We start from the raw sequence: 57671 nt of genomic DNA on the forward strand, positions 1-57671 counted from the left end.
TAGACCTTGCTGCCGCCCACGCTGACCGTCAACGCGCGCGGCGTGATGTCGGCCGCGCCTTCCACCGTCGTGGCCGCCAAGCTGTAGTTGCCCAGGCCATTGCCATCGAGCGCGATGTCGCTCGCGTGCACGGCCTTGCCGTTGCCCGCATTCTTGTCGAGAAAGACGGCGCTGCCGCTGGCGGTGATGCTGTCGCCCCCCACCACATTGCCCAGCACAAAGCTGGCGTTGCCAAAACCCAGCTGCGCATCGTAGACCTTGCTGCCGCCCACGCTGACCGTCAACGCGCGCGGCGTGATGTCGGCCGCGCCTTCCACCGTCGTGGCCGCCAAGCTGTAGTTGCCCAGGCCATTGCCATCGAGCGCGATGCCGCTCGCGTGCACGGCCTTGCCGCTGCCCGCATTCTTGTCGAGAAAGACGGCGCTGCCGCTGGCGGTGATGCTGTCGCCCCCCACCACATTGCCCAGCACAAAGCTGGCGTTGCCAAAGCCCAGCTGCGCATCGTAGACCTTGCTGCCGCCCACGCTGACCGTCAGCGCGCGCGGCGTGATGGCCAGGGTGGTCGTGCCGCCCAGGCTGATGTCGTACTTGCTCGACCACAGGCCCGTCACATCGTAGTTGCCCACATTGCGCGCCGACTGGAAGCCCAGGCTGCCGCTGGCCGCCGTATCGCCATCGAGCAAGCCCAGATAGGCGAGCGTGCCGTTGAAGCTGGCGAACTGTCCATCGTAGACCTGGCTGGCAGGCTGGCCCGTCGCCGTCACTTGCAGCGGCTTCAGGAAAGCCTTCAGCATCGGCGTCGTGTAGCCGTCATAGATGCGCCAGACGGGCGAGGCGCCGAAGGCAAAACCGTCGAAGCTCGATAGCCGCGACATCTGCGCCGCCGTGCGGCCGATGCTGGCACCGCCATCGTTCGCCTGGCCGGAGCTGTCGATATTCCAGTAGGTGCTCGCCAAGGCGCCGCTATTGCTGCCGACCAAGCCACCCACCGCACCAAAGCCCCCGCCAGCGACGGCGCCGCTGGCATAGGCATTGCTGATGCTGCCCGTGTTCTCGCCAACCAGGCCGCCGATATGCTCGCGCGCGAGTCCGGCATCCGCATTGCCAGCCACCCCGACCGCGCCGGTGGCGTAGACATCAGCCAGCGTGCCCTGGTTGCTGCCCACCAGGCCGCCCAGATTGCGTGCGCCGCTGACGCCGCCGCTGGCGTACGACACGGCAATGCGGCCCTGGTTGATGCCCGCCAGGCCACCGACGCCATCCTGGCCGGCCACGCTCATGCTGCTTTGCACCTGCTCTATCGCGCCGCCCGCAGCGACCACGCCAGCCACGGCGCCCACATTGTTGTTGCCGCTGGCATTGCCACCCAGCAGGTTCAACTGGCGCACCGTGCCCGTCGTACCATTACCCAGCTTGCCAAACAGGCCGGTGTTCAGGTTACCGTTCGGCGCGCTCTCGCCGTGGATCTGCAAGCCGCTGACGGCATAGCCGGCGCCGTCCAGCACCCCGGAAAAACCGCCCGAGTCGCTATGCGCGATGGGACGAAAACCGGCGCCGTCATTCCATGCGCCCGTGCCGCTGGCGTCGATATTGCCGGCAAGGCGATAGCTGTTACTCAGGTCCAGGCTGGCGATGCCTTGCAAGCCATACACGTCGGCGATGACATACGCTGCGCCCGCGCTGCCGTCGCCGTTTGTAGCGCGCAAGAAACTGGCGCCGGGAGCGATAATGAAATTGCTGGCTGAAAAGGCTGGCAGGCCGGTCGTATTTTGCGTCCAGGTGCCGCTGGCCAACCTGAAGGTCGCCCCCACATTGACGGCGCCCGCCGCACTCACTGTCGATCCCGCAGTGAGGCTCAGGTTACCGGCCACAGCTAGCGCATGATCAATCGCCATGGCGCCGCCCGTCACCAGCTGCAAGGTAGCCGGCCCAGTGGCGCCGCTCGCCACCGTCACCGCCTGGTCGACGCCGATGGCGCCTGTCATGGCGGCATGGCCGAGCGTGAGGTTCGCTGCGGAAATTGCATTCAGGTCGGCGCTGGATAGGCTGAGTTTGCCAACCGCCTTGCTGCCGAGATTGATTTCACGGTTGGCCGACTGCGCGCGCAAGGTCACCGCAGCGCCGCCCGCCGCGCCGCCGTAGGCCACGCCGCCCTGCAAATTCATGTTATCGGCCTGCAACAGCAATGTCTGCCCCACCGCCGTGCCGACGATCTGTCCGCCGCTGCCATTGAGGCCGATGCGTCCATCGAATTTGTTGGCGCGCAGTTCCGCATTGCCGCCCCCGACATTCAAACTGCCCGCCACGCCGAAGACGATATCGGCGCCCGTCAGCGCAACCCCGCCGCCCTGGCTGGAAAGGGCAGCATCGACATGCAAGACGGCCGAGCTGCCTTGTGCCGTGGCGCCGCTATTGTCGTTGGCCGACAGGATCAGCGCGCCACCATTGGTGGTAATGGCCTGGTTGACGTTGATGCTGTTGCCAGCCTGCGCCGTGAGTCCCACGCCGGCCTGGGTGATGGCGACGACTTCGTTGAAGTTGATGTCGTGCTGCGCCTGCAGAACCACATTGCTGGTGGCCGCCGAAATCAGGCCGGCGCCGATAGTGGTGGTGCCCGTCGTCGGCGCATCCGTAAAATCGTTGACGCCGCTCAGCGCGCCGCCATTGCCGGCGACCACGTCGATGTCATACGGATCGAGCAGCCAGTCGCCCGTCTTGCCGCGCGCCGCGCGGGCGCGCGTATCGACCTTGGCGCCATCGACGGCCAGGTAGTGCCCCGACGTTTCCACGAAGCCGCCATTGCCGCCCTGCATGCCGCCGCGCGCGGAAATGCTGCCGTGCACCTGGGCCGACTCGTCGCCCCAGGCGATGACCTTGCCGCCGTTGCCGCTGTTGACGGCATCGGCATTGACACTGGCGTCCTTGCCGAGCAGCACCTGGCGCGCGTTCTGCACGGCCGCGTTCTTGCCCTGGTAATCGCCGCCCAGCAAGACCGTGCCACCGCCCGTGGCACCGCTGACATCGATGCTCGCATTGCCCAGCAAGCCCACCTGCTCGCCCAGCACCTGGATCTCGCCGCCCTTGCCGGCCGCGCCGGCGGCGCTGGTGACGCTGCCCGCTTCGAGCAGCGCCTTGCCGCTGGCCTTGAGGACGATCCTGCCATGCTCACCGACGACGGCGCTGTTCGCATTGAGCACGCCGCGCTGGCTGAGCAGCGCGCCGGCCATGCCGATGCTGCCGCCCTGGGCGATGATCTGTCCCAGATTCAGCGCCTGGTCGTTTGGCGCCGAGACCAGCACGCGCAATTGCGGATTGCCGGGGTCGGCCAGCTGCACGCTGCGCCCGGCCGCCAGGATCACTTCGCCATTCGGCGCCGTGATGATGCCCGTGTTTTCCACGTTCGGCGCGATCAGCAGTACTTGCCCTCCCTTGCCCGCATTGATCAGGCCCGCATTGCTCACGCCGCCGGCCACGCTGCCGGCCGTGAACTGGCGCTTGCCGGCCAGGAAATCGTCATTCGACATACCCAGGCTGGAAGCCACCAGCCCGTTCACGTCCACTTTCGCCCCCTGGCCGAAGACGATGCCGTTTGGGTTGATCAGGAAGACCTTGCCGTTCGATTCGAGCGCGCCCAGGATCTTGCTGGGGTCTTGTCCCGTGATGCGGTTGAGCACGGCGCTATTGCCGTTTTGCTGGATGAAGCGCGTGATTTCGCCCGCATGGATGGAAAAGCTCTGCCAGTTGATGATGGTGTTGGGCGTGTTCGTGATCGAGAAGATGTTGCCCTGCTGATTGAACGTCGCCTGTCCGTTGACCACCTGCGGCAAGGCGGGGTTGGCCTGCGCCGCGCCGAAACAGCCGGCCAGCAGCAGCGCCAGCGCCGTGCGGCGCAAGGGTAGCGCAAAAGGAGGAGCAAATGATGGCGTCAGGATGAAAACGGAGGCGTGCTGGATGTGATTGTGCATGGTGTTCATCCTGATGCTAGTAGGCCAAGGCGAGGCGGAAATGCAGGCGGTTGGCGCCCCGCTGTCCCGTGTCGCCGCCATTGACGACATGGGCATAATCGAGTTGCAGATTGGCATAGCGGCTCAGCAGCAAACGCAGGCCGAGGCCACCGCTGGCTATGCCTTGCGAAGCGCTTTCGCCGGGCAGACCATGGTTGCGGCGCAGCCAGGCCGTGTCATAGAAGGCCAGCGCGCGACACTGGTAAGCGAGCGCCTGGCTGCACCAGTTCGGCGTGTACAGTTCCAGGTTCAGGTTGACGCCCGAATCATTGGCCACCTCGCGCTCGGCAAAGCCGCGCACGGACGCGGCGCCACCGGCGCCGAACTGCTCGCCCGGCACCAGTGCATCCGGCGTGACCTGCGCGTTGACCAGCGCGCGCCATTGCCAGTCGTTGGCCAGCACGCGGCCGGAACTGGCGCTCAGGCGCACGGTGTTGTAGGCCGCCTTGGCATGCGCGCGCACGCGGTCGAAATCGGCTTGCGCACCGTGCTTGCCGCCAGGGATATTGTGCGCGAAGGTGACCGCCACGCTGGTCTCGCCCGTGGGCAAGGTCCAGTTGCCGATGTAGCTGACGCTGAGCGGATGCACGCTGACGTCGGCGCCCAGTTCCATGCCGAACAGCTGCACGCTGTTGCGATAAGCCTTGTAATCGACGCCGTACACGAGCTTGGGTTCGAAATCGCCGCTGCGGGCAAAGTTCTGGTTGTAGCGGATGCCGGCCATGCTGCCCTGGCCGCTGACGGCCAGGTCGAAAATGCCGGCCGAGACGCTGCCCGAATCGACGTTCGAATAGCTGGCGAAAAAGTCCATCGAGTCGCCCAGCGCATACAGCGGCAAGTGGTAGCCGGCGCCATACACGCCCACCTTGTCCGGCTTTTCCAGGCTGCTCGTGTATTGCAGGCTGGCCACATGATCGCGCCCGAACAGGTTGGCATGCTGCAGCACCACGCCCACATGCGTCTTGCCCGTCTGCGCATTGCCCGTGTTATCCACGTTGAGCATGGCCTTCCAGGCCTTTTCATCGGCCACCGTGACGATGGCGTCGATGGCGCCCGCCGGCTCGTCGGCCTGCAGGCGCACTTCGATCTTGCGCGCCGGGTTTTCATTGGCCAGCTTCAGGCTTTGCGACAGGGCCGGCAAGTTCGGCGTCTCGCCTTCGCGAAGAAACGGCAAGGCGCGCCGCACGTTGGCCTCGTCGACATGGGCATTGCCGCTGATGGCAAGCTTGCCCAGCGGCGTTTGCAGCACGCTCAGGCGCACCACGCCATGCTCCAGTTCCTGCTCGGGCAGTTGCACTTGCACGGCGCTGTAACCGCGCTCGCGGTAAGCCCCCTCCAGCGCCTCGACGGCGCGGGCAATGTCGGAAAAATCGCGCTGCGCGCCCGTATACGGCGCCAGCAAGGCTTGCACCTGCGCGGACGTGAGCAGGGTATTGCCCTGGACGTCGAAGCGGCGGATCTCGAAGCGCGGCACGCCGTCCTCCTGCATGGCAGGAGCAGCATCATCCCTGGAAACGGCAGCGCCGGCAGCGCCGACTGCGAACAGCAGCGCGGAACCCGCAAGCAGGTGCACCAAACGATATGTCATGTGTAGGATTTCTTGTGTAACCGGACAAGCGCGCGGCCCGCAGGCGCCAGCGTGTCCGGCAATGGATTGAAGGCAAATTTTAGACGGCTTTTAGTTTCCAGTCAGAAATTTCTAACATTTCGCCCTGATTTTTATCGCAGTGCAGCAAACAGGGTGCCCACAATGCTGAAAAATGCCGCCACTGCGTGCATTTCCCACCACGACGGCAGGCTTACTTGCTATTCAATACGGTCACGCCATCCCAGTCGGCAGGTGGCGGCATGCTGCGATAGCGCTCCAAGCGAGCCGCGTACAGGTGATACAGGCTGTCGTCGGGAAAGTCCGCCTGCAAGCGTGCCAGCTGCGCGCCAGCGGCCGCCCAGTCGCGCGCGCGCAGCCAGGCCAGCACCGCATGCCAGCGTTCCAGCTGCGCCAGCTCTGCCCCGTCGGCGTCGGCCAGCAGGCAGCGCGGTTCGAAGATGGCCACCGCTTCCTGCCTGCCCAGCACCCTGATCAGATCAAGTTCGCGGCACAGGAAATCCGGGCTTGCGGCACGCGTGGCCTCGCCCACCACGATGCCCACGCCATACAGCTTGCTGGCGCCTTCCAGGCGCGCGGCCAGGTTGACGCTGTCGCCCATCACGGTATAGGCGCGGCGGATGCGCGAGCCCATGTCGCCCACATGCATGGGTCCCGTATTGATGCCGATACCGATGCGCAGCGCCGGCCAGCCGCGCGCGCAAAACTGCTGGTTCAGCCGCGCCGCGCTGCGCTGCATCAGCAGGGCGCTGGCCACGGCGCGGCTGGCGTGATCGCCAAAGGCGACGGGCGCGCCCCAGAACGCCATCACGGCGTCGCCGATGTATTTGTCCAGGGTGCCGCCGTGGCTGTCGCGGATATCTTCCGACATGGCCGTCAGGTATTCGTTGATGTATTCGCGCAGCGCGGCCGGCGCCAGCTGCTCGGAGATGGCCGTGAAACCGCGCACGTCGGCAAACAGCACCGTCAATTCACGGTTCTCGCCCTCCATGGTGTAGCGGCGCGGATCGTCGGCCATCTCGGCCACCAGCTCGGGCGCCACATATTCGCCGAAGCGCGCCACCAGCGCACGCCCCTTGCGCACCTCGAAAAAATAACCCCACGCCAGGTTGGCGATGAACAGCGCGACGATCAGCAGCAGCAGCACGGCGCCGCCCAGCACCAGGTCGTGCACGGTGTACAGGTACAGATTGATGACGATGACGGCAGCCAGCGCGCCCAGGGTAGCGAGCATCACGCCGACCGGCGGCAGCACGGCCAGGGCGCCCGCCAGCAGCAGGCCAAACAGCACGATCTGCACCAGTTCGAATGCCAGCGCATAATCGGGCCGCACCTTGAAACGCCCGTCGAGCATGGATTTGATCAGGTTGGCGTGCACCTCGACTCCCGGATACTCCGCATTCACGGGCGTGGCGCGGATATCGTTCAAGCCGGGCGCCGTGGTACCCACCAGCACGATGGTCCCCTTCAGCAGCGCGGGCGCAACGCTGCCGGCCAGCACATCGGACGCCGACACATAGCGGAAAGCGCCACCATCGGGGCCACCCGCGCCGCGGTACTGCACCGTGGTGGTCAAGGCTTCGCCCACCGGGATCGCCAACGCGCCGCGCGGCGTGAACAGCATCAGGTGGTCGAGGCCGCCGTTGGCCAGTTCGCGCGCCGACAGGGTATCGGCCGTGCCCGTGAAACGGGGGGCGATGGCGCGCGCCTGCAGGTAGACGGCAGCAGTGGCCAGCGACAGCGACGGATAATAGCCGTCGCCGATGCGCTGTAACAGGGTCGAAGAACGCACGACGCCATCGGCATCGGTCAGCGCAGTGAAGATGCCGGCGCCTTGCGCGGCCGCCTGCAGGGGCGCGATATTGGCTTCGTAACCGCGCGCCACGTAGGCCGTGACAGTGCGTCCGTTCAAATCGGCGACGGTAAAAGCCGGCTTGGGCAGCACGCCCTTTTTTTGCTGCTCCGAGACGCTGTAGCCCAGCACCACGGGCTGGCCGCGCATGGCCTCGGCAAACAGACCGTCGTAGTCCATGGCCGGGCGCAGTTTTTCCAGCTGCACCGGCAAGCCCGCCACGCCCGCCAGTTCGCCGCGCGCCAGGCCTTGCAACACGGCGTAGCCGGAACTGGTGTCCGCTTCGGGAAACGAGATATCGAAGCCCAGCGCGGCCACGCCGTAATGGCCGGTAAGCTGGCGCACCAGGCGCGCCTGGATGTCGCGGCTCCAGGGGAAGCGGCCCACCCGGGCCAGGCTTTGCTCGTCGATGTCGACGATGACGATGCGGCGGTCGAGCTGCGGCGCATCAAAGCGCATGCGCCAGTCGCCCAGCATGGCGTCAAGGCGCGCGATAGTGTCGTTGCCGGCCAGGCACAGGACGGCCGCCGCCACGCTCAAGAGCACGCCCAGCAGCGACCGCGCCCCATGCTTGCGCAAGGGCAGCACCAGCGCGCTGCGCCAGACCCGCGTCACGGCGTATAGCCCGGAATGGCCGCCTCGTCGACGGCATCGATCTGGCTCGGATGCAAATGCTTTTCAGCGAAGGTCAGGTACACCTTGCTGCGGATGAAAACGTCGAACAGCTCGGGGTCGATATGCCCGTTCAGACTGAAATTACCGAGGATGCGCAGGGATTCGGACAGCGATTTTCCCTTTTTATACGGTCGGTCGCGCGCCGTCAGGGCCTCGAAAATGTCGGCAATCGCCATCAACCGCGCCGGCACCGACATCTGCTCTTTCGTCAGCCCGCGCGGATAGCCCTTGCCATCCATGCGCTCGTGGTGGCCGCCCGCATATTCGGGCACCTTCTGCAGGTGCTTGGGCCACGGCAGCGCTTCAAGCATGCGGATCGACACGCTGATATGGTTATTGACGATGGCCCGCTCGGCCGCCGTCAGGGTGCCGGCGCGGATGGTCAGGTTTTCCGTCTCGTCGGTGTCGAGAAAATCGCGCAGTTCGCCGTCGGCGGCGCGCCAGCGGCGCCTGGCGATCTGCCGCACGCGCTCCTGGTCGGCCTGCGCCATGCTCTCGCCGCCGATATTCACCGTGCGGATGAAGTCGCGCTCCTCACGCAACGCAGCCTGCTCCAGTTCCAGCGCACGGGCGATGGCGTCTTTTTGCTGCGGCTGCGCCGCCTGCTGGCGCAGGGCCGCGATCTCGGCGTCGCGCAACAGCACTTCGTAGCGCGTGTCGATCAGGGCGATACGATCAAAAATGGTTTCCAGCTTGGTGGCCTTGTCGACTACGTGCACGGGCGTGGTGATCTTGCCGCAATCGTGCAGCAAACCGGCCAGCCACAGCTGCTTGCGCTCGTTGTCGCTGAGCCGGAAATCGGCCAATGGCCCACTGTCCGTCGCATGCGCGGCGTCGGCCAGCAGCATCGTCAGCTCGGGCACGAACTGGCAGTGGCGGCCCGTGTAGGGCGACTTTTCATCGATGCCGATATTGATCAGGGTAACCAGCGATTCCAGCAGCTCTTCCAGCTGCAAAATGAGCAATTGATTCGTCAGCGCCACGCCCGCCTGCGCGGCCAGTGCCTCGATGAAGCGCTGGTCGGTGGAGGAAAAGGCGCGCACCTGGCCCGTGTCACCATCCAGGGCATTCACCAGTTGCAGCACGCCGATCAGATCCCCCTCATGGTCGCTCATGGGCACCGTCAGGATCGATTGCGTGTGGTAGCCGTGGTGGCGGTCAAACTCGCGCATGCCGGAAAAATTGAAGTCCTCGTCGCGGTAGACATCGGCAATATTCACGCTGCGGCGCATGTTCGCCGCATACGCAGCCACCGATGCCAGATTCGGCTGGCCCGCGCCATCGAACAGGGGTACGCCAGGCAAGCCCATGTCGGCGCCCTGCGCGATGCCCAGGCTGTCATTGACGCTGATGTCGAACGCCAGTTGGCGGCCCTCGGCCATGGGCCGGTACAGGGTGGCGCCATCGGCACCGCTCATGCTTTTTGCCAGCAGCACGATGCGCTGCAACAGCGCGCCGATATCGTGTCCCTCGCCGCCCAGGCCGTGGCCGAGCGCGACACTGAGTTCAGTCAATTGCTCCAGTCTGTGGGCGATTTTCTCAGGGTGCAACTGAGGCATGTTGGCGGCAATCAGGTAAGGAAAGGGAAGTCGGCAAGCGCCAGTGTAACGGCCACCCTGCGCACTGTACATTACTTAGTTGCAACAAAATGAAATAACTTTCCGTATAGCAACACACATAAATGTTGCCGCCAATCTCATTAATTAGAATAGAATCAACAATAATTACACCGTAACAAGGTACTGAATGAAATTCACGTTCAGGGGCGTGCGCGGCTCCATCCCCTCCCCCGGCCCGCGCACGGCGCGCTATGGCGGCAACACCACCTGCATCGAAGTGCGCACCGACAACGACAGCCTGATCATCCTCGATGCGGGCAGCGGCATCTTTTCGCTGGCGCAGCAACTGCCGCCCGGCCTGCCCGTCGACGCGCACGTCTTCATCACGCACAGCCACTGGGACCACATCCACGGCCTGCCCATGTTTAGCCCCCTGTTCGTGGCCGGCAACCGCATGCGCCTGCATGGCGCGCACGATGCCGTCGCCGGAAGGGGCATCGAGCACGTGATGGCTGTGCAGCTGCAAGACAGCTATTTTCCCGTCAGCGAAGCGGCCATGGCGGCCTGCATCGAGTACCGCACCCTGGCGCCCGGCGAAGCCGTCGAGGTGGGAGGTGCATGTGTGCGCGGCGCGGAAATGAACCATCCCGTGGTCAATCTGGGCTACCGCATCGACTGCGGCGGCGCCTCGCTGTTTTTCAGCGGCGACCATGAACCGTTCTACAACCTGCATCCACCCGGCCATGCCGACCATGCGGCCTGCGCGCAGCGCAATGTGCAGCGCCAGGCCGGCATCGACGCAGCGGTCGCCGGCGTCGATGCGCTGATCATGGATTGCTCGTACACGCGCGAGGAGTACCCGGCCAAGCAGGGCTGGGGCCACGGCACCTTCGACGCCGCCTTCGACCTGGCCCTGCGCTGCGGCGCGCGGCGCCTGTACTGCACCCACCACGAGCCGACCCGCAGCGACGAGCAGCTCGAAGCCGTGTTTGCCGACGTGATGGGCCGCTATGCGAGCCGCCTGGACGGCCTGCAGGTGTTCCTCGCCTATGAAGGGCTGACGATGGAACTGGCCGGCGATTGAGTAGGGGAGTTACCCCCGTCGCCCTCTCACACCACCGTACGTGCGGTTCCGCATACGGCGGTTCATTTCACAAGCTGGAAGCGCTGCTGGGTGTCCAGCAGCGAAACTAACCCTAGCGCGTCGAACGTCTTCTTGGGATACGCCGCGTTCATGTGGCTTGCTCCGGCGTTCCACCATGGGCCCCGTCCGTTGCTTGCCGATTTCCATGCCCGCATCGCATCCAGTCCGCGCGCTTGCAGCCTCTTGTTACGGGTCGCCGGGTATTTCCATTGGCGCCATAACAGGCAGCGCAGCTTACGGCGAATCCACCCATCCAAGTCCTGCAACGCACCTTTCACCTCGGTCAGCCTGAAGTAGGATGTCCAGCCGCGCAGCACAGGGTTCAGCTCGTTGATCGTGGCGACGAGGTTACGCGAAGTATTCCCGACGACGATGTCCCGCACTTTGCCTGCCTTGTTGCGTCGTCGGTTTGCATCGAGGTCGAATGTCCTAATCGCGTTGTTCAATGTTCAGGCCTTCGGTCAGATTCTCTTCGGCTCACCGCCTTGCCCTCGACCTACTATGCCCCCTGCTGACTTCTGCATACGCATCCCGACACCTCCCGGTATCGGTAGCACAAGGCATGCATGCAGATCTCCCCGGGTATTGCGCACTCACCTTCACGCTTATGCCTGTCGGATCTACGTCGCAGCCTTCCGTACAAGTTTCGGGCTTTGGTGCTAATGGACACCTCACCCGGCTGCGCCGCCTCGTATCCGCTTCCTGTTCGTCAGGCCAGCGCTTTGCCTTCGGCTTCCTCCAGATTCGCAGTCGCCCGCGACACCCTTGCCGTTCGGCTAACTCTTCCCCTTGTCGGGCGAGTAGAGGACTTGCACCTCCAAGTAAGTGCGCCCTGCCGGGCGCACCATAAAAAAGGGAGCCGCAAGGCTCCCTTTTTACTGGCGTTGGCTATCCATTACATTATATGGTGGCCAATCCACCAGGCGACTGCGGCAACAAACGCGGATGCGGGAATCGTGAAGACCCAGGCCCAGACGATGTTGCCCGCCACGCCCCAGCGTACGGCCGACATTTTCTGCGCCGAGCCGACGCCGACGATGGCGCCCGTGATGGTATGCGTGGTCGACACGGGAATGCCCATTGCCGTCGAAATGAACAGCGTGATGGCGCCGCCCGTTTCGGCGCAAAAGCCGCCCACCGGTTTGAGCTTGGTGATCTTCTGGCCCATGGTCTTGACGATGCGCCAGCCACCGAATAGGGTGCCGAAACTGATGGCCGTGTAGCACGAGATGATGACCCACAGCGGCGGCATGGCGTCCGAGGCGCTCGAGTAGCCGGCGGCGATCAGCAGCATCCAGATGATGCCGATGGTCTTTTGCGCATCGTTGCCGCCGTGGCCCAGGCTGTACGCCGCCGCCGACACCAGTTGCAGGCGGCGGAACCATTTATCGACCTTGCGCGGCGTCGAACGCACAAATATCCACGACACGAGCAACATCATGATGGAACCGAAGATAAAGCCCAGCACCGGCGAGAGCACGATGAACAGCACGATTTTCCACAGGCCGGCCGAAATCAGCGCGCCCGTGCCCGACTTGGCGACGGCGGCGCCCACCAGGCCGCCGATCAGGGCGTGCGAGGACGACGATGGAATGCCGTAGTACCAGGTAACGAGGTTCCAGACGATGGCGCCCATCAGCGCGCCAAAGATCACATACTGGTCGATCACCGTGGGGTCGATGGTGCCCTTGCCCACAGTGGCGGCCACGGTCAGCTGGTGGAACACAAAAATGGCGACGAAGTTGAAAGTGGCAGCCATGGCAACCGCGGTCTGCGGTTTCAATACACCCGTCGAGACCACCGTGGCGATCGCGTTGGCGGCATCGTGGAAGCCGTTCATGAAGTCAAATAGCAGCGCCAGGAGGACAAGCAGGCCTAGCACGTAAATGCTCATTTGGAGGGTTTGCATGTATTTTTCTTTTCTGATTCTGATTCAGGACAGACGCCGATTAAGCGTTTTCGACGATGATGCCTTCGATAATATTGGACACATCTTCGCAACGGTCGGTCACGGTTTCCAGAATTTCGTAGATCGCTTTCATCTTGATCAAGTTGCGCACGTCCGGTTCGTCGCGGAACAGTTTGGACATGGCGGCGCGCATCACGTGGTCGGCGTCCGATTCCAGGCGGTCGATCTCTTCGCAGATGGCGACAATCTTGCGCGAGTTGTCCATGTTGTGCAGCATGGCGACGGCGTCGCGCACTTTTTCGGTACAGGCCAGCACCAGTTCGGCCAGGCGCTTGGCTTCCGGCGTGACGGCTTTCAGGTCGTACAGCGAAACGGTTTGCGCCGCGTCTTCCAGCAAGTCGAGGATGTCGTCCTGGCGCGTGATCAGTTGATGGATGTCGTCGCGGTCGATCGGCGTGATGAAGGTCTTGTGCAGCATTTCCACGGTGGCGTAGGTGACTTTGTCCGCCTGTTTCTCGATGCTTTCGATCGCATGTACGCGGTTTTCCAGGTCGTCGAAATTGGTCATCAGGCCGAGCATTTCTTTAGCGCCCTTCACGCACAGTTCCGCGTGCTGGTTAAACAATTCAAAAAACTTGCCCTCAGTGGGCATCAAGCGTCCAAACATGTCATTCTCCGTTAAGCATTGAGTCGTGTTATTTACTACAGAAAGCCGCCCCGTATGAGGGGGCGGCCAATGGAATATCAGTGCTGCTGAGTCTTAGTCGCCTTGGTAAAGCGCCAGGCCACCACTGTAATTGCCAAATTTGGTGTACTGCCCCATGAAGGTGAGGCGAATGCTGCCGATCGGACCGTTACGTTGTTTACCGATGATGATTTCGGCCGTTCCCTTGTCTGGCGAGTCGGGGTTATACACCTCGTCACGGTAAATGAACAGGATCACGTCGGCATCCTGCTCAATAGCGCCCGATTCGCGCAAGTCCGACATCACGGGACGCTTGTTCGGGCGTTGCTCCAGCGAGCGGTTCAGCTGTGACAGCGCGATCACGGGACAACCGAGTTCTTTCGCCAGCCCTTTCAAGCCCCGCGAAATCTCGGAAATCTCCGTGGCGCGGTTATCGCCAGGGGAATTGGCCGACATCAGCTGCAAGTAATCGACGATGATCAGGCCCAGCTTGCCGCATTGACGCGACAAACGGCGCGAGCGGGCGCGCAATTCGATGGAATTGAGCGCCGGCGTTTCATCGATGTACAACTGCGCGTCGTTCATCTTTTGAATCGCATTCGTCAGGCGTGGCCAGTCTTCATCATTCAGGCGGCCCGTGCGCAGGCGGTGCTGGTCGAGCTGCCCGACGGAGCCGAGCATACGCATGGCCAGCTGGGCGCCGCCCATCTCCATCGAGAACACGGCCACGGGCAAGCCGCTGTCGATGGCCACGTTTTCGCCGATGTTGACGGAAAACGCCGTCTTGCCCATCGAAGGACGGCCCGCCACGATCACCAGGTCGCCCGGCTGCAGACCGGAGGTCATGCGGTCCAGGTCGATGAAACCGGTGGGCACGCCCGTGATTTCACTCTGGTTGTCGCGGCTGTACAGTTCGTCAATGCGCTCGACCACCTGCGTCAGCAGGGGCTGGATGGCGGTCCAGCCCTGGGCGCCGCGCGCGCCTTCTTCGGCGATGGCGAAGATCTTCGACTCGGCCTCGTCAAGCATCTGCTTGACTTCCTTGCCTTGCGGGCTGAAGGCCGTGCCGGAAATATCGTCGGCGACGGTGATGAGTTTACGCAGCACGCCGCGGTCGCGCACGATCTCGGCGTAACGCCGGATGTTCGCGGCCGATGGCGTGTTTTGCGCCATGGCGTTCAGGTAAGCGAGTCCGCCCACATCATCGGCCTTGCCGAGCTGGGTCAGGGTTTCAAAAACAGTAATGACATCGGCTGGCCTGGAGCCGTTAATCATCTTGACGATTTGCTCGAAGATGATGCGATGGTCATAGCGATAGAAATCCTCCGCATGCATGAAGTCGGCGATGCGGTCATATGCTGCATTGTCGCGCAGCAGACCACCGATAACGGATTGTTCTGCTTCGATCGAATGCGGCGGAATACGGAGGGAATCTAGTTGCGGATCAGAGGGGGCGTTCATGGCGCGAATTATACCCGCTTCGGCGTGCTGGCAAAAATAAAGGGCTGAAATTGAGCGAAAAAAAGGCCACAAAAAAGCCGGGCGAACCCGGCTTTTCATCATGCTTGACAGTACGGTAGCGCTTGCGGGCCAGGCCCGCAGACGATTACGCGTTCGCGTCTGGAACGACAGCGATAACAACTTCCACGACCACGTCGGTGTGCAGAGCAACCGAAACGTTGTGCTCGCCAACGATCTTCAGCGGGCCGGTAGGCATGCGGATTTGTGCTTTTTCAACAGCAAAACCTTGCTTGGTCAGCGCTTCAGCGATGTCGAAGTTGGTAACGGAACCGAACAGACGGCCATCGACGCCAGCTTTTTGAGCAACTTGAACGGTCAGGCCGCTCAGTTTTTCGCCCTGGGCTTGCGATGCGGCCAGTTTGGCGGCAGCAGCTTTTTCCAGTTCGGCGCGCTTGACTTCGAATTCAGCCACAGCGGTTGCCGTAGCACGACGTGCCAGGCGTTGCGGGATCAGGAAGTTACGTGCGTAACCGTCTTTGACTTTGACGACTTCGCCGAGGTTGCCGACGTTAACAACTTTTTCTAACAGAATGATTTGCATAGTTCTTCTCCAGGAATATCTGACCGATTAAGCGTGGTGCAGATCGGTGTATGGCAGCAGCGCGAGGAAGCGAGCGCGCTTGATTGCGGTGTCGACTTGGCGCTGGTAGTGCGCTTTGGTACCGGTCAGGCGTGCTGGCATGATCTTGCCGTTTTCTTGGACGAAGTCTTTCAGCGTGTCGACGTCTTTGTAGTCGACTTGCTCAACGTGAGCTGCGGTGAAGCGGCAGAACTTCTTGCGTTTGAACAACGGATTTTGCTGTTTGCGTTTTTCTTTAAGCTTGAGCTTATTTTTGTCGAACTTTTTACCGAATGCCATGTCAGGCTCCTGTATCTAAAATGCGCTAGTCAAAGTGACTGCACTAAAATCAATGATGTGAAACACCAAACTCTTGCTGTTGCGGCTCTTCCTGGCCAGGAAACCCGTGAACTGATAGACCCCGCCCAAGCTTGCCTGGCTGAACCGGCCTGATATTTCACCAGCGGCTAGCGCGGCAACATCAAACTCGGTCAAACGGGCAATCCCTGCTTCCATCTGCTGCGAACTGTGTTGCAGTACTGCATTCACAATCGGCAGCCCTGCCGGGGTATAGCGCAATATTTCGCGCTCGGCAATGATGGCGGTTACTTGTAGCTGGTTCAGCGCACGATCCTGGTCAAGAATTAAGCTGCGGCGGCGGCTGGAGCGGCTGCTGGTGCTTCGGTGCGGTGGCTTTTGGCCGCGTCTTCGCGTTGTACCGATTTCATCATCGGCGAAGGAGCTGTTTCAGCTTTCTTCATTTTAACGGTCAGGTGACGCAACACGGCATCATTGAATTTGAATGCTGTTTCCAACTCGACCAGGGTCTCGTTGTCGCATTCGATGTTCAGGCAGATGTAGTGTGCTTTAGGCAGCTTTTGGATCGAGTAAGCCATTTGACGGCGGCCCCAATCTTCCACGCGGTGAACCGAACCGCCGCGGGTGGTTACGCTGGCTTTGTAGCGTTCGATCATCGCGGGCACTTGCTCGCTTTGGTCCGGATGGACGATAAAGACTATTTCATAATGACGCATGCAAACTCCTTCAGGTCGGATTGATAATCGCCCACCCCGGCGTCAAGACGGGTGTGGGAAGGTCAGCCGGAGATTATAACCGCCTTTTGCAAACGTTTCAATCATTCCTTCCACAAGCGCCCGGAAAGCCCGTGCGCCACCATGCTTTCCGCCCGCGGACAAGTATTTCTTGCGAAATTCGCCGAAAACACGGAAATCCCCTTGCATAGTGGGCGATACTGTACAAAAATACAGACTGTTCATATAGACAGCATTTTAGTATGCACCCACCGCTCATGATCAAGCTGACAGCACGACAAGAACAAATCCTGAACCTGATCAAGGACGCGATTGAAAATACGGGCTTCCCTCCGACCCGTGCCGAAATCGCCAATGAATTGGGTTTCAAATCGGCCAATGCGGCCGAAGAGCATTTGCAAGCCCTGGCCCGCAAGGGCGCGATCGAGATTTCGCCCGGCACCTCGCGCGGCATCCGCCTGATCGGTGCGGCGGCAAGTGCAGCCGCCGACACGCTACCGTCGAAGGTGCCGGCAGCACTGCTGATGTCGCTGCCGCTGATCGGCCGCGTGGCTGCCGGCTCGCCCATCCTGGCACAGGAAAACCTGGAAGCGAGCTACAACGTGGACCCGGCCCTGTTTTCGGCCAAGCCCGACTTCCTGCTGAAGGTACGCGGCTGGTCCATGCGCGACGCCGGCATCATGGATGGCGATTTGTTGGCCGTCAAGAAAGTCGATAGCGCCAAGAACGGCCAGATCGTCGTCGCCCGCATCGGCGACGAAGTCACCGTCAAGCGCTACAGGAAAACGGGTTCGGTCATCGAACTGCTGCCGGAAAACCCCGATTTCAAGGTCATTACCGTGTCGCCGGAAGATGAATTCGCCCTGGAAGGCCTGGCCGTCGGACTGATGCGCAGCTGGCATTAAGCATTCAACATACAAAGGGCCGCAACAGCATGACTGTTGCGGCCCTTTTCATTTGCGCGGCTTGTTATGCGTCCAGCGCCTGGCGGAAGTCTTCCAATAAATCAGCTTCGTCCTCGATACCGACGGACACGCGGATCAGCGATTCGGCAATGCCCATGCTGGCGCGGCGCTCGGCACCCATCTCGTAGAAAATCGTGTGGGCGACGGGAATGACCAGGGTGCGCGTGTCGCCGAGGTTGCTCGCTGGAATGGCAAGATTGAGACGATTGAGGAAATCGAAGCAGTCGATGCCGTCTGTCAGCTCAAAGCTGAACAGGGAACCATAGCTGCGGAACAAGTCGCTCGCCAGCGCATGCTGCGGGTGCGACATCAAGCCCGGGTAATGCACGGCAGCCACGCGCGGGTCGGCGGCCAGCATGGTGGCCAGCGCCAGGGCGTTCGAGCAGGTGCGCTCCATGCGCAAGGCCATGGTTTCCGCGCCGACAGCGATATGGTGCGCCGCTTCCGGTCCCAGCGAGGCGCCAAAGTCGCGCAAGGCCTTGGCGCGGATTTGCGCGATACCCCACTGCGCGGGCGCCGCCTTCTTGTAATTCTCGAAAATGTTCGGGTACTGCTTCCAGTCGAACACGCCCGTGTCCGTCAAGCTGCCACCCAGCGCATTGCCGTGGCCGCCGATGGATTTGGTCAACGCATTGACTACCAGGCCCGCGCCCACCGCTTTCGGGCGGAACAGGTACGGCGTCGTCATGGTGTTGTCGACGATATACAAGATGCCACGTTCCTTGCACAGCGCGCCGATCTTCGCCAGGTCGGCGATCTGCGTGCGCGGATTGGCGATGGTTTCCACGAACACGATGCGCGTGGCCGGCGTGATGGCGGCGGCCACGTTGGCCACATCGGTAGCATCGACAAACGACACGGCGATGCCCTGCCCCGTCACCGTTTGCCACAGGCTGTTGGTATTGCCAAACAGAAAAGCCGACGACACCACATGGTCGCCCGCGCGTAGCAAGGATTGCACTACGGCGCCGATGGCGCCCATGCCGGTGGCGAAGCACAGGGTCGCCACGCCGTCTTCCATCTTGTTGACCTTGTCTTCCAGCGCGGAAACGGTCGGATTGCCCTGGCGGCCATAGCGAAAGCCCGGCTCCTTGCCCTGGAACACGGAAGCGAGCTGGCGCGCATCGCCGTAGCCGAACGCGACGGAGGTATGCACAGGCTTGTGCAGCGAGCCATGTTCGATGCCCTTGCGACGGTCGTTATGCAGGATGGTGGTGGTAAAGCCGTAGTTTTTTTTATCGTTCATGATCGCAGAAAAAAAACCCGGCGCAGGCCGGGCAGGTTACTTATGCTTCCGTTGTCGCCAGGTTCAGGTTCAGCTGGGAACGTGGCGTATCTTCGGGCGCTGCCGCCTTCGGATGGTGGCGCGCATATTCCAGGCGGTCCAGGTATTCCTGCGACACGTCGCCCGTCACGTACACGCCATCGAAGCACGAGGCCTCGAAGTTCGTCAGTGCCGGATTGACATCGGCAATCGCCTGCTTGAGCGCGCCGATATCCTGGTATACCAGGTAATCGGCCGTAATTTCGCGGCACACTTCTTCCGTCGTGCGGCCGTAGGCGATCAGTTCGTCGCGCGTCGGCATGTCGATGCCATACACGTTCGGGTAGATCACCGGTGGCGCGGCCGAGGCGAAGATGACTTTCTTCGCACCCGCTTCACGCGCCATCTGCACGATTTCACGGCTGGTGGTGCCGCGCACGATGGAATCGTCGACCAGCAACACCACTTTATCCTTGAATTCGGATGGAATCGCGTTGAGCTTCTGGCGCACGGATTTCTTGCGCGCCGCCTGGCCCGGCATGATGAAGGTACGGCCGATGTAGCGGTTCTTGATGAAGCCTTCGCGGTATTCCAGGTTCAGCGCCAGTGCCAGCTGGATGGCGGCCGGACGCGAGGAATCGGGAATTGGCATGACCACGTCGATATGCACGTCAGGCAATTCGGCACGGATCTTTTCAGCCAGGTATTCGCCCATTTTCAGGCGCGTGGCGTACACCGAGGCACCGTCGATGACGGAGTCGGGACGGGCCAGGTAGACGAATTCGAAGACGCAGGGATTCAGGCTAGCATTGTCGGCGCACTGGGCGCTGTGCAATTTCTTGTCGGCATCGATGAAGACGGCTTCGCCGGGACCGATGTCGCGCACGAAGCGGAAACCCATACCTTCCAGGGCCACGGATTCGGAGGCGATCAGGTATTCAGGACCCTGCTCCGTTTCATTGATGCCCAGGCATAGCGGACGGATGCCGTGCGGGTCGCGGAAGGCCAGCAAGCCCACGCCGGCGATTTGCGCGACGGCAGCGTAGCCGCCCTTGACGCGGCGGTTCAGCACGGTGATAGCCTTGAAGATGGCTTCCGGGTCCAGGTTCAGGCCCGTCGTCGCTTCCTGGATTTCATGCGCCAGCACGTTGAGCAGCACTTCCGAATCGGAATCGGTATTGATGTGGCGGCGGTCGTTCTTGAACATTTCCTGTTTCAACTGTTCCCAGTTGGTCAGGTTGCCATTGTGCGCCAGGGTGATACCAAACGGTGCATTCACATAAAACGGCTGTGCTTCCTCTTCGCTCGACGAACCGGCCGTCGGGTAGCGGCAATGGCCGATGCCCGTCGTGCCTTGCAGCGAACGCATGTTGCGCGTACGGAAGACGTCACGCACGAGGCCATTGGCCTTGTGCATGGAAAACATACTGCTGTGATTGGTCGCAATCCCTGCCGCGTCCTGACCGCGATGCTGCAAAAGCAACAATGCATCATAGAGCAATTGATTGACAGGTTGATGGGAAACGACGCCGACGATGCCACACATGGTGTGCTCCTAAACTGTGCTACTGATTTTAAAAAAATTCAAAATTTCACATGCTGCGCGTAAGCGGCAGGCAGATAAGGCTTGATGGCACGCGCGCCCTGCTCCGCGAGCGGGCTGAGCAGGGCATTTTTCCAGAATGGCTGCTGCGGTATGGACGTCATGCCACACAAGATGACGGCGGTCAGCACGATCACAAGGCCCCGCGCCACGCCGAACAGGCTGCCCAGGGTGCGGTCGGCCAGGCTCAGGCCCGTCACCTTGACCAGTGCGTCGATCGTCATGGACAGCAATCCCATCAAAATGCGCACGCCGATGAACAGCACCACGAAGGCCAGCAGCAGGCGGACGGCTTCGCCCGGCACGGCTTCCGGCAGGAATTTCGCCAGGGTGGCGCCATACGCGTTGGCAATGACGAAAGCCACAATCCAGCTGACCAATGACAGTATTTCCTTGACCAGGCCGCGCATCATGCTGATCAGCACGGACGTCACCAGCACGAACAGCACCAGATAATCGAAGATCGTCACGCGCGCTCAGCCTTGCAACATCACGCCGGCACCAGGCTGCCGCCCAGGCCCAGCTTTTGCAGCTTGGCGCGGGTCTTTTCGGCCTCTTCGCGGTTGCCGAACGGCCCCACGCGCACGCGGATACGCTCGCCCGCCGGGCTGGAGACTTTCTGCGTATAGGATTTGATGCCCGCTTCGCGCAGCTTGTCCTGCAATTCATCGACCTTGTCCTGCGTCGCCAGGGCTGCCACCTGCACCACGAACTTGCCGTTGCCGGCGTCGTGGGCCTTGTCTTGTGCTTTTTCTTGCGGCTTGTCGAGTGGCTTGCCTTCCAGAATCGCCATGGCGCGCGCCGCATCGTCGGCAGATTGCGCCGGCTTGGCAGGCTTAGCCTCAGGCTTGGCTTCCGGCTTTACTTCATGCTTCGGCTCAGGCTTGGGCTCGTGTTTCGGCTCAGGCTTGGTTTCGTGCTTAGCCTCGGGTTTTGGCTCCACCTTGACAGGCTTGGACTCCGGCTTGGGCTCGGGTTTCGGTTCCACATAGGCCGGCTTGGCAGGCGCAGGCTGGACGGCCGCCAGCACGGGTGCCGGTGCCGGCGTGGGCCTGGCCGCTGGCGGCAGGGGCGTGTCGATGATTTCCTCGGACTGGTCCAGGCCATTCGCTGCGGCCTGGGCCGGGGCAGCCGGCACGGGTGCCGGTGCGGGCGCAGCCTTTTCCTTCGATGGAATATCGATGGCGATATCGTTGAAGGGCGCCTTCGGCTCGGAATCGAGCAGCATCGGCAAGCCGACAGCCACGCCCAGGGCCAGGGCGATGGCCCCGACCAGACGGCGGCGTGCGCGCTTTTTTTCAGGCAAGACCGGGTCCGGCGCTTCCTTGCCGCCACGGCGCGATCCGCCGCCACCGGAGGTGTTGGCGGATCGTTTGCGGGTCGGCGACTGTGCTTCGCCAGGGACATAAAAGCCGCTGTCTTCGCCAGAGGATTCTTGCTTGTTTTTAAACAGTTTCGAGAACAAGCCCATGCGTGATTTTCAGTCGAGTGCGTTTCAGTGAAGTGAGGATTTTCGGGCCTTCATCACGCCGGCGACGGTGAGGAAAGAACCAAAGACCACAATTCTATCATTCTCACCGGCCCGGCTCATTGCATTTGCAAAAGCTTGTGCCGGATCATCGAAAATAGACACAGTATGTTCGCTGCTGTCGGGCTTATCTTCCAGCATGATCTGCACCTTGGCGGCCAGCTCGGAAGCCGTCGCCGCGCGCGGCGAAGGCAAGCCCGTCAGGCACCAGTGATCGACATGTTCGCTCATCGCGGCCAGTACGCCATCGATATCCTTGTCCTGCATGGAGCCGAACACGGCATAGGTGTACGGGTGATAGCCCATATTGCCCAGGTTCTGGTTCAGCGCTGAGGCCGCGTGCGGGTTGTGCGCCACATCGAGGATCACGCTGGGGCGGCCAGGCAAGACCTGGAAGCGGCCAGGCAATTCCACCGTCACCAGGCCAGTGCGCACTTCCTGCGCGCCCACGGGCAGTGTCAGCTTCAGCACTTCCAGCGCGGCCAGCACGGCCGTCGCATTGAGGATCTGGTTGGCGCCGCGCAAGCTTGGATACGCGAGCGAATTGCGGCGCTGCTCGCGCCCGCCATAGTTCCACTGCTGCTTGTCGCCCGAATAATTGAAATCGCGGCCCATCAGCCACAGGTCGGCGCCGATGGCCTCGGCATGGTCGATCAAGGACTGCGGCGGCACAGGGTCGCTGCAGATGGCCGCCTTGCCCGGTCGGAAGATGCCCGCCTTTTCAAAGCCGATGGCTTCGCGCGTGTCGCCCAGGTAATCCGTATGATCGATATCGATGCTGGTGACGATGGCCACGTCGGCGTCGATCACGTTGACCGCGTCCAAACGACCACCCAGCCCCACTTCCAGGATGGCCACGTCCAGGTTCGATTGCGACAGCAGGTGCAAAATCGCCAGGGTGGTGAATTCGAAATACGTCAGCGGCGTGTCGCCGCGCACGGTCTCGACCGCGTTGAAGCTGGCGACGAGCTGTTCGTCGCTGGCCATCTCGCCCAGCACGCGCGCGCGCTCGTTAAAATCGAGAAAATGCGGCTTGATGTACAGCCCCACTTTGTAGCCGGCACGCAACAGCACCGATTCCAGCATGGCGCAGGTGGAACCCTTGCCATTCGTGCCCGCCACCATGATCACGGGGCAAGTAAAAGCCAGCTGCATGCGCGCCTTGACGGCTTGCACGCGGTCCAGGCCCATGTTGATCTGGGTTTCCGAATGGCGGGTTTCCAGCATGGCGAGCCAGTCCGGCAAGGTGGTGGGGAGGATTTGCATGGGAGACTTCTTGATTAGAGTGCGCGAAGCAATGAGACAGGTAACCCAAACCAAGGCCTGGGGTCGCACCCTTAGGGTCCGACCCCGGCAGTTCAGGTCTTGGGATAAATCAAATTAAGCCAGTACTTCGACAGCCTGGTTTTGCAACAAGGCCAGCAGACGGGCGATTTCTTCGCGCATCTTGCGGCGGTCGACGATCATGTCGACGGCGCCCTTGGTGACGAGGAACTCGGCGCGCTGGAAGCCTTCCGGCAGTTTTTCGCGCACGGTGTTTTCAATCACGCGCGGGCCGGCAAAGCCGATCAGCGCTTTCGGCTCGGCAATGACGACGTCGCCCATGAAGGCAAACGAAGCGGATACGCCACCCATGGTCGGGTCGGTCAGCACGCTGATGAATGGCAATTTCTTTTCCGACAGCTTGGTCAGCATGGCCGTGGTTTTCGCCATCTGCATCAGGGAGAGCAAGCCTTCCTGCATGCGCGCGCCACCGGTGGCGGTGATGCAAATGAACGGCACTTTCTGTTCCAGCGCGATTTGCGCGCCGCGCACGAAGCGCTCGCCCACGACGGAGCCCATGGAGCCACCCATGAATTCGAATTCGAAGCACGCCACGACCACTGGCAGGCTCATGATGGCGCCACCCAAGACGACCATCGCATCCGTCTCGCCCGTCGCTTCCATGGCGGACTTCAGGCGGTCCGGGTATTTCTTGCTATCCTTGAACTTCAGGGTGTCGACGGGCAGGATTTCCTGGCCGATTTCGTAGCGGCCACCCGCGTCGAGCAAGCTGTCGAGGCGTTCACGCGCGCGGATGCGCATGTGATGGTCGCATTTCGGACACACATGCAAATTCGATTCCAGGTCCGTACGGTACAGCACGGCTTCGCACGACGGGCACTTGACCCACAGGCCTTCCGGCATGGTCTTGCGCGCGGCAGCATCAGAACGCTGTATGCGCGGTGGCAGCAGTTTTTCCAACCAACTCATATTTTCTCCTTGGGCCCTTGTAGGGGTAGCGTCGGTGGACGCCCCCGGCAGACGGTAAACGGCGACGCCCCGCAGGGCGCCACCAAAAATTTTATCTATTGCACAATGACAGGCATTCAGTGGCCGAAGTGTAGCCGTTTATCGCCGGGCTGTCGAACTTTGCCGCCAACGCAAATGCGTAAACGGCAAGCTTGCTCAGGCGTCCAGTGCGGCGCGGATGCCTGCCGTAAAGCTGCGCACGGCGTCCACGGCGCCCCCTGGCGGGGCATTTTCAATCTCCTGGATGATGCGGCTGCCGATCACGACGGCATCGGCCACCTTGGCCACGGCCCTGGCCGTGGCGCCATCGCGGATGCCGAAGCCCACGCCGATGGGTAACTTTACATGCTGGCGGATGGCCGCGAGGCGCTCTGCCACCTGTTCCGTATCAATGTTGCCTGCACCCGTGACACCCTTGAGCGACACATAATAGCTGAAGCCGCCGCCAACCTTGGCCACTTGCGCGATGCGCTCTTCGGTCGAGGTGGGCGCCAGCAGGAAGATCAGGTCGAGGCCGGCAGCGCGCATGGCAGCGGCAAATTCCTCGCACTCTTCCGGCGGATAGTCGACGACGATGGCGCCATCGGCGCCGGCCGCTTGCGCTGCATCAATAAACGCGGCGCTGCCAATACGCTCGATGGGATTGGCATAGCCCATCAGTACCACGGGCGTCGTCTGGTTCGTTACACGGAACTGACGCACATAGCCAAACACATCGTGAATGCCGACATTGAATTTCAAGGCGCGTTCGCAGGCGCGCTGGATGACGGGGCCTTCGGCCATGGGGTCGGAAAACGGCACGCCCAGTTCCAGCACATCGGCGCCGCCCTCAACCAGCGCGTGCATCAGGGGCACGGTGGCGTCAGGACCGGGATCGCCGGCGGTAATGAAGGTGACCAGGCCGGTCTTGTTGTTGGATTTTAATTGGGCAAAGGTGGCGGCGATACGGGACATGGGGAGCTTTCTTAATGGTGGATAGATGGAATAATTTCAACCCAAAAGCAAAGGCTGGGGTCAGACCCGGCGGGTCTGACCCCATTGACACGCTGCTAGTTGAAATTCAATCCCATGCGCTCCGCCACGGTATGCATGTCCTTGTCGCCACGGCCCGACAGGTTGGCCAGCACGATCTGGTCTTTCGGCAAGGTGGCCGCCAGTTTGGCCGCGTAGGCCAGCGCGTGCGACGATTCCAGGGCCGGGATGATGCCTTCGATATGGCAGCAGTCGTGGAAAGCCTGCAATGCCTCATCATCCGTGATCGACACGTATTGCGCGCGGCCCGAGTCTTTCAGCCAGGCATGTTCCGGGCCCACGCCGGGATAGTCGAGGCCGGCAGAAACGGAATGCGTCTCGATGATCTGGCCATTCTCGTCCTGCAGCAGATAGGTGCGGTTGCCGTGCAACACACCCGGGAAGCCCGCCGTCAGCGAGGCCGAGTGCTTGCCCGTATCCAGCCCTTCGCCGGCCGCTTCCACGCCGATCAATTTCACATCTTTCTGGTCGATATACGGGTAAAAGATGCCCATGGCGTTCGAGCCGCCGCCGATGCAGGCCACCACATAATCAGGCTGGCGGCCCGTCATTTCCGGCATCTGCACCAGGCATTCCTCGCCGATCACGGACTGGAAGTCGCGCACCATCATCGGATACGGATGAGGGCCGGCCACGGTACCGATGATATAAAAGGTGTTTTCGATGTTGGTGACCCAGTCGCGCATGGCTTCGTTCAACGCATCCTTGAGGGTCTTGGAACCCGATTCGACGGGCACGACGGTTGCGCCCAGCAATTTCATGCGGTACACATTCTGCGCCTGGCGCTTGACGTCTTCGCTGCCCATATACACCACGCATTCGAGGCCGAAGCGGGCACAGATGGTGGCCGTGGCCACACCATGCTGGCCGGCGCCCGTTTCGGCGATGATGCGCGGCTTGCCCATGCGCTTGGCCAGCAAAGCCTGGCCGATCACGTTGTTGATCTTGTGCGCGCCCGTGTGGTTCAGGTCTTCGCGCTTGAAATAGATTTGCGCGCCGCCGGCCATCTGGGACCACCGCTTGGCGTGGTAAATGGGCGACGGACGGCCGACGAAATGTTTCAGTTCATAGCGGAATTCTTCCAGGAATTCCGGGTCAACGCTGTAGCGCGCATAGGCGTCTTTCAGCTCGGCCAGCGCGTGCGTGAGCGTTTCGGCAACAAACGCGCCGCCATACGGGCCGAAGTGGCCGCGCAGGTCAGGAAAAGGGTAATCGGTGGCGTGGAACAATGCGGCTGCTGCGTCGGGCGCGGCGCTGTGGTCATTCATATGGTCATTCATGGTGGTTTCCTCTGGCAATGATGGCATCGGCATCCTGCACCGCGGCGATAAACGCGCGGACTCGGGATGCGTCCTTGATGCCCTTGGACGCTTCGACACCACTGCTGATGTCGACGGCGTAAGGGCGCACGCGCACCACTGCGTCAGTCGCGTTTTGTACGCTCAAGCCACCACTTAAAACGACCCGAGGCGCGAGTTCTTCTGGAATGAGGGACCAATCGAATACCTTTCCTGCACCGCCATACGCATCCACATAGGTATCCAGCAAGAGGCTGGCAAACAGGGGACTGGCGGCGCGATAGCGCTGTTCGTATTCTAGCAAATCTTCAAAGGAGGTGTCAGGTTTGACGCGGAACACTTGCGTAAACGGCGTATGCACGGCGCCAGCCAGCGCGGCACTGTGTTCGGGCGTCTCGTCGCCATGAAATTGCAGCAGCGACAAGGGCGCCAAGGCCTTCGTGGCCCGTACCTCGTCCACCGTGGCGTTGACGAACAGGCCCACCGTCGTCACGTAGGGCGGCATGGCAGCGATCAGGCTGGCCGCCTGCTCGGGCGTCACGTAGCGGGGGCTTTTCGGATAAAACACGAAGCCGATGGCGTCGGCGCCCGCCGCCACGACCGCCTGAATGTCTTCAATGCGGGTCAGGCCGCAGATCTTGATGCGTGTGCGTGGCATGTTATTCCTTGAGGTTATTGCTTGATGCGAAACGTCAAAACCAGGGCAAGGCGCTGCTGCTGTCTTGCGGCAACTCCCATTTCGGGTCGTAATCGATCTGCGCCAGGTACAGGCCGTCCGGCATGAAGGTGGGCGCCGCCGCATGGCGATTCTTGCTTTCCAGCAAGTGCCCCAACCAGTCCGGCTTTTCGCGTCCCGTGCCGATATACACGAGCGAACCGACCAGGTTACGCACCATGTGGTGCAGGAAGGCATTCGCCGTAATGGTGAAGATGACGCAATCGCCGCGCCGCTCGATCTGGATGTCATGCATGAGCTTGACGGGCGACTTGGCCTGGCATTGCGCGGCGCGGAAGGCCGTGAAATCGTGCCAGCCCAGCAGCGGCTGCACGGCCTGGCGCATCAGTTCCACGTCCAGCGGACGGAAAAAGAAGCCGGCGCGCCCTTCCACCAGCGGCGAGCGGGTGGCGTTGTTGTACAACACGTAATGATAGGTACGCGCGCGGGCGCTGAAGCGGGCGTGGAAGAAATCGTTGACGGTGGGGTCGCCGGCCAGCTCCTTGGCCCAGCGCACGGCGATGGATTTCGGCAGGAAGGCATTGACGCCGCGCACCCAGGAGTGCACGTCGCGGTTCAATTCCGTATCGAAATGCACGACTTGCTCGAGCGCATGCACGCCCGTATCCGTGCGGCCGGCGCAGGTGGTGGCCAGACGCACGCGGGCAAACTGCTCCAGCGCGTTTTCCAGCTGGTCCTGCACCGTCTGCCCATCTTCCTGCTTCTGGTATCCATGCCAGGCCGTGCCGTCGTACTGCAGGCCGAGGACGATACGCTTGAATGGCGTTGCTGTCGTAATATTTTGCATCGAAGCATTATACCGGCGCGGCAGCCTGCCGCGCCGGCGGGCATTGCTAACTCAGCAGCGCACGCATGGTATTGGCTTTCGCAACCTGTTCGGCGCTGCCACCCTTGATGACCTCATCGATCAGCTCGCGCGCGCCTTCCTTGTCGCCGATTTCCTGGTAAGCGATCGCCAGGTCCAGCTTGGTATCCATTTCCATGTGGATGGCCGACAGCGGGTCGTCCACGCCCACGCTGGCCGTCTTGCCATCGTTGAGGTCCAGGTCGATGCCGGACAGGTCGAATTCCTGTGCAGGCGGTATGGCTTCCGGCAAGGTCGCTGGCGTTTGCGCATCATCAAACAGGCTGTCGATGGAAGGCTCGGCCGCCGCCACCGGCGCGGCAGCTGGCGCCACGGGCTCGTCGAGGTCGAAATGGGCCAGATCGACATCCTTCAATGGGTAAGGCAGCGGCGTCAAACCGGCGCCCACGCCATTCACGGGGCCCGCTGGCGGTTCCAGGTCGAGACCGAAATCCATGCTGGCGTCATAGTGCGCGTCGTGCGCGGCAGGCTGCGGCTTGCTGTCCGGTCCCGGCATGATGATCGGGTCGCTGGTGGAGACGGGTTCGAAGTCGAGGCTGTCGAGGTCAAAATCGAGGGGGGCACGCGCATCACGGGCCGTCACGGAGGAAACCGGCTCAGCCGGCGCCAAGTCGGCCGATGGCGCCGGTGCAGACAGATCGTCGGGCAAGTCCATGCTCTGGCCGCGCAAGTTGTCGCCGGCCCCCTTGCTGAGGCTGACGACGGCATCGTCTTCCGTATCGCCATACAGGGGGTTGGTGGGGTCGAGCGCCAGGCCCAGCGCGGCCGCCTGCGGCCACTCTTCGCCCTGGCCCCGCGTCAGGCTGTAGAGCTCGCTGGCCTGGTCTTCAAACGCGCGCACATCGCTGCGGGCCGAATAGATTTCCAGCAACTTCAAGCGGGGCGCATGGCGCTCCGGGTGGATGCGCAAGGCTTCCTTGAGGATATCTTCCGCCTGGCCATCGCGGCCGTAGGCGATATACACGTCCGCTTCGGCGACAGCGTCTGTTTCATTGCCTTCAAGCATGCTGGCACCCGCCGCGGCAGCCACGCCGGCAGCGGCAGCAGCGGCGGCACCCGTGCCGAACAAGTGGTTGCTCGCTTCGGACTGCTGGTCTTCCGGCGCCAGCCCGGCCGGCGGCGCCACGGGCGCTTCCGGCTCGAACACTGGGGCGATATCGGCGGCGGGTGGCGGCGTTTCCTTGCGGCGGCGCGCGATTACCAGCGCCGCCACGGCGGCCAGCAGCGCGGCCAGGCCGATGCCGATGGCGCCCAGGTGGTCATTGATCTTGTCGGTGATGGTCGGTTCCAGCGGCGATGGTTTTTTCACCAGCGGCACCGGCTTGGCCTTCGGTACGGGCGGCTGCGGCTCGGCCGGCGCACTGGCGATGGCGCTGGCAGCGGCCTCGGCCGGCTTGGCGGGGGCGGGAGCGCTCTTGTCGGCCATGGCCTTGCTCTTGACCGCCATCAACTTTTCCAGGTCGCTGACGTTCTTTTCCAGCTCTTTGACACGGGCGGCCGCTTCATCGACCTGTTTCGCCTTGGCAATCTTGTCTTCCTCGCTGGCAACGGCGCTCTTGCCGGCCGACTTGGCCGCCGGCTCCGCCTTCGACAGTTTCAGCTTGTCTTGCGACTCGCTCACGGCCGTCGGCTTTTCCTGCACCTTGGTCGCGCCGATCTTGCCAGTCGTGCTTTGCGTCGCCTGCGCCGCCCTGGCCGGCTTGCTTTGCGATACCTGCCCCGCCAGCTTGTTACGGTAAGCTTCGAAATCGATGGCATGCGCCGTCACGACGCCCTTCGCTTCGGCCGCGTCGGTGGCGCGCACGGCGTCCGCGCCCGGCACGGCCAGGATACGCCCGGCCTGCATGCGATTCATGTTTTCGCCCCTGAAGGCATCGGGATTGGCGCGGTACAGGGCGACGAGCATCATGTCGAGCGAGACGCCCGATGGTTTCAGTTCGCTAGCGATGCGGCTCAGGGTGTCGCCCGGCTTGACCTTGTATTCACCTGCCGCCTTTTTCGGCGCCGGCGGCGCAGTCGCCGCAGCCGGCTGGCCCTTGCCAGGTTCCACTGGCGCCATCACTTGCGCGCCGCGCGTCTGGCGCGCTTCGGGCGTGTCGAGCACGAACGCATATTCGCGCACTTGCCGGCCATGCTTGCCGCTCAACTCCAGCAGCAAATCGACCAGCGGCTCGGTCAGCGGCTGGGCCGAACTGACGCGCACGAAGGGCTTGCCATTGCGCGTCTCGATGGAGAAGGTCAGCGCGTTCAAGGCGGGATTCAAATCCACCACGGCCTGGCGGTAGGCATCGGGTGGGGCCAGCTTGGCCAGCAGCGACGACGCTTCGTCTGGCTTGACCGCCGTCAATTCGATTTCGGCGCGCAATGGCTGGCCGGCGGCGGACAGCACCGTGATCTTGCCCAGCTCGGCTGCGGATACCGCCGGTGACAATAACACCGCACAGGCGACAGCGCTGCTGAGTGTTTTAATGGCAAGGGAGGCGACCCGGGGACGAGTGTGTACAGGCATAGTTGGCGGCATCTTAGTTGACATGGGAAAACTGTTACTTTTCCAGAGGTATCAACATATCATCATGCCCAGAGCTATGCAAGCTCCGCATGGTTGAGCCTTGACGGGCTCAGGGCGAAAAAAAAGCCGGGAAAACAGCCCCGGCTTGATCTTGATCAGCAATTTATTGCCGTTATGCGTCCAGCAGGATGCGCAGCATGCGGCGCAGCGGCTCGGCGGCGCCCCACAGCAATTGATCACCCACGGTAAAGGCGGACAGGTATTCGCCGCCCATGCTCATCTTGCGCACGCGGCCGACGGGTATCGTCAGGCTACCCGTGACGGCGGCCGGCGACAGGTCGCGCACGGACGCTTCGCGCGTGTTCGGCACGAATTTCACCCATTGATTATTGCTGGCGATGATGTCGTTGATTTCATCGAGCGGCACGTCTTTTTTGAGCTTGATGGTCAGCGCTTGCGAATGGCAGCGCATGGCGCCGATGCGCACGCACAGGCCGTCAACAGGGATTTCCTTGGTGCCAAAGTCGATGCCGCGGCCCAGGATCTTGTTCGTTTCCGCGCCCGCCTTCCACTCTTCCTTCGACTGGCCGTTGCCCAGGTCCTTGTCGATCCACGGGATCAGGTTGCCGGCCAGCGGCGCGCCGAATTGCTTGATTTCATCCGGGGAATAGCCGTGCTGGGTGGCCAGCACCTGGCGGTCGATTTCCAGGATGGCGGAAGCGGGGTTGTCCAGCAACGCCTTGACGGAACCGTTGATGGTGCCAAACTGCGTCAGCAGCTCGCGCATGTGCTGCGCGCCGCCGCCCGATGCCGCCTGGTACGTCATCGACGTCATCCAGTCGATCAAGTCGTGCTGGAACAGGCCGCCCAGGCCCATCATCATGCACGAGACGGTGCAATTGCCGCCGATGTAGTTCTTCACGCCCTTGCCCAGCGCATCCTTGATGACGTGCAGGTTGACGGGGTCGAGCACGATGACGGCGTCTTTTTCCATGCGCAAGGTCGAGGCCGCATCGATCCAGTAGCCATTCCAGCCCGCTGCACGCAGCTGCGGGAAGACGGCGCTGGTGTAGTCGCCGCCCTGGCAGGAAATGATGATGTCGCACTTGGACAGTTCGGCGATGTTGTTGGCATCCTTGAGGATGGTTTCATTCTTCGCCATGGCCGGCGCCGCGCCGCCCGTGTTCGAGGTCGTGAAAAACACCGGTTCGATATGGGCGAAATCGCCCTCTTCCTGCATGCGCTGCATCAGGACCGAACCGACCATACCGCGCCAACCTACCAAGCCAACTAATTTCATTACCATTCCTCAAGATGAGACGGCGACTGCCGTCATTAGACTATTTTATCCCAGTGCTTTTACAACTGCATCGCCCATCGCCTCGGTACCGACCAAAGTCGTGCCCGCTTCGTGGATGTCGGCCGTGCGCAGACCCTGCGCCAGCACTTGCTTGACGGCAGCCTCGATGCGATTTGCCTGCTCTTCGCGGTTCAGCGAATAGCGCAACATCATGGCGGCCGACAAAATCGTCGCCAGCGGATTGGCGATGCCCTTGCCCGCGATATCGGGCGCCGAGCCGTGCGACGGTTCGTACAAGCCCTTGTTGTTGGCATCGAGCGAAGCGGACGGCAGCATGCCGATCGAGCCCGTCAGCATGGCGGCCGCGTCCGACAAGATGTCGCCGAACATATTACCCGTCACCATGACATCGAATTTCTTCGGCGCCCGCACCAGTTGCATGGCCGCGTTATCGACATACATATGATCGAGCGCAACATCCGGGTATTCCTTGTGCACGTCGGTGACAATGTCTTTCCAGAACTGGAACGTTTCCAGCACGTTCGCCTTGTCCACGCTGGTCAAACGCTTGTCGCGCTTTTGCGCGGCCTGGAAGGCCACGTGGGCGATGCGGCGGATTTCGCCTTCCGCATAGCGCATGGTGTCAAAACCTTCGCGCTGGCCCTTGAACGGACCGTCCGGGCACTCGCGCACGCCACGCGGCTGGCCGAAATAGATGTCGCCCGTCAATTCGCGGATGATCAGGATATCCAGGCCCGATACCACTTCCGGCTTCAGGGTCGAAGCGCCCGCCAGTTCCGGGTACAAAATGGCCGGACGCAGGTTGGCGAACAAGCCCAGGTTCTTGCGCAAGCCCAAAATAGCCTGCTCGGGACGGAACTGGCGCTCCAGCTTGTCGTATTGATAGTCGCCGACGGCGCCGAACAGCACGGCATCGGCCGCTTTTGCCAGGGCCAGGGTGCCTTCCGGCAAGGGGTGTCCATGGGCTGCATAGCCGGCGCCGCCCACGGGCGCTGTTTCCAGCTCAAACGATTCGCCCAACACATTCAAGACCTTGACGGCTTGCGCGACGATTTCAGGACCGATGCCGTCGCCGGGTAAAATTGCAATTTTCATATTTTTATCGATTAAATGACGTTGGCGAGCCAAGGCTGACTATTCAGGTGACGCTCTTCGAAGGCGCGGATATCGTCCGCATGGCGCAGGGTCAGGCCGATATCGTCGAGGCCATTCATCAGGCAATACTTGCGGAAGGCGTCGATCTCGAACGGGTACGAGACGCTACCATTACTGGTGCGCACGCATTGCTGTTCCAGGTCCACCACCAGTTTGTAACCGGGGAAAGCCTTGACTTCATTGAACAGGTGCTCGACCTGGCTTTCCGGCAGCACGATGGGCAGCAAGCCGTTCTTGTAGCAGTTATTGAAGAAGATGTCGGCAAACGACGGCGCGATGATGGCGCGGAAGCCATATTGGTCCAGCGCCCACGGCGCGTGTTCGCGCGAGGAGCCGCAGCCGAAGTTCTTGCGCGTGAGCAAGATGGAAGCGCCCTGGTAGCGCGACTCGTTGAGCACGAAATCCGGGTTCAGCGGGCGGCGGCTATTGTCCTGGCCCGGTTCGCCATGGTCGAGGTAGCGCCATTCGTCGAACAGGTTGGGGCCGAAACCGCTGCGGTGGATCGATTTCAGGAATTGCTTCGGGATAATCGCGTCGGTATCGACGTTGGCGCGGTCCAGCGGGGCCACCAGGCCTTCGTAAAGCGTAAATTTATCCATGCTGTTTCTACTCGGTAGGACGGGCGGCGCAGGGCGCCGGCACGTCACGGTTTATTTTCCGCCGGCGCCAGTGACGACCTGGCCGACTTTCTGCACATCGCGGCCAATGCCGGAGACGGTGTTGCAGCCAGACAGGATGGCGGTGGCGATGAGGAGGGCGAAGAGTTTTTTCATGATGATTTCTTGATAGTAAGTAAGGGACCGGGAGCGCTAGTGTACGCCAGCGGCGCCAGTCCCTGCCCTCATCGCAAGCCCCGCACGTCGACAAAGTGGCCGGCTATGCCCGCCGCCGCCGCCATCGCGGGCGACACCAGGTGAGTACGCCCGCCCTGCCCTTGCCGGCCTTCGAAGTTGCGGTTCGAGGTCGAGGCGCAGCGTTCGCCCGGCTCCAGACGGTCGGCATTCATGGCCAGGCACATGGAGCAGCCCGGCTCGCGCCATTCAAAGCCGGCATCCTTGAAGATGCGGTCCAGTCCCTCGCGCTCGGCCTGGTCCTTGACGAGACCGGAACCGGGCACCACCAGCGCCAGGGTGACGTTCGAAGCGCGGTACTTGCCGCGCACCACGGCAGCCGCCGCCCGCAAGTCTTCGATGCGCGAATTGGTGCAGGAACCGATGAAGACCTTGTCGATGCGGATGTCTTCGATGGCGGTATTCGGTTTCAGGGCCATGTAGACCAGCGCCTTTTCCATCGCATCGCGCTTGACGCTGTCTTTTTCCTGGTCAGGATCAGGCACGCGGCCATCGATGCCGATCACCATCTCGGGCGAGGTGCCCCAGGTCACTTGCGGCACGATGTCAGCGGCGTTGAGGGTGACGACGAGGTCGAAGCGGGCGCCCGGCTCCGAATGCAGGGTGCGCCAATAGGCCACGGCGCGTTCCCAGTGCGGACCGGACGGCGAAAACGGACGGCCCTTGACGTAATTAATGGTGGTGTCATCCACGCCGATGATGCCGGCGCGCGCGCCCGCCTCGATGGCCATGTTGCACACCGTCATGCGTCCTTCCATCGACAGGGCGCGGATGGCCGAACCGCCAAACTCGATACAGTAGCCCGTGCCGCCGGCCGTGCCGATCTTGCCGATGATGGCCAGTACGATATCTTTCGCCGTCACGCCGGCCGGCAAGGCGCCGTCGACTTGCACCAGCATGGATTTGGATTTCTTTTGCAGCAAGGTTTGCGTGGCCAGCACGTGTTCCACTTCCGACGTGCCGATGCCATGCGCCAGCGCGCCGAACGCGCCGTGCGTGGACGTGTGCGAGTCGCCGCACACCACCGTCATGCCGGGCAAGGTCGCGCCCTGTTCGGGGCCGATCACATGCACGATACCCTGGCGCTTGTCGTTCATGTTGAAGTAGGTCAAGCCGTAATGCTTGGCGTTCTTGTCCAGCGTTTCCACCTGCAGGCGCGAAACCGGATCGGCAATGCCGTCGACCCGGCTGGTAGTGGGCACGTTATGGTCGGCCACGGCCAGGTTGGCTGAAATGCGCCACGGCTGGCGGCCTGCCACGCTGAGCCCATCGAAGGCTTGCGGGCTGGTGACTTCGTGCAGCAGGTGCCGGTCGATGTACAAAATTGTCGTGCCATCATCTTCGGCCCGAACAACGTGGGATTCCCAGAGTTTATCGTAAAGCGTCTTCATCATGATTTATGCAGCGTTGCCACAGCCTGTTTAAGTGATCAAGTGATACCAAGTCATACGGTGATCCACAAGGATTATGCCATATATTGCGCAACACAGAACCGAAACAGGTAAAAGCGCGGGATTGGCGATACAAAGTTTGGTCGCATTGTTATATATGAGCTGTAAATTGCCGATATCGGCACATTGGCCTCATGCCGGCCCCATCCATCGGCGGGTTGCCGAACGAGTCACGGCGCGATCAGAAATTGATATTTTTTTCTCAATCTTTCGTGTATTGTATTTCGACAATAATGACCGGCGCACGCACCCGCACGCGACCACAACTGATGGGGACCTGAATGAAACTGCACACCTGGGCGCTGGCCGCCCTCACCCTGGCCAACACGCATGCGGTCGCCGCCGCGCCAGGAGAAACCTGCGTGCAAGACTTGCGCGCCATTGCGCCCTTCCTGCTGGCAAACGATACGGGCGCACGCGCCCACCTGGCGCAAAAGGGCCAGGCTTATTTCGACCTGGCGCTAACCTCGGCCACCACCGCGGCGGCCCGCGCGGCCGACGACAAGGCTTGCAACGCGATCCTGGGAAACTATCTGGGCATGTGGCGCAAAGGCCATTTGTACGTGAAGCCGGGCAGCACGCAAGACATCGCCAAGCCTGCGCCGGCCAAGCCGAGCATAGCGGGCCAGGCCGCCCCGTCGAAGGAGCCGGCGCTGCAGATCTTGTCAGACTCGACTGTGCTCCTGACCCTGCCCAGCTTCCAGGACCGCTACCGCGCCGCCGTGGCCACCCTGCTCGACACGCACCGCGCGGCACTGGCGGCGCGTCCCAACTGGATCCTCGACGTGCGTCGCAACGCCGGCGGCAGCGACAGCACGTATGCGCCGCTGCTGCAATGGATCAGCTCGGACGAGATAGTCAGCCTGGGCGCCGAATGGCTGTCCACGCCCGCCAATATCGAGGGCCAGGAAAAAGTCTGCGCGCTGCTCTCGCCCGGCGACCAGGCCTGCGCCGACTTTGCGGCCCAGGCCGTGGCACAGATGCGCACGGTCAAGCCGGGCGAATACGTGCCGCAGGAAAGTGGCGAACTCATCAGCTACACCCGCATGAGCACGCCGGAGCCGCGCCGGCCCGCGCGCGTGGCCGTGCTGGTGGACCGCGATTGCGCCAGCTCCTGCGAGGAGTTCCTGCTGGTGGCGCGGCAAAGTTTTCACGTCAAATTGATCGGCCGCAACAGCGAAGGCGCGCTCGACTATTCCAACCTGCGCCTGCACGCCCTGCCTTCCGGCGTGCGCCAACTGCAATACGCCACCTCGCGCTCGGCCCGTTTGCCGCAGTTGCAGGTGGACCTGGCCGGCATCATGCCCGACATCTACCTGCCGCCGCCGAAGGATGAGGCGGAGCGCGCGCAAGAAATCGTGCGCGTGCAGCGCTGGCTGGAAGGCGGCAGTCTACGCCCGGATCACATTTGACGCCGCTAGCACCAGAAAAAAAGCCCGCTAAACATAGCGGGCTTTCTCATGAATACAGCGATACTTACGGCGCCTGAGAAAACCGTAGCGAGCGGAAGGGAGAGGTGGCTAAGAAGCGCAACCGTACTCTAGTACGGTGAGCATCGCAGGCCGTCTATACCGACGCGCAGTAGGTTTTGTCAGGTGCAATCAGGCAGCTAAACGCACGCTACCTCTACACCCATCCATCAGGAACGACAGGCCAACGACCAGCACCAGTTCGCCTTCGGCCGAACGGGCCGTGCCCGTGATGCCTTCCACGGTGATGGCGGTCATCGGTTTGATCACCAGGTCGGCCGTGCCATCGACGGCTGCCACGGCGAGAATGTACGGCTGTGGCGCTGCGACAACAATGCCCACGCGCTCGCTACACGATTCATAGCCCAGGGCGCCGGCCAGCGACCGCACGGGCAATGGGCGCCCCTGGTCTTTCAGCACGGGCGCGCCACCCACTTCCATGAAGGTTTCCGGCAATTCGACGACGCGCTGCACCACCGCCATCGGCAGGGCCAGCGCGGCGCCCGACGTCGACACGAGCATGGTCGGCACGATCGACAGCTCGATCGGCAGGCGGATGGCAAACTTGGTGCCCTTGCCCAGCGTCGATTCGATGTGGATGGCGCCACGGTTCTTCTCCACGGCCGTCTTGACCACGTCCATGCCCACGCCGCGCCCGGAGACGCTGGACGCGACTTCCTTGGTCGAGAAGCCCGGCAGGAACACCAGCTGGAAGCATTCGTCGTTGCTCAATTGCGCGTTTTCGCTGATCAAGCCCTTTTGCTGGGCCTTGCTGCGCAGGAAAACCGGGTCCATGCCCTTGCCATCATCCTGCAGCACGATCATGACACTGTTCGCTTCCTGCCATGCCTTCAGCGAAATATACGATTTGGCGGGCTTGCCGGCAGCCAGGCGCGCTTCCGGCGATTCGACGCCATGGTCGAGCGAATTGCGCAGCATGTGCACGAGCGGATCGTACAGGCTGTCGACCACCACGCGGTCGACTTCCGTCTCCGCGCCTTCGATGGTCAGCTCGACATCCTTGCCCAGGTCTTTCGCCAGTTCGCGCACCAGGCGCGGGAACTTCTGGAACAGGCGACCCACGGGCTGCATGCGCGTGGCCAGCGTGGCACGCTGCAGTTCGGTCGAGTAGCGCGAAGCGCGTTCCAGGGTTTCCGCCAGGGTTGCCATCAGGGTGGCGGCCTGGCCTTCAAATTTGAATTGCAGCAAGCGTTCGAGCAGCACGGCAGCCTGGTTGGCAGCCTGCACCGACTCGCCGGCCACTTCCAGCAGTGCGTCGAGCTTGACGGCGTCGACGCGGATACTGTCTTCCTTGACGGGCGCGGCATGGCGCACTTCCGGACGATCTTCGCGGCGTTCCGCGCCATCCCAGGCCTTGGCTGCCGGCTTGGCAGCCGCAGCGGCCACGACGGCCGGCGCAGCAGCGACGGCGGAGGCCGGTGCGGCAGCGACCTGGCTACCCGCCGGCACGACAGCGTTATACATGCCTTCCCAATCCAGTCCATCGGCACTGGCGGTGGAAATAGCGGCGGCTGGCGCCGCCACGACCACTTCGGCAACGGGCGCAGCGGCTTGCGCCACCACGGCAGCGGCAGGCGCAGGTGCGTCCATGCCCTTGCCTTCGATGGCGTTCGTCAGGATGTGTTCCAGCTCTTCCGGCATGGCCGGCAAGCTTTCCGGCGCGGCACCGTTGGCCAGTTCCGTCAGCTGGTCGGCCACGAAACCGGACGCTTGCAGCGCCGCCTCGATGGCGATCGGGGTCACCGGCGCGGCGCCCGTGCGCAAGGCGTCGAACAGATTTTCCGTCAGATGGCAGGCCGCCACCAGCGCGGGCAAGCCCATGAAGCCGGCGCCACCCTTGATGGTGTGGAAGGAACGAAACACGGCATTCAGTGTTTCCTTGTTGTCAGGATCACGCTCTAGGCGCAATAAGTGCTCTTCAACATTAACCGCAAGATCCATCGCCTCAACGACGAAATCCTTGAGCATATCGTCCATTAGAATCCCAAATCCGCAAGAAGGTCGTCTACATTATCCTGGTCCAGCGCCACCGACGGCACGGACGGGCCCTGCATCAGCGGCACCGGCTTTTGCGCCAGTTTTTCGCGCACTTCGGCCGGCGCGTTGTCGCGTAGCAGCTGGGCAAGCTCGTGCTCCACCGTCTTGGTGATGTTGACCACTTTTTTGATCAGCTGGCCCGTGATGTCCTGGAAATCCTGCGCCATCATGATTTCCAGCAAGCGCGCTTTTTCCGCTTCCGTTGCCTCGGCAACGGCTTGCGCGAACTGGCGCGTATCGCCGGCCAGGGCCTTGAATTCTTCCAGGCTCAGCTTGCCATCGAACAGCGCCGTCCAGCGGCTGTCCATGTCCTTGGCTTTCTTCGACAGCACATCTTGCGCCGGCATGCCTTCGTCGAGCGTATTCAGGACCTTGTTGGCGGCCTGTTCCGTCAGGGTGGCGACATATTCCAGGCGGTCCTGGGCATCGACGATCTGCGACGACGCTTCCGTCAACGCCTTGTCGTAGCCCAGTTCGCGCAGCGAATCGTGCAGCAGGCGCACGATGCCGCCCAGGCGTTCGAACATCGGCTTGTCGGACGGGTCGACAGGATCGGCTGCTTCGCCAGGCACGCCTGCGGCAGCCGCCGGTGGCGCTTCCGGCACGGCGGCGACTGGCGCTTCCGCTGCGGCTGACGGCACGGCGGCGCTGGCCGACACCGAATCGAACAGCGCGTCAAAATCGTCGTCCGCGATCACGGCTGCGGGCGCTGCGGCAGGCGCGGGCTTGGGAGCGGCCGCACTTTGCGCAGATACTTCATCGAATAATGCATCAAAATCATCAGCGGCGTTGGTCATATCCCTGCTTCTCCATAATTTGTCAAAATTCCGCCTGAACTGTGCGTTTTACAGACTGATACCCACAATTTCTCGATTAAGATGATTTGAGGCAATACCGCTGCGATGGTGCGAGTGTAGCAGGGCGCCGCCCTGTTGGTAAATCTCAAAACGCGCTTCCTGGTGTAAAGCTGGTCCATCAGAGCTTTTCCGTCAGGAAATAAGTGTTCCTGCTGTTGTATTTTGAAATACTACCATTGGCGTGCCTGCAAGACCACGCGCCGTACAAGAAATCCTGCTCGCGGGCGCCTGCGCAACAGTGCGCCACGGATATCGTTGCGGACAAAACACGATCTTTCTGCCAATGTTGTCTATACTGAAGGTGCAATAGTATTGATAATTATCAAGTCTTTACATGAATACCATGCTGCCGCCGCGCCTACAATAAGGGGCGTTGCGCGCGCTGAGTCACCGCCAAAGGACCTGCCATGTATAAGAAAATTCTGATCGCCACGGACGGTTCCACCGTCTCCAACCTGACGGCCTGTGCCGGCGTTGCCTTTGCCGAACAGATGCAAGCCGACATCCTTGCCGTCTATGTGGCGCCCGAATACCAGTACCCGGTGTACATCGAAATCATTCCACCAAGCTATCCCAGCGAGGAGGAATACCGCATCGCCATGCGCAAGGCGGGCGCCGACCACTGGCAGCCCATCCTCGACGCGGCCGCCAAGCGGGGCCTGGAAGCGACGGGCCTGACAGCCTTTTCCGACAGCCCCGCCCTGAAAATTGTGGAAGTAGCGCAATTGCAGCAATGCGACCTGATTTTCATGGGCTCGCATGGCCGCAGCGGCTGGGGGCAATTGCTGCTCGGCAGCGTGACCAACAAAGTACTGTCGCACTCGAAATTGCCGGTGCTCGTGCATAGGCTGATCAAGGAACCCCCATCGAAATAAGGGGTCACATGACCACGCAGGCCGCCGCAGCCCCTATATCGGGTAAAAGGCAAAACTGCGGCCATTTCAGTTAAAATGACAACGTTTCTCGTTTCTTAATACCTGGCCGGCCGCCACAAAACGGCCAGGGCAAATTACACGCTTCCAGATTGCGCGCCTATGATACGTATTGTGATTGCCGACGACCACACCATCATGCGAGAAGGATTGAAGCGCATCCTTGACGGCGCGCCGGACATCGACATCGTGGGCGAAGCCATCGACGGCTTTGAGGTACTCAACCACGTACGCCAGGGCGGCTTCGACCTGTTGCTGCTCGACCTGTCGATGCCGGGCCGCAGCGGCGTCGACCTGATACGGCAAATCCGCAGCGAGGCGCCCAAGCTGGCCATCCTGATCCTCACCATGCACGAGGAAGAGCAATATGCGGTGCGCGCCATCCGCGCCGGCGCGCAAGGCTATCTGACCAAGGAAAGCGCGGGCACCCAGCTGGTGGGCGCCATCCACAAGGTGGCGTCGGGGCGCCCCTACATCAGCGCCGAGGTGGCAGAGCAGCTCGTGCTCAACATCATGATGCCAAATGAAAGCTTGCTGCACAAACAGCTGTCGGACCGCGAGTTCGAAGTCTTTTCCCTGCTGGTGGCGGGCAAGTCGATCACGGAAATCGCCAACAATCTGCACCTGAGCGTGAAGACGGTGAGTACGCACAAGACGCGCATCATGCAAAAGATGGGCATGAGTTCGCTGTCGGAAATGGTCCAGTATGCCGTGGCGCACCGCCTGCTGTCCCCCTTCAAGACCTGACCATGCGCGTCAGCGCGTAGGAACAATCCTACATCAATTGCCACAGCTCCTACTGCCATATTCAGCCACTGCTGATATTAATTGCATACGGTTGTTGGCATACTGAAACCAGTAATCAAGTTGCTGGGAAGTTATTTCATCACACAGCAAGTCTTCAGCGAATTGAGATTTACCAGCCTGGACGCGCGCCGCCGACCCTTGCCCGCCCGCCGTCCTGCGCACCTTGTCATTCAACTCTGAACTACCTGTCACCAGGAGATGAACATGCTGTCCACGCAAACGCCTGAAACCCGCACTGCCTCTCCATCGCTGGCCCCCTCCTCTCCGATGGAAGCGGGGCGCCAGCGCCAAGGGCGGCTATGGTCGAACCTGAAGGAGGTGTGCGACCTGCTGCATATCTCCAGCGCCTGCACCATCGCCGCCGACGAGCTGCTGTTCCAGCACGTGCAATTCAAGACGGGGCAGCGCGTGCACACCATCGGCCAGCCCTTCGACACCTTGTACATCGTTAATTCGGGCTTCCTGAAAACCGTGCTCATCGACGAATTCGGCAATGAGCAGGTACTCAGCTTTCCCATGAAGGGCGACATGCTGGGCGTCGACGGCATCCACTCGCGCCATTACTCCTCGGAAGCGGTGGCCCTGTCCGACTGCGACCTGATCCTGCTGCCGTTCAAGAAGCTGACGGCGCTGGGCCGCGTGCACCTGGAACTTGAAAATGTCATGTACGGCGTGATGAGCCGCGAACTGGTGCGCGAACAGGCGATGATCGGCATGCTGGGCGCCCTCAGCGCCGAAGCCCGCGTGGCGCGCTTCCTCGTCTCGCTGGCCGACCGCTTCGCGCAGATGGGCTACTCAAGCAAGCTGTTCAACCTGCGCATGACGCGCCATGAAATCGGCAGCTACCTGGGCCTGACCCTGGAAACGGTCAGCCGCACCTTGTCCGCCTTCAATGAAATCGGCCTGATCACGGTCGACCAGCGCACCATCGGCATCAAGGATCCGGACGCCCTGAAAACCCTGCGCCGCCTGCCGCCCTCGCGCTCGCGCGCCAAGCAGCTGGCCGCCGCCAAGCTCAAGGCCGACACCACCGCCGCCGCCAGCGCCTCGGCGCAATTGCTGGCCACCATTTAACGCGCCCCCCGATTCCTTCAAGCTTGGCACAGGCTTGACCCGGCCAAGGCGCGCAACGCCTTGCCGGGTCTTTTTTGCTGCCGCTCCCCTTCCGCGCCGCGCCTGCGGCCGCCTTTGCGCAGCCCCCTCATCCAAGCTGCCCTGCCGCCGTAAAAAACGCAGATTTTGCACAAATAAGCCTTGCTTTTCGGGCCACATTCAACAATAATGCAAATACGAATCATTCTCAACTGAGACAAAGAAAGCCCAACATGCAAAGCTCAAAACCAGCCTTGATCCAGGATGCCGCTACCGCCCACGTTCGTCCTCCCGTCAGCATGGCGCAACCGGCGCGCCGCATCACCAGCGAAGCGCTGCTGCAGCAGGGCCGCGAAGTGGAGATTGAGCACAGCGGCAAGATCTATCGCCTGCGCGTCACCCAATTGAACAAGCTGATCCTGACTGCCTGAAGCAGCACGGCAGCCAGTCACCACACTCGCCAGCCAGTCGCGTCCCGTGCGCACAGCCAGCCAAACCACCGCACAGGAGTGTTTGATGGCGAATGACCGACCTTCCCCGATGTTTCCGTCCCCGCAGGGCCAACAGCCTGAATTGCTGCTGTCAGCCGTGCTGCACCTGATGTCGCACTACCATGCGGGCAGTCCCTGCGAGAAACTGGCGGGCGTCATCGAACGCCATCTGCAAGTGCTGTCCAGTTCACCCGGCCTGGGGCCCGTGCTGCAAGCGACCTGCCAGCAACTGTCGCAGCAATGGGCCGCCCTGGTGGCGCTGCACCGGCCCGCACCGCCCAGGACCACCTTGTTTGAGCGCCTGGCACGCATGCTGAGCGCCAAGCGCCCTGCCTCGCCCCTGCCGCAATAATTTCTCTTCAACACCCCATCGCCCAACAGGATATCGCCATGTGTGACAAAGACCAGTCCCTGCCCGTCATCAGCAATTGTTCCAGCGACGGGGCCGAAACGGCCGCGCTCGCTTCGCGCCGCCGCCGGCTGTGGGAACTGTCGCATACCTGCCATTGCCCGCTGGTCGGCGTGGGTTTGCCATTGGGATACCTGCGCAAGCTGGTGGGCAAGATGACGGGCGGGCGCGTGCTGGCCGACGACTATGAAGTGCACGTGGGCGCCGTGACGGAATGCGGCGCGCGCAACCGCCTGTCCGAAGCGCTGCAAAAGGAACTCGAACGCCGCTACGCCCCCGTGATCCTGCGCTTTCGCGGCGCCAAGACCACGGAACAGGTAGCGCAACTGTGGCGCACGGCCGTCGCCAACGGCGACGTGTCGGGCGCCTTCTGGGCAGGCCTGACGCACCCGCGCTGCGACGCCGAGCTGGAAGAGCAGATGTGCCGCGACTTGCACATGATCCAGCACCAGGCCGGCGCCTGCGTGCGCGCCGACATGAGTAAATTTACGGCCCTGCAGGAAGAAAATGCGCGCCTGGCGCACGAACTGGCCAAGCTGCAACAGCGCAGCCAGGCCGCACTGATGGAAAAAACGGGCGAACTGGAACGCCAGGAAGCCGTGCTGCTGCGCACGCGGGCCGAGGCCATCGGCAAGGATAGCGTAATCGACGGCTTGCGCGCGGAGCTGGCGCAGCTGCAGGCAGCCATCCCGGCGCTGGAATCGCGCACGCGCCTGGTCGAGCGCCTGGCGCAAATGGATGAGCGCGAAAAGGAATTGCGCCAGCAAATCGCGGAATTGAAGCAAGCCCAGCCACGTCCGACCGCAGCCGTGCCGCCACCGGCACCGAAGCTGGAAGTGCCGACCGGCGGCAAGCTGAAAATGCCGATCCGCCTGGTCGATCAAAGCGTCCTGTGCGTGGGTGGACGCAGCGGCAATGTCGCCACCTACCGCGCCCTGATCGAGCGGGTCGGTGCGCAGTTCGCCCACCACGACGGCGGCCTGGAAGACAATGCCAACCTGCTCGATTCGAGCCTGGCGGCGGCCGACCTGGTGATTTGCCAGACGGGCTGCATCAGCCACAGCGCCTACTGGCGCGTCAAGGATTATTGCAAGCGCACGGGCAAGCGCTGCGTCTTCATCGACAACCCCAGCATCTCCAGCCTGGCGCGCGGCTTGCAGGAAGTGAGCGGCGAAATGGAACCGGCCGCGCTGAACACGGCGGAGTAACAAAGGCGGCGCGGCAAGCGCCGCCGACACGCCTAGGCCAGCAGCTCGCGCGCGATGGCCTCGCGCAAGATCGCATCGTCGACCGTGGTATCGGGCGCGAAACGTCCCACCACCTTGCCCTCCTTGCTGATCAAAAACTTCTCGAAATTCCACAGCACGTCGCTGGGCTGCTCCTGCGTGATGCCGTAGCCGGCCAGCTTGGCGCGGAAATCGCTGCCCGGCTTTTCCTGCGCCCGCGGCTGCTCTTGCACCAGGCGCTGGTACAGCGGATGCTGGCCCGGGCCCTTGACGACGATTTTTTCAAACAGGAGAAATTGCACGCCGTAAGTGCCGCGGCAAAAGTCGGCGATCTCGGCATTGCTGCCCGGCTCCTGCGCGCCGAATTCATTCGCGGGAAAGCCGGCCACCACCAGGCCCTCGGCCTGCTTGTCGGCATAAAGCTTTTCCAGTCCTTCGTACTGCGGCGTCAAGCCGCAGGCGGAGGCGACATTGACCACCAGCACCACCTTGCCGCGATACGCGTCCAGGCTGGCGGGTTCGCCATTGATGCGGCGCAAGGGAATGTCGTAAATGCTGTCGCTCATGATGCTTCTCCTCGGATGAAACAAGCATCATAGCTGTGTGCGCGCGAACGCGCTGGCGGCATCAAAAACTTAGTACACGTCGCGCCGGTAGCGCCCTTCTGCCGCCAGCGCATCGAGCGCTTGCCGGCCCAGCATCTCTTGCAGGGCCTGGTCGACGCCGCCCGCCATGCCGGCCAGGCTGCCGCAAATGTAGATGGCGGCGCCCTGCTGCAACCACAGTTTGACCTCGTCGGCATTGCCGCGCAGGCGGTCCTGCACGTAGGTCCGCTCCGCCTGGTCGCGCGAAAACGCCAGGTCCAGGCGCGGCAGATCGCCGCTGGCGTGCCACTGTTCAATTTCTTCGCGATAATGGAAGTCGTGGGCCGCGTTACGCTCGCCAAAGATCAGCCAGTTGCGCCGCTGACCGGCCAACACACGGTTTTTCAGGTGGCCGCGCAAGCCGGCGATGCCGCTGCCGTTGCCAATCAGAATTAATGGCCGTTGGGCATTGTCTTCCAGGCGGAAACGCCGGTGCTGGCGCAAGCGCAGTTGCACCACGTCGCCCACAGCCGCCTGCGCCGTCAGCCAGCCCGAGGCCAGTCCCAGGCTGCCATCGGGATGCGCATGCTGGCGCACCAGCAAGTGCACGCCGCCATCGCGCGGGATCGAAGCGATCGAATATTCGCGTGGCTGGGTGGAATCCGCCGGCGCCGCCACCTGCACCAGGTCGCCCGACTGCCAGTCAGGCAGGCTGCCCGCCACGGGCGCCAGCTCCACATGAAAGATGGCACCGCCGGCGCTGCCTGGATTGAGCTGGCGCCTGTGCGTCAGGCGCCAGTCGCCAAAGGCGGGCGCGCTCCAGTCCGGCGCGTCGCTGGTGCCGGCCAGGTGGCTCAGATGCTGGAACCATTGCTCGATGGTGGCGCTGGCACTGCGGTCGACTTCGATGCGTTCAAACAGGCGCGAGGCGCCCTGCGCCGCCAGCCAGGCATCCAGCGCGCGGCCGAAGCCGCAGAAGTGACCGTAGCTGCGGTCGCCCAGGGCCAGCACGCCATAATGCAATTGCGGCAGCGCAAGCTCGCCTGTCACGCGCGTCATGAATCGGCCCATGAAGGCGGCCGCATTGTCAGGCGCATCGCCTTCGCCATACGTGCTGACTAAAAACAAGGCTCGTTCCGCTTGTTGCAGATCAATGGCCGTGAGTTCGGCCAGCGCGCACAGGCGCACGGGGATGCCGGCCAGTTGCAGGCTCTGCGCCGTTTGCGTAGCCAACTCTTCGGCATTGCCCGTCTGGCTCGCATACGCCACCAGCCAGGCGGGACTATTCGCCAGCGCTGCCTTGGCGGCGTCGGCCGCGCGGCGCCTGGTGCGCGTGCGCAGCCAGGGCGCCAGGCACACGCCCGCATAACTGAGGGTCAGGGCGGCCAGCAAGGCCAGCCGTGTCGTATCGTGCGTAAAAATCATGGAAAGTAATGGTTCATTCGTCGAGCATGGCCAGTAGTTGGCTGCTCAGCGTTTCGTGGTAGTCATGGCCGTCGCGCTGCAGGAAGCGCGCGGCAAGGCCCTGCTCTTCGGCCAGCACCATGCCAGCTTCCGGGCCCAGCACCGTCAGGGCCGTCGACCAGGCATCGGCTGCCATGCACTCGGCGTGCACGACGGTGACGGAAGCGAGTTGATTGGCGATCGGCATGCCGCTGCGCGGATCAATGGTGTGTGAGAAACGAACTGTGCCGTCCTTAAAGAAACGCCGGTAATCGCCCGAAGTCGCCACGGACAAGCCATGCAGCGCCAGCAGCATTTCTGCCGGATGCTGTGCATTATCGGCACTATCGGCGGCGCCATCGACCTGTTCCAGCACCACCCACCACGGCTGGCCGTCCGGCTTGCTACCGGCGCCGCGCAACTCGCCGCCCACTTCCACCAGGTAATGATGAATGCCCTGGCTGTCCAGGTAGCGGGCCAGGCGGTCCACGCCATAGCCCTTGGCCACGGCCGAAAAATCCAGTTGCAAGCCGCCCGGCTGGCGCACGCGGCGGGCCAGCAAGTCCAGTTCCAGGCGGCGGCGCTGGCGCTGCGCCAGCAGCAGCGCCACCGTGTCACCTTTCGGCGGCAGAAAACCGGGCTCATCGTAGCGATTGCGGGGACCGAAGCCCCACAGGTTGACGAGCGCACCCGCGCACGGGTCATACGCGCCACCGGACGCTTGCGAGACGTGCATGGCAAAACCCAGCACCTCGCAAAAGGCGGCGGGCAGGCTGTGCCAGCTACCGGGCTCGGCCCGGTTGAAGCGGCCCAGGTCGGACTCGTCGCTCCAATGGCTCATTTGCGCCACGATAAGGTCCAGCTGTTGCTGCAAGCCTTGCTGCAGGTCGGCGCTACCGGCGCGTCCCGGCATGGCGGACTCCAGCAAGCGCACCGACCAGATGGTGCCCATAGCCAAGCCGCGCAAGTCCCGGATCGCGGCGCCGGGCGGCGCGACCTGATCGGAAATATGCTGGGGCAGCAGGACCCGGCGCATCGGCGCTCTCGTGAAGAGGCCGCCGCTTACTGCGGCAGCACTTCCACGGTAGCCGCGTATGTCATGCGGCGCTCCGGCATGGCTGGCGGCTGGCCGGCCACGGCCGGTGCGGCCGCTGGCCAGGTGCTGCTCAGGTAATACATGCCGGCCGCCGGCACCGTAAACGTGATCTCGCCCTTGGCATCCGTGCTCTGGCGGATTTCACCCAGCACGCCACGGTAGCGCACGCCGCCTGGCACCAGGCTGAACGCCTGGTTGGCCGCCGGCTTGCCATCGACCAGGAAGCGCCACGTGGCTTTCTCGCCCGCACGCAAGTCGTTCGGATGCGTCACCGGCACGAATTCCAGGCCCACGCCTGTCGGCTTGAACACTTCGGTGCTGGTTTCGCCATTGCTGAAGAAGGTTTCCAGGCGGCTGGCCGTGCGCGTGACTTTCACGTCTTGCGCATCGGCTGGCATGTCTTTCTTGAAGGTTTCCTCGTTGCCGCGGAAACGTTTCTGCTCGCCATTTTGCTTGTAGCTGGCCATGACGTTTTGCGACACGATGGCCGCTTTATAGGTGCCCGGCTTTTCCATCTTCACGTCGAAGACGCTGCGCAAGCGGCCCGTGACGGTGTTCGCCGGCGCCACTTTCGCGCCATCCGGGCCGGTCACTTGCAGCGCGTCCAGGCGCAGCGGCTGGTGGTCGATCTCGAACAGGCCATCGGAGACGGCGGCGTCCACCGTCACCCAGGCGTCCTTGCTTTCCACCATCGTGCTCGATGGCACCATCCAGCCGCGGTGGGCGTGGGCGTTCATGGCCAGGCCGGCCAGGGCCAGGGCGATCAGGGATTTGTTGAATCGATTGAACATGATGTGCGCCTTATGGTTTGAGTTGGACGACGACATTGCCGAGTTCTTCCTTGCCTTTGCCAGGAACGGACTGGGCTGATTTCAGCGGCCACTGGAACGGCACGCGCACCAGTTCGCGTCCGCCCGCTTCGCGCGCCGCTTCCACCACCACCTGGTATTCGCCGGCCGGCAGCTTGTCGAGCAAGGCCTTGGCGCCCGGGAAAGTCAGGGTATGTTCGCCCGGCGCGCGCGTGGCGCCGCTGACGCCGTCAACCGGCATGGCCAGGTCGCGGCCGCTCTTGCGCCACCATTGGCGCATGTCCTTCAGCCACTTCTCGCCTGCCTTGTCCTTCTTTTTCACGTCATACAGCACAGTCAGGTTGCCGACAACCTTTTGATCGGCCGTTTCCAGCCACGCCGCCACGTAGGGACGGTGATATTCCGCCACGTTCAGTTGCGGGATTTCAACTTTGAGGGCCAGGTCGGCCGCCATCGCCGAAGTACCGATCAGGGGAAGGCCAAGCGCCAGGGAGTAGCGTAATTTCATGGTGTGCCTGTAAAAAAGAAAAGTAAAAACGATCAGTGGATAAACAGCAAGGCGATCGCGCAGGGTATCAAGATACCGAGGCCAACCATCGGCCAGGTAAATGGCCGGTTGGCCGCGTGGAACTTCAAAATCAATAAACCCGTCAGGCAAAACACGATGCAGGCGCCAGCAAAAATGTCGATGAACCAGCTCCAGGCCACGCCCGTGTTGCGGCCCTTGTGCACGTCGTTGAGCCAAGACACCCAGCCCCGATCCGTCAGCTCATATTCGGCGGCGCCATCTTCCAGGCCGATGCGCACCCAGGCGTCACCGCCTGCCTTGGGCAGCGGCAGATACACTTCGTCGATCGACCATTCGGCGGGACGGCCGCCCGCGTTGAGCGACCATTGCTGCTTGAGCCAGATCTCGGCGGCGGCCGGCATGGGCGCGTTGGCGCCATCATGCTTGGCGGCATACGCGGCCAGTTCCGTGACGAGGGGTACCGGCAATTCCGCCTTCTGGCGCGTGATCGACGGCTTGGCTTCGATCTGGCCGGCGTGGTTCAGAGTAATGCCGGTAATGGCGAACAGAAACATGCCCAGCAGGCAAAGTGCCGAGCTGATCCAGTGCCATTGATGCAAGTTCTTCAGCCAGACGGCGCGGCTGGCGTTGTTCTTGGCCTTGTCTGCGGCGCCCGCATTACCCATCGAGGGCTCCCGGCAAGGAGCCAGCCAGGTGGCGCGACAAGTCAGTGTGCTTCATTCCCATCCTTCAATCAAAGTTCATGCCCATCGCTTCAAACAAATGATAATGATTATCATTTATTAAGTCAATACATGGGCGCCCCGCCAGGCCAGCGTTTTGTAACAGTTTTGAAACAAAGCACCCCCACTACGTAAGCTGCCGTACAGAGCCGCGTGCAGCACCCGCCTATGCTGTTGTTCAGGACAACCATCAAGGGAGCACCCCAATGCAATCGTATTCCAGCGAACAACTGGCCAGTATCGCGGCCAAGATCAAGGACGTCAAATTCGGCATGCTGACCACCAGCGACGACATGCGCACCCTCACCAGCCGGCCCCTGACGCAGCAGCAAGTCGACAACGCAGGGCAAATCTGGTTTTTTGTCTCGGACGAGGCCGCCTACACGCGCGATTTTCTGAACAATCCGCAAGTCAATGTCAGCTTTGTCGACACGGGCGACAGCCTGTATGTGTCCGTCTGCGGCCATGCGCAGCTGCTGAAGGACCGCGCCAAGGCGGAAGAGCTGTGGAATCCGCTGACGAAAGCCTGGTTCCCGGGCGGGCTCGACGATCCGAAGCTGTCGCTGATCAAGGTGACGATCCAGTCGGCCGAGTATTGGGACAGCAGCGCCAGCAAGATGATGCAATTCTATGAAATGGCCAAGGCCGCCATCACGGGCGAGCCACCGAAAGACCTGGGTGAACACGGCCGGGTCGACCTGTAGCAGGGCTGCCATATTTTACCCGGGTGTTATTGACTTTTAATTTGACCCGGGTAAAATTGCGTGCATCGTCACTCACTGGAGGCAAGACATGCACGCACCCACCCAACTCACCGCCTTTTCGGGCCCACACAAAGTTGCCGCCGGCACATTGCATGCGGTGGCGCAAACACTGCATGAATTGGTGACGCGCGATCCCGATGCGCAAATCCTGATTTTCGACGATGCCAGCGGCAGCCAGGTCGACCTGAACCTGCGCGGTAGCCTGGCTGACGTGCTGCAGCGCCTGCCACGCGAACCCGCGCCGGCGCCAGCGCCGCAGGAAGACGCGCCCCCGCCCGCACGCATGCCGGGCCGCCCGAAGCTGGGCGTGGTGGCGCGCGAAATCACCCTGCTGCCGCGTCACTGGGAATGGCTGGCGACGCAGCCGGGCGGCGCCTCCGTGGCCTTGCGCAAACTGGTGGAACACGCACAGCGCGGCAACAAGGCGCACGACGAGCAGCGCCAGGCGCGCGAAGCGACCTATAAAGTCATGAACGCGCTGGCGGGCGATGCGCCCGGCTTCGAGGAAGCCAGCCGCGCCCTGTTCGCCGGCAAGCAGCCTGCGTTCCTGGCATGCGTGCAGGAATGGCCAGCCGACGTGCGCGAACACGTCTTGCAGCTGGCCCAGCGGGCATGGGCCGAGCGTGAAGAAAGCTAGGCGACCCGGTCATACGCCCGTGCTGCCCGTGGTGTCGGGGGCATTGTCGGCGCTCTGCCGGCTCTGCCCTGCGGAGCCGGACTGATGATGGGGCAAGCGGTCGGCGCGCCGCACTTCGCCGATGGAAAACAGATCGTCGCCAATATCGAGTCCTTGCTCGCTATCGACCAGTACAAAGCTCTCGGCCGACTCCGCCGTGCTTTGTTTGCTGCCTGCCGTGGACGGCGTGCCGCCCTGGCTATTGCCGGACTGCGGCGTAGTGGCGTTGCCCATCATCTTCTCCCTGGTCGTGCGTGCGAGTTGATTGCAAATTGACTGCGAATTGGCCGTGACCGGCGCAGTTATTTCATCATAGTCCATGCCTGCTGCATTGCATCAAAATTTTGCGGCTGGCTGAAAAGCGACGCGACTGGCCAGCGGCAATGCGCGATTCCCGCCGGCCAGGCGTGCCTTGCTAGCGCTTCCGCTTACTTGTTGCGCGAACCGGACGAGCCCGTCCCTGAACCGGTACCGCCGCTTTGCTTGTTGCCACTGTCGCGGTTGCCATCCTGCTTCATGCCGGAATTCTCACGCGCACCGCTGGAACTGGTGGCACTTTGCCGGCTGGCATCGTTTTTGTGGCTTTGGCTGCCTGCGCGGCGCGCTTCTTCCGACGTGAATTCATGCGCCGTGCCCTTTTCATGCGCGGCACGTCCACCTTCACTGGCGATTTCGCGCTGCTGGGCGGGGTCCATGGAAGCGAAGCCACGCTTGCTGGTATCGCTTTGCTTGCTGGTATCGCTTTGCTTGTTGCCGCCGCTGCTACTGCTGCTACCGGCTTTACTGCCTTGCTGTTTATTGTCGCTCGATGTGGCCATGATGATCTCCTTGATCGATGAATCAGAAAACAGTGCAAACCATGCAATTCTTCCCCCTCGCACGGCAAGGGAAGCCTCATCTTAGTGCGCACATGGGGCGCAAGTAATAGGAGGATGGCAAGCGCGCATGTAGGATGAGTCCCGCCCATGGTGGCACAGTTACTTTCAGTTTTCCACCAAAAGTACCAAACACTCAGCAGTTAGCGGGTATCGGGAAAATCGCCGCATCCGCCGTCACGTACACGCGCTCGCCAGCGGCCGGCTGCACCGCATGGCCACCCGTAAAGGCGCCAAACGAGGGAAGGATGGCGCGCTGCCGGCCCAGCAGGAAACATGGCAGGCGCAAGCCGTTCCTGTCCGCGCGCAGGTGAAACACGGGGTGCACGTGGCCCGCCAGCACATAGCCGGGCGCGACGGTGTCCGGGTGATGGCAGAACGACAGCTTGCCCACCTGGTGCGGCTCATTCACCATGCTGATGCCCAGCGCGGCGGCCGGATCTCCCGCATGCGCATCGTGGTTGCCGCGCACCACCGTCAGGCGCACGTCCGCATGGCGCATTCGCCAGGCCAGCATGGCCGCCACGGTGGCGTCCGCATGCGCGGCGCGCGCGTGCAGGAAGTCGCCGAGAAAGACGATTTCCTCGCAAACATGGCTGACCAGCAAGGCGTCCAGCGCCAGCAAGTTTTGCGTGGTGGTGCCACGCGGCACGGGCACGCCCAGCGCGCGGAAGGCGGCCGCCTTGCCGAAATGGATGTCGGCAATAATCAGCATCTTGCGCGCCGGCCAATACACGGCCTTGTGCGCCAGCAGCCACACCAGCTCGCCAGCCAGTTCCACCACGCAATGCGCTGGGCGCTGGCCGTTCATGCTGCCGCCTTTTCCAGCGCGCTCACCAGGCGCGCCACCCGGTCCGACAGTTTTTCCGTCGTCAGCTGTTCGCGGAAACGCTCGACCATCAGGCCGAAGGCAAACGGCGAGGCTCGCTCCAACGGTTGCAGTGCAATCTTCCGTCCATGCAGTTCGCGCAAGGTGACGCGCAAACGCGTCAGTTCCAGTTCCTGTTCCAGCACTTCGCGCTGCGCCTGCGTGAGCAGCAAATTGGCCGCGTCGTGCTTGCGGAACACTTCAAAGAATAGCGAGGACGACGCCTGCAGCTGGCGTGCGCTTTTCGGCTGTCCCGGATAGCCCTGGAACACGAGGCCGGCGATGCGGGCGATTTCGCGGAAGCGCCGCTGCGACAATTCCGTCGAGTTCAGGCTGGCCAGCACGTCTTCCAGCAAGTGTTCCGTACCGAACAGGGCCAACCCCGCGCCCGTATCCGAGTCGAACAGGGGCGAAAAATCAAGCTCGCTGGCACCCAGCAATTCAAAGCCGTAATCGTTGACAGCGATCGACAAGGTTGCCGGTTGCACGCGCGCGATGCGGTAGGCCAGCAAGGAGGCCAGGCCCAGGTGCACCGAGCGGCCCGCGAACGGATACACGAACAGGTGATGACCTTCGCGGCTGGACAAGGTTTCCACCAGCACACTGGCGCGCGTGGGCAGGCTGGACCATGTCTGCTGGATGGCCAGCAGCGGCGCCAGCGCGTGCATTTCCGGCCCGCTGGCCCGGCCCTCTTGCGCCAGCTGCAACTGGTCCAGCACGGCATGCGCCAATTCCGACGACAGCGGCATCTTGCCGCCCTGCCAGCGCGGCACGGCGCCGCGGCTGCCTGTTGCGCGCCGCACATACGCCGTCATCTCGTGCACGCGCACGAATTCCAGGATGCGCCCGCCAAACAAAAAATGGTCGCCCTGCTTCAGGCGCGCAATGAACGATTCCTCGATGCTGCCGATGCGGGCGCCGCCCAGGAACTTGACCTGAATCGCCGCTTCCGAGACGATGGTACCGATGCTCATGCGGTGGCGCCGCGCCAGGGCCGCATCCGGCACGCGGTACACGCCCTCCTCATCGGGCAGCACGCGCCGGTATTCCGGATACACGCTCAGGCTTTGCCCGCCGCGCGCGACGAAATCGAGCGCCCATTGCCACTCGTCTGGCGTCAGGTGGCGGTAGGACCAGGCGGCGCGCACTTCCGCATACAGCGCCGGCGATGCAAAACCGCCGCCCAGAGCGATCGTCACCAGGTGCTGCACCAGCACATCGAGCGGCTTGTCCGGCACGGGGCGCGCTTCCAGGTGGCCCTGCGCCAAGGCAGCGCGGGCAGCCGCCGCTTCCAGCAGTTCCAGGCTGTTGGTCGGCACCAGGGTGACACGCGAAATGCGTCCCGGCGCGTGGCCGCTGCGCCCGGCCCGCTGCACCAGCCGGGCGATGCCCTTCGCGCTGCCCACCTGCAGCACCCGTTCGACGGGCAGGAAATCGACGCCCAGGTCCAGGCTGGAGGTGCACACGACGGCTTTCAGTTCGCCCGTTTTCAGATGCTGCTCGACCCACTCGCGCACTTCGCGGTCCAGCGAACCGTGGTGCAGGGCGATCAGGCCCGCCCAGTCGGGGCGCGCATCGAGCAGGTGCTGGTACCACAGCTCGGCCTGCGAACGCGTATTCGTAAACACCAGGGTGGTGGCGCTGCCCTCGATCTCGGCGATCAGGGGCTGCAGCATCTGGATGCCCAAATGCCCGCCCCAGGGAAAGCGCGTGGGGTTGACGGGTATCAGGCTGTCGACGAGGATGCGCTTCTTGACCTTGCCTTCCACCAGCACGCCGGCGTTTTCCTCGCCCAGCAAGACGTCCTGCGCCTGCTGCAAGTTGCCCAGGGTGGCCGACAAGCCCCACGTCATCAATGTTCCATGCCAGCGACGCAAGCGGGCCAGCGCCAGCTGCACCTGCACGCCGCGCTTGCTGCCCATCAATTCATGCCACTCGTCGACGATCACCGTTTCCAGCAGGCTGAAGCGTTCCAGGGCATCCACCTGACTCAGCATCAGGGACAGGCTTTCCGGCGTCGTGACGAGCACCTCGGGCCAGGCTTTCGCCTGCCGCGCCCGCTGCGCGGCGCTGGTATCGCCCGTGCGCGCCTCGATGCGCCAGCCGGGAGCGAGCTCCGCGCCAGAAGCTTGCAGGGCGCGCACGGTGTCGGCCGCCAGCGCCCGCATGGGCGTGATCCACAGCACGCGCAAGCCCTGCTTGCGCCCCTTGCGCGCCAGCCGCTCGGCGCGCAGCAAGGCGCCGAACCAGACGGCATACGTCTTGCCGGACCCCGTGCTGGCATGCAGCAAGCCGGATTTTCCCTGCGCGGCAGCCCGCCAGACGGCGCGCTGAAACGGAAACACGGACCAGCCGCGCCCGGCAAACCAGGCATCGATGCGCTGCGCCAGCGGGCTTTTTCTCATCGCTTGCTCATGGATCGTCCTTCATGCGGCGGTCGCCAGCATGGCCTTCAAGGTGGCCAGTGTGTCCGCGTCGGCGATGGCCTTGTCTTCACGCCGGCGCAGGATGCGGGGAAAGCGCACGGCGATGCCCGCCTTGTGGCGACTGGAGGCGGCGATGCCTTCGAAACCGATCTCGAACACCATGGTCGGCTTGACGCTGCGCACGGGGCCGAATTTTTCGATCGTGGTCTTGCGGATGGCGGCGTCGACTTGCGCGATTTCGGCATCCGTCAAGCCCGAATACGCCTTGGCGAAGGGCACCAGCTTGCGCTCTTCACCATGCTCGCCATCCCACACGGCGAACGTGTAGTCCGTGTACAGCGACGCGCGCCGGCCATGGCCCGCCTGGGCGTAGATCAGCACGGCGTCGATGGCATACGGGTCGACCTTCCATTTCCACCAGATGCCCACGTCTTTCGTGCGGCCCACGCCATATGCAGCGGCGGCGGCCTTGAGCATCAGGCCTTCCACGCCGCGCGCCCGCGATTCCGCGCGGATGGCCGCCAGCGCATCCCAGCTATCGGCGGCGATGCGCGGCGACAGCCGCAGCGCGGGAGAAGCCACGCGGGCCACCACGGTTTCCAGCAGCGCGCGCCGTTCCAGCTGGGGCAGCTGGCGGACATCCACGCCATCCATTTCCAGCACATCGTAGGCCACGAGCACGGTCGGCAATTCGGCCAGCAACTTGGGCAGCAGTTTGGCAGGCAGCGTCTTGCGCCCCATGCGTTGTTGCAAATCAGCAAATGGCGCCGGCACCTCGCCTGGCTGCCAGACGAGGATTTCGCCATCGAGCACCGTGCCCTCGGGCAAGGCCAGCTGCGCCAGTTCAGGAAAACGCTCCGTGATCAATTCCTCGCCGCGCGACCACAGCCAGTTGACGCCATCGCGACGCAGCAGCTGGGCGCGCATGCCGTCGTATTTCCATTCGACCAGCCAATCGGCAAGGTCGCCCAGTGTCTCCGGCGGCGCCTGCAAGGGGTGCGCCAGGAAGAAGGGGTAAGGCTGGCCGCCGCGCAGCGCATGTTCGTCCTCCGACTGCGCGCCGGTCAGCTTGAGGAAGCCCGCGCCCGTGGGGCTGACCTTGCCATCGGTCCAGCCCATCAGGCGTTGCGCGATCCGCTTGCTGTCGACGGCGGCAATGGACGCCAGCGCGCGCGTCACCAGCAGTTTGGACACGCCCACGCGAAAACCGCCGCCGATCAGCTTGATCAATAGAAAACGTTCGCGCGTTTCCAGCTCGTCCCAGTACGCCAGCAGCGCGGCGCGGATGGCGTCGGGCGCCGCGCCGCGCAAAGGCGCGATGCGCCGCTCGACCCACTCGGCCAGGCCGATGTCGCTGCGCCTGGCGGGCACGGGCAGGATCAGGGCGATGGTTTCGGCCAGGTCGCCCACGGCGTGATAGGCCTCGTCAAACAGCCAGGCATCGAGACCGGCACGTTCGGTCGCGTATTCGCGCAGCAACTTGGTGGGCACGGCCTGGCGCGGCTTGCCGCCGGCCAGGAAATACACGGCCCAGGCAGCATTCTCGGGCGAGGCACCCCGAAAATAGGCTTGCAGCGCCGCCAGTTTGCGGCTGGTGGACGTGGTTTCATCGAGTTCCGCGTACAGCCGGGCAAATTCACGCATGGCTGACGTCCCCCGCCGCCGTGGAAGCACCAGGCGCACTGTCATCTGCTTCGCCATCGCCATACTCTGTCTCGAAGCCGCCCGCCTGCCAGCCACTCTGCTGCAGCCAGCGCACCATCACGGGTATCGAACCGTGCGTGACGATGATGCGTTCGGCCTGCGTGGCCTTGATGGCTTGCATCAGGCCCGGCCAGTCGGCATGGTCGGACAGGACAAAACCCCGGTCCACGCCGCGCCGCCGGCGCGCGCCGCGCAGCAACATCCAGCCGCTGGCAAACGCATCGCTGTAGTCGCCGAAGCGCTTCATCCACGGCGAACCGGCGGCCGACGGCGGCGCGATCACCATGGCCGTCTTCAGGGCCGCCTTGTCGTTGGCATCGCCCACCATCACGGTGACGGGCAAGGCCACGCCGGACTCGCGGTAGACCTGCGTCAAGGCCTGCGCCGCGCCGTGGCAG

General features: G+C 62.7%; 53 protein-coding genes (1 of these 53 only partly in view). 11 read left to right on the forward strand and 42 right to left on the reverse strand.

The genetic code is table 11. The features are described from left to right. From ACQ4WP_RS03740 to ACQ4WP_RS03755, 4 genes are all read right to left on the reverse strand, one after another. Positions 1-3965: two-partner secretion domain-containing protein (locus ACQ4WP_RS03740; RefSeq protein WP_436518744.1), on the reverse strand; the 3965-nt coding region annotated here is incomplete at its 3' end. A 16-nt stretch (positions 3966-3981) separates the two neighbouring features. After that, on the reverse strand, positions 3982-5592 hold the full coding sequence (locus ACQ4WP_RS03745) for a ShlB/FhaC/HecB family hemolysin secretion/activation protein (RefSeq protein ID WP_436518745.1): 1611 nt from the start codon (positions 5590-5592) through the stop codon (positions 3982-3984). A gap of 211 nt (positions 5593-5803) precedes the next feature. Further along, the gene (locus ACQ4WP_RS03750; protein ID WP_436518746.1) at positions 5804-8077 is read right to left on the reverse strand and encodes a CHASE2 domain-containing protein; all 2274 of its coding nucleotides are present in this window, start codon (positions 8075-8077) and stop codon (positions 5804-5806) included. Next, on the reverse strand, positions 8074-9696 hold the full coding sequence (locus ACQ4WP_RS03755) for a GAF and HD-GYP domain-containing protein (RefSeq protein WP_436518747.1): 1623 nt from the start codon (positions 9694-9696) through the stop codon (positions 8074-8076). Before ACQ4WP_RS03755 ends, ACQ4WP_RS03750 begins: the two co-directional genes overlap by 4 nt. A 187-nt stretch (positions 9697-9883) precedes the next feature. Here ACQ4WP_RS03755 and ACQ4WP_RS03760 point away from each other — a divergent pair, with 187 nt between their 5' ends. After that, on the forward strand, positions 9884-10780 hold the full coding sequence (locus ACQ4WP_RS03760) for an MBL fold metallo-hydrolase (RefSeq protein ID WP_436518748.1): 897 nt from the start codon (positions 9884-9886) through the stop codon (positions 10778-10780). Positions 10781-10842: 62 nt separating this feature from the next. On the opposite strand, the gene ACQ4WP_RS03765 is transcribed toward ACQ4WP_RS03760, so the two are convergent. The 8 genes from ACQ4WP_RS03765 to rpsF all read right to left on the reverse strand — a co-directional run bounded on the left by ACQ4WP_RS03765 (position 10843) and on the right by rpsF (position 16548). Further along, positions 10843-11286: a group II intron maturase-specific domain-containing protein gene (locus tag ACQ4WP_RS03765; RefSeq protein ID WP_436518749.1), complete on the reverse strand. Its 444-nt coding sequence runs from the start codon at positions 11284-11286 to the stop codon at positions 10843-10845. 449 nt (positions 11287-11735) lie between these two features. Beyond that, positions 11736-12749, reverse strand: a complete 1014-nt coding sequence (locus ACQ4WP_RS03770; protein ID WP_436518750.1) for an inorganic phosphate transporter — start codon at positions 12747-12749, stop codon at positions 11736-11738. A 40-nt stretch (positions 12750-12789) separates the two neighbouring features. Next, positions 12790-13416, reverse strand: a complete 627-nt coding sequence (locus ACQ4WP_RS03775) for a DUF47 domain-containing protein (RefSeq protein WP_353660537.1) — start codon at positions 13414-13416, stop codon at positions 12790-12792. 93 nt (positions 13417-13509) lie between these two features. Then, positions 13510-14895, reverse strand: a complete 1386-nt coding sequence (locus ACQ4WP_RS03780) for a replicative DNA helicase (protein WP_071076107.1) — start codon at positions 14893-14895, stop codon at positions 13510-13512. Positions 14896-15040: 145 nt separating this feature from the next. Then, a complete protein-coding gene (gene rplI, locus ACQ4WP_RS03785; RefSeq protein WP_034783456.1) occupies positions 15041-15496 on the reverse strand; it encodes a 50S ribosomal protein L9 in 456 nt (151 codons plus the stop codon). Between the two features lie 27 nt (positions 15497-15523). Then, positions 15524-15814 (reverse strand): 30S ribosomal protein S18, encoded by a 291-nt coding sequence (rpsR, locus tag ACQ4WP_RS03790; RefSeq protein WP_010400024.1) that lies wholly within the window; start codon positions 15812-15814, stop codon positions 15524-15526. A 15-nt stretch (positions 15815-15829) separates the two neighbouring features. Then, positions 15830-16138, reverse strand: a complete 309-nt coding sequence (gene priB / locus ACQ4WP_RS03795) for a primosomal replication protein N (protein WP_102121956.1) — start codon at positions 16136-16138, stop codon at positions 15830-15832. A gap of 20 nt (positions 16139-16158) precedes the next feature. Continuing rightward, positions 16159-16548, reverse strand: coding sequence for a 30S ribosomal protein S6 (gene rpsF / locus ACQ4WP_RS03800; protein ID WP_034750499.1), 390 nt, complete (start codon positions 16546-16548; stop codon positions 16159-16161). 275 nt (positions 16549-16823) lie between these two features. Between rpsF and lexA the strand changes: the two genes are divergently transcribed. Continuing rightward, positions 16824-17471, forward strand: coding sequence for a transcriptional repressor LexA (lexA, locus tag ACQ4WP_RS03805; protein WP_436518900.1), 648 nt, complete (start codon positions 16824-16826; stop codon positions 17469-17471). A 64-nt stretch (positions 17472-17535) separates the two neighbouring features. On the opposite strand, the gene ACQ4WP_RS03810 is transcribed toward lexA, so the two are convergent. The 16 genes from ACQ4WP_RS03810 to leuC all read right to left on the reverse strand — a co-directional run bounded on the left by ACQ4WP_RS03810 (position 17536) and on the right by leuC (position 35379). After that, positions 17536-18777, reverse strand: coding sequence for a cystathionine gamma-synthase family protein (locus tag ACQ4WP_RS03810; RefSeq protein ID WP_436518751.1), 1242 nt, complete (start codon positions 18775-18777; stop codon positions 17536-17538). A 40-nt stretch (positions 18778-18817) separates the two neighbouring features. Further along, positions 18818-20341, reverse strand: a complete 1524-nt coding sequence (gene purF, locus ACQ4WP_RS03815; protein ID WP_436518752.1) for an amidophosphoribosyltransferase — start codon at positions 20339-20341, stop codon at positions 18818-18820. Between the two features lie 38 nt (positions 20342-20379). Further along, complete coding sequence (locus ACQ4WP_RS03820; RefSeq protein WP_436518753.1) at positions 20380-20868, reverse strand: CvpA family protein; 489 nt, start codon at positions 20866-20868, stop codon at positions 20380-20382. Between the two features lie 20 nt (positions 20869-20888). After that, positions 20889-21869, reverse strand: a complete 981-nt coding sequence (locus ACQ4WP_RS03825; RefSeq protein ID WP_436518754.1) for an SPOR domain-containing protein — start codon at positions 21867-21869, stop codon at positions 20889-20891. 24 nt (positions 21870-21893) lie between these two features. After that, positions 21894-23192: a bifunctional tetrahydrofolate synthase/dihydrofolate synthase gene (folC, locus tag ACQ4WP_RS03830; protein WP_436518755.1), complete on the reverse strand. Its 1299-nt coding sequence runs from the start codon at positions 23190-23192 to the stop codon at positions 21894-21896. 114 nt (positions 23193-23306) lie between these two features. After that, positions 23307-24179 (reverse strand): acetyl-CoA carboxylase, carboxyltransferase subunit beta, encoded by an 873-nt coding sequence (gene accD, locus ACQ4WP_RS03835; RefSeq protein ID WP_436518756.1) that lies wholly within the window; start codon positions 24177-24179, stop codon positions 23307-23309. Positions 24180-24374: 195 nt separating this feature from the next. Beyond that, positions 24375-25172: a tryptophan synthase subunit alpha gene (gene trpA, locus ACQ4WP_RS03840; RefSeq protein WP_436518757.1), complete on the reverse strand. Its 798-nt coding sequence runs from the start codon at positions 25170-25172 to the stop codon at positions 24375-24377. Between the two features lie 95 nt (positions 25173-25267). Next, a complete protein-coding gene (gene trpB / locus ACQ4WP_RS03845; protein ID WP_436518901.1) occupies positions 25268-26518 on the reverse strand; it encodes a tryptophan synthase subunit beta in 1251 nt (416 codons plus the stop codon). A 4-nt stretch (positions 26519-26522) separates the two neighbouring features. After that, a complete protein-coding gene (locus ACQ4WP_RS03850) occupies positions 26523-27299 on the reverse strand; it encodes a phosphoribosylanthranilate isomerase (protein WP_436518902.1) in 777 nt (258 codons plus the stop codon). Beyond that, positions 27241-28071, reverse strand: a complete 831-nt coding sequence (truA, locus tag ACQ4WP_RS03855; protein ID WP_436518758.1) for a tRNA pseudouridine(38-40) synthase TruA — start codon at positions 28069-28071, stop codon at positions 27241-27243. Before truA ends, ACQ4WP_RS03850 begins: the two co-directional genes overlap by 59 nt. A 46-nt stretch (positions 28072-28117) precedes the next feature. Continuing rightward, positions 28118-30580, reverse strand: a complete 2463-nt coding sequence (locus ACQ4WP_RS03860; protein WP_436518759.1) for a motility hub landmark protein FimV — start codon at positions 30578-30580, stop codon at positions 28118-28120. Positions 30581-30830: 250 nt separating this feature from the next. Continuing rightward, positions 30831-31958, reverse strand: coding sequence for an aspartate-semialdehyde dehydrogenase (asd, locus tag ACQ4WP_RS03865; protein ID WP_071653756.1), 1128 nt, complete (start codon positions 31956-31958; stop codon positions 30831-30833). Positions 31959-32003: 45 nt separating this feature from the next. Then, entirely contained in the window at positions 32004-33074 is a 1071-nt protein-coding gene (leuB, locus tag ACQ4WP_RS03870) for a 3-isopropylmalate dehydrogenase (protein WP_436478548.1), read from the reverse strand. 11 nt (positions 33075-33085) lie between these two features. Further along, on the reverse strand, positions 33086-33733 hold the full coding sequence (gene leuD, locus ACQ4WP_RS03875) for a 3-isopropylmalate dehydratase small subunit (protein ID WP_436518760.1): 648 nt from the start codon (positions 33731-33733) through the stop codon (positions 33086-33088). Positions 33734-33784: 51 nt separating this feature from the next. After that, complete coding sequence (locus tag ACQ4WP_RS03880) at positions 33785-33907, reverse strand: entericidin A/B family lipoprotein (RefSeq protein WP_436518761.1); 123 nt, start codon at positions 33905-33907, stop codon at positions 33785-33787. Positions 33908-33975: 68 nt separating this feature from the next. Then, the gene (gene leuC / locus ACQ4WP_RS03885) at positions 33976-35379 is read right to left on the reverse strand and encodes a 3-isopropylmalate dehydratase large subunit (RefSeq protein WP_436518762.1); all 1404 of its coding nucleotides are present in this window, start codon (positions 35377-35379) and stop codon (positions 33976-33978) included. Between the two features lie 338 nt (positions 35380-35717). Here leuC and ACQ4WP_RS03890 point away from each other — a divergent pair, with 338 nt between their 5' ends. Next, complete coding sequence (locus ACQ4WP_RS03890) at positions 35718-36848, forward strand: S41 family peptidase (RefSeq protein WP_436518763.1); 1131 nt, start codon at positions 35718-35720, stop codon at positions 36846-36848. A 189-nt stretch (positions 36849-37037) separates the two neighbouring features. On the opposite strand, the gene ACQ4WP_RS03895 is transcribed toward ACQ4WP_RS03890, so the two are convergent. After that, positions 37038-38903 (reverse strand): chemotaxis protein CheA, encoded by a 1866-nt coding sequence (locus ACQ4WP_RS03895; protein WP_436518764.1) that lies wholly within the window; start codon positions 38901-38903, stop codon positions 37038-37040. Continuing rightward, positions 38903-39760, reverse strand: a complete 858-nt coding sequence (locus tag ACQ4WP_RS03900) for a protein phosphatase CheZ (protein ID WP_436518765.1) — start codon at positions 39758-39760, stop codon at positions 38903-38905. Before ACQ4WP_RS03900 ends, ACQ4WP_RS03895 begins: the two co-directional genes overlap by 1 nt. A gap of 467 nt (positions 39761-40227) precedes the next feature. Between ACQ4WP_RS03900 and ACQ4WP_RS03905 the strand changes: the two genes are divergently transcribed. The 6 genes from ACQ4WP_RS03905 to ACQ4WP_RS03930 all read left to right on the forward strand — a co-directional run bounded on the left by ACQ4WP_RS03905 (position 40228) and on the right by ACQ4WP_RS03930 (position 44759). After that, complete coding sequence (locus ACQ4WP_RS03905; RefSeq protein ID WP_436518766.1) at positions 40228-40695, forward strand: universal stress protein; 468 nt, start codon at positions 40228-40230, stop codon at positions 40693-40695. Positions 40696-40854: 159 nt separating this feature from the next. Beyond that, on the forward strand, positions 40855-41499 hold the full coding sequence (locus ACQ4WP_RS03910) for a response regulator (protein ID WP_034750556.1): 645 nt from the start codon (positions 40855-40857) through the stop codon (positions 41497-41499). 327 nt (positions 41500-41826) lie between these two features. Next, positions 41827-42633, forward strand: a complete 807-nt coding sequence (locus ACQ4WP_RS03915; protein WP_035821063.1) for a Crp/Fnr family transcriptional regulator — start codon at positions 41827-41829, stop codon at positions 42631-42633. 251 nt (positions 42634-42884) lie between these two features. Beyond that, the gene (hemP, locus tag ACQ4WP_RS03920; RefSeq protein ID WP_034750559.1) at positions 42885-43082 is read left to right on the forward strand and encodes a hemin uptake protein HemP; all 198 of its coding nucleotides are present in this window, start codon (positions 42885-42887) and stop codon (positions 43080-43082) included. Positions 43083-43167: 85 nt separating this feature from the next. After that, positions 43168-43494, forward strand: a complete 327-nt coding sequence (locus tag ACQ4WP_RS03925) for a hypothetical protein (protein ID WP_436503469.1) — start codon at positions 43168-43170, stop codon at positions 43492-43494. A gap of 38 nt (positions 43495-43532) precedes the next feature. Beyond that, entirely contained in the window at positions 43533-44759 is a 1227-nt protein-coding gene (locus ACQ4WP_RS03930; protein WP_436518767.1) for a DUF2325 domain-containing protein, read from the forward strand. Between the two features lie 32 nt (positions 44760-44791). On the opposite strand, the gene ACQ4WP_RS03935 is transcribed toward ACQ4WP_RS03930, so the two are convergent. The 6 genes from ACQ4WP_RS03935 to ACQ4WP_RS03960 form a co-directional block, all read right to left on the reverse strand. Next, positions 44792-45343, reverse strand: a complete 552-nt coding sequence (locus ACQ4WP_RS03935; RefSeq protein ID WP_436518768.1) for a glutathione peroxidase — start codon at positions 45341-45343, stop codon at positions 44792-44794. A 69-nt stretch (positions 45344-45412) separates the two neighbouring features. Continuing rightward, a complete protein-coding gene (locus ACQ4WP_RS03940; RefSeq protein ID WP_436518769.1) occupies positions 45413-46786 on the reverse strand; it encodes a sulfite reductase subunit alpha in 1374 nt (457 codons plus the stop codon). A gap of 13 nt (positions 46787-46799) precedes the next feature. Beyond that, positions 46800-47840, reverse strand: coding sequence for an FAD:protein FMN transferase (locus ACQ4WP_RS03945; protein ID WP_436518770.1), 1041 nt, complete (start codon positions 47838-47840; stop codon positions 46800-46802). Between the two features lie 26 nt (positions 47841-47866). Beyond that, a complete protein-coding gene (locus tag ACQ4WP_RS03950; protein WP_436518771.1) occupies positions 47867-48691 on the reverse strand; it encodes a DUF4198 domain-containing protein in 825 nt (274 codons plus the stop codon). 10 nt (positions 48692-48701) lie between these two features. Beyond that, on the reverse strand, positions 48702-49217 hold the full coding sequence (locus ACQ4WP_RS03955) for a DUF2271 domain-containing protein (RefSeq protein WP_436518772.1): 516 nt from the start codon (positions 49215-49217) through the stop codon (positions 48702-48704). Positions 49218-49249: 32 nt separating this feature from the next. Next, positions 49250-49903 carry a PepSY-associated TM helix domain-containing protein gene (locus ACQ4WP_RS03960; RefSeq protein ID WP_436518773.1) on the reverse strand — a complete coding sequence of 218 codons (654 nt, stop codon included), beginning with the start codon at positions 49901-49903 and terminating at the stop codon, positions 49250-49252. 263 nt (positions 49904-50166) lie between these two features. On the opposite strand from ACQ4WP_RS03960, the gene ACQ4WP_RS03965 reads away from it, so the two are divergent. Continuing rightward, positions 50167-50664, forward strand: coding sequence for a pyridoxamine 5'-phosphate oxidase family protein (locus ACQ4WP_RS03965; protein WP_436518774.1), 498 nt, complete (start codon positions 50167-50169; stop codon positions 50662-50664). 88 nt (positions 50665-50752) lie between these two features. Next, on the forward strand, positions 50753-51361 hold the full coding sequence (locus tag ACQ4WP_RS03970) for a DUF2239 family protein (RefSeq protein ID WP_436518775.1): 609 nt from the start codon (positions 50753-50755) through the stop codon (positions 51359-51361). Positions 51362-51370: 9 nt separating this feature from the next. Here ACQ4WP_RS03970 and ACQ4WP_RS03975 read toward each other — a convergent pair whose 3' ends face one another. The 6 genes from ACQ4WP_RS03975 to ACQ4WP_RS04000 all read right to left on the reverse strand — a co-directional run. Beyond that, the gene (locus ACQ4WP_RS03975; RefSeq protein ID WP_436518776.1) at positions 51371-51634 is read right to left on the reverse strand and encodes a hypothetical protein; all 264 of its coding nucleotides are present in this window, start codon (positions 51632-51634) and stop codon (positions 51371-51373) included. A 194-nt stretch (positions 51635-51828) separates the two neighbouring features. Beyond that, positions 51829-52218, reverse strand: coding sequence for a KGG domain-containing protein (locus ACQ4WP_RS03980; RefSeq protein ID WP_436518777.1), 390 nt, complete (start codon positions 52216-52218; stop codon positions 51829-51831). A gap of 193 nt (positions 52219-52411) precedes the next feature. Further along, positions 52412-53086, reverse strand: coding sequence for a ligase-associated DNA damage response endonuclease PdeM (gene pdeM, locus ACQ4WP_RS03985; RefSeq protein ID WP_436518778.1), 675 nt, complete (start codon positions 53084-53086; stop codon positions 52412-52414). Beyond that, complete coding sequence (locus tag ACQ4WP_RS03990; RefSeq protein WP_436518779.1) at positions 53083-55548, reverse strand: ligase-associated DNA damage response DEXH box helicase; 2466 nt, start codon at positions 55546-55548, stop codon at positions 53083-53085. The genes pdeM and ACQ4WP_RS03990 overlap by 4 nt, the downstream gene beginning before the upstream one ends. 21 nt (positions 55549-55569) lie before the next feature. Beyond that, positions 55570-57213, reverse strand: a complete 1644-nt coding sequence (locus tag ACQ4WP_RS03995) for an ATP-dependent DNA ligase (protein ID WP_436518780.1) — start codon at positions 57211-57213, stop codon at positions 55570-55572. Next, positions 57206-57671: the final stretch of a ligase-associated DNA damage response exonuclease gene (locus ACQ4WP_RS04000; protein ID WP_436518781.1), read on the reverse strand. 575 nt of this gene lie beyond the right edge of the window; only the last 466 of its 1041 coding nucleotides appear in the window; its start codon lies beyond the right edge, outside the window; it ends in the stop codon at positions 57206-57208. The genes ACQ4WP_RS03995 and ACQ4WP_RS04000 overlap by 8 nt, the downstream gene beginning before the upstream one ends.

Source organism: Janthinobacterium lyxosi (assembly GCF_051380665.1).
Lineage (GTDB): Bacteria > Pseudomonadota > Gammaproteobacteria > Burkholderiales > Burkholderiaceae_D > Janthinobacterium.

Coding starts and splice junctions, on each gene's coding strand:
- ACQ4WP_RS03955 (WP_436518772.1), bottom strand. CDS start 49,217: ATGAAATTACGCTACTCCCTGGCGCTTGGCCTTCCCCTGATCGGTACT.
- purF (WP_436518752.1), bottom strand. CDS start 20,341: ATGTGTGGCATCGTCGGCGTCGTTTCCCATCAACCTGTCAATCAATTG.
- ACQ4WP_RS03775 (WP_353660537.1), bottom strand. CDS start 13,416: ATGTTTGGACGCTTGATGCCCACTGAGGGCAAGTTTTTTGAATTGTTT.
- ACQ4WP_RS03745 (WP_436518745.1), bottom strand. CDS start 5,592: ATGACATATCGTTTGGTGCACCTGCTTGCGGGTTCCGCGCTGCTGTTC.
- trpB (WP_436518901.1), bottom strand. CDS start 26,518: ATGAATGACCACAGCGCCGCGCCCGACGCAGCAGCCGCATTGTTCCAC.
- ACQ4WP_RS03910 (WP_034750556.1), top strand. CDS start 40,855: ATGATACGTATTGTGATTGCCGACGACCACACCATCATGCGAGAAGGA.
- ACQ4WP_RS03930 (WP_436518767.1), top strand. CDS start 43,533: ATGTGTGACAAAGACCAGTCCCTGCCCGTCATCAGCAATTGTTCCAGC.
- ACQ4WP_RS03755 (WP_436518747.1), bottom strand. CDS start 9,696: ATGCCTCAGTTGCACCCTGAGAAAATCGCCCACAGACTGGAGCAATTG.
- ACQ4WP_RS03760 (WP_436518748.1), top strand. CDS start 9,884: ATGAAATTCACGTTCAGGGGCGTGCGCGGCTCCATCCCCTCCCCCGGC.
- leuB (WP_436478548.1), bottom strand. CDS start 33,074: ATGAAAATTGCAATTTTACCCGGCGACGGCATCGGTCCTGAAATCGTC.
- ACQ4WP_RS03905 (WP_436518766.1), top strand. CDS start 40,228: ATGTATAAGAAAATTCTGATCGCCACGGACGGTTCCACCGTCTCCAAC.
- ACQ4WP_RS03995 (WP_436518780.1), bottom strand. CDS start 57,213: ATGCGTGAATTTGCCCGGCTGTACGCGGAACTCGATGAAACCACGTCC.
- ACQ4WP_RS03970 (WP_436518775.1), top strand. CDS start 50,753: ATGCACGCACCCACCCAACTCACCGCCTTTTCGGGCCCACACAAAGTT.
- ACQ4WP_RS03900 (WP_436518765.1), bottom strand. CDS start 39,760: ATGACCAACGCCGCTGATGATTTTGATGCATTATTCGATGAAGTATCT.
- ACQ4WP_RS03890 (WP_436518763.1), top strand. CDS start 35,718: ATGAAACTGCACACCTGGGCGCTGGCCGCCCTCACCCTGGCCAACACG.
- ACQ4WP_RS03940 (WP_436518769.1), bottom strand. CDS start 46,786: ATGATTTTTACGCACGATACGACACGGCTGGCCTTGCTGGCCGCCCTG.
- trpA (WP_436518757.1), bottom strand. CDS start 25,172: ATGTCCCGTATCGCCGCCACCTTTGCCCAATTAAAATCCAACAACAAG.
- ACQ4WP_RS03810 (WP_436518751.1), bottom strand. CDS start 18,777: ATGAACGATAAAAAAAACTACGGCTTTACCACCACCATCCTGCATAAC.
- ACQ4WP_RS03990 (WP_436518779.1), bottom strand. CDS start 55,548: ATGAGAAAAAGCCCGCTGGCGCAGCGCATCGATGCCTGGTTTGCCGGG.
- ACQ4WP_RS03980 (WP_436518777.1), bottom strand. CDS start 52,218: ATGGCCACATCGAGCGACAATAAACAGCAAGGCAGTAAAGCCGGTAGC.
- accD (WP_436518756.1), bottom strand. CDS start 24,179: ATGAGTTGGTTGGAAAAACTGCTGCCACCGCGCATACAGCGTTCTGAT.
- ACQ4WP_RS03770 (WP_436518750.1), bottom strand. CDS start 12,749: ATGCAAACCCTCCAAATGAGCATTTACGTGCTAGGCCTGCTTGTCCTC.
- rplI (WP_034783456.1), bottom strand. CDS start 15,496: ATGCAAATCATTCTGTTAGAAAAAGTTGTTAACGTCGGCAACCTCGGC.
- ACQ4WP_RS03975 (WP_436518776.1), bottom strand. CDS start 51,634: ATGGGCAACGCCACTACGCCGCAGTCCGGCAATAGCCAGGGCGGCACG.
- rpsR (WP_010400024.1), bottom strand. CDS start 15,814: ATGGCATTCGGTAAAAAGTTCGACAAAAATAAGCTCAAGCTTAAAGAA.
- ACQ4WP_RS03880 (WP_436518761.1), bottom strand. CDS start 33,907: ATGAAAAAACTCTTCGCCCTCCTCATCGCCACCGCCATCCTGTCTGGC.
- ACQ4WP_RS03965 (WP_436518774.1), top strand. CDS start 50,167: ATGCAATCGTATTCCAGCGAACAACTGGCCAGTATCGCGGCCAAGATC.
- leuD (WP_436518760.1), bottom strand. CDS start 33,733: ATGGATAAATTTACGCTTTACGAAGGCCTGGTGGCCCCGCTGGACCGC.
- leuC (WP_436518762.1), bottom strand. CDS start 35,379: ATGATGAAGACGCTTTACGATAAACTCTGGGAATCCCACGTTGTTCGG.
- ACQ4WP_RS03950 (WP_436518771.1), bottom strand. CDS start 48,691: ATGTTCAATCGATTCAACAAATCCCTGATCGCCCTGGCCCTGGCCGGC.
- hemP (WP_034750559.1), top strand. CDS start 42,885: ATGCAAAGCTCAAAACCAGCCTTGATCCAGGATGCCGCTACCGCCCAC.
- asd (WP_071653756.1), bottom strand. CDS start 31,958: ATGAAATTAGTTGGCTTGGTAGGTTGGCGCGGTATGGTCGGTTCGGTC.
- ACQ4WP_RS03960 (WP_436518773.1), bottom strand. CDS start 49,903: ATGGGTAATGCGGGCGCCGCAGACAAGGCCAAGAACAACGCCAGCCGC.
- truA (WP_436518758.1), bottom strand. CDS start 28,071: ATGCAAAATATTACGACAGCAACGCCATTCAAGCGTATCGTCCTCGGC.
- ACQ4WP_RS03945 (WP_436518770.1), bottom strand. CDS start 47,840: ATGCGCCGGGTCCTGCTGCCCCAGCATATTTCCGATCAGGTCGCGCCG.
- folC (WP_436518755.1), bottom strand. CDS start 23,192: ATGCAAATCCTCCCCACCACCTTGCCGGACTGGCTCGCCATGCTGGAA.
- ACQ4WP_RS03780 (WP_071076107.1), bottom strand. CDS start 14,895: ATGAACGCCCCCTCTGATCCGCAACTAGATTCCCTCCGTATTCCGCCG.
- ACQ4WP_RS03915 (WP_035821063.1), top strand. CDS start 41,827: ATGGAAGCGGGGCGCCAGCGCCAAGGGCGGCTATGGTCGAACCTGAAG.
- ACQ4WP_RS03825 (WP_436518754.1), bottom strand. CDS start 21,869: ATGGGCTTGTTCTCGAAACTGTTTAAAAACAAGCAAGAATCCTCTGGC.
- lexA (WP_436518900.1), top strand. CDS start 16,824: ATGATCAAGCTGACAGCACGACAAGAACAAATCCTGAACCTGATCAAG.
- ACQ4WP_RS03925 (WP_436503469.1), top strand. CDS start 43,168: ATGGCGAATGACCGACCTTCCCCGATGTTTCCGTCCCCGCAGGGCCAA.
- ACQ4WP_RS03935 (WP_436518768.1), bottom strand. CDS start 45,343: ATGAGCGACAGCATTTACGACATTCCCTTGCGCCGCATCAATGGCGAA.
- ACQ4WP_RS03895 (WP_436518764.1), bottom strand. CDS start 38,903: ATGGACGATATGCTCAAGGATTTCGTCGTTGAGGCGATGGATCTTGCG.
- pdeM (WP_436518778.1), bottom strand. CDS start 53,086: ATGAACGGCCAGCGCCCAGCGCATTGCGTGGTGGAACTGGCTGGCGAG.
- rpsF (WP_034750499.1), bottom strand. CDS start 16,548: ATGCGTCATTATGAAATAGTCTTTATCGTCCATCCGGACCAAAGCGAG.